The sequence below is a fragment of the Methylobacterium sp. E-005 genome (assembly GCF_022829725.1).
GTDB lineage: Bacteria > Pseudomonadota > Alphaproteobacteria > Rhizobiales > Beijerinckiaceae > Methylobacterium.
Genome location: NZ_JAKSYG010000062.1, coordinates 111,216 through 166,734 on the forward strand (window position 1 = coordinate 111,216; position 55,519 = coordinate 166,734).

59 protein-coding genes (1 of these 59 running past the window's edge) are annotated in these 55,519 nt (G+C 67.8%); 38 read left to right on the plus strand and 21 right to left on the minus strand.

The annotated features are described in order from the left end of the window. The first annotated feature begins 114 nt into the window (after positions 1-114). The 19 genes from sdhC to dprA all read left to right on the plus strand — a co-directional run bounded on the left by sdhC (position 115) and on the right by dprA (position 17,842). Positions 115-516, plus strand: coding sequence for a succinate dehydrogenase, cytochrome b556 subunit (gene sdhC / locus MKK88_RS06550; protein ID WP_243998059.1), 402 nt, complete (start codon positions 115-117; stop codon positions 514-516). 10 nt (positions 517-526) lie between these two features. Then, on the plus strand, positions 527-946 hold the full coding sequence (gene sdhD, locus MKK88_RS06555) for a succinate dehydrogenase, hydrophobic membrane anchor protein (protein ID WP_243998061.1): 420 nt from the start codon (positions 527-529) through the stop codon (positions 944-946). Between the two features lie 32 nt (positions 947-978). Continuing rightward, positions 979-2,796, plus strand: coding sequence for a succinate dehydrogenase flavoprotein subunit (gene sdhA, locus MKK88_RS06560; protein WP_243998063.1), 1,818 nt, complete (start codon positions 979-981; stop codon positions 2,794-2,796). A gap of 83 nt (positions 2,797-2,879) precedes the next feature. Further along, positions 2,880-3,704, plus strand: coding sequence for a succinate dehydrogenase iron-sulfur subunit (locus tag MKK88_RS06565; RefSeq protein ID WP_243998065.1), 825 nt, complete (start codon positions 2,880-2,882; stop codon positions 3,702-3,704). Between the two features lie 256 nt (positions 3,705-3,960). Then, the gene (locus tag MKK88_RS06570) at positions 3,961-4,542 is read left to right on the plus strand and encodes an AprI/Inh family metalloprotease inhibitor (RefSeq protein ID WP_243998067.1); all 582 of its coding nucleotides are present in this window, start codon (positions 3,961-3,963) and stop codon (positions 4,540-4,542) included. Positions 4,543-4,629: 87 nt separating this feature from the next. Then, positions 4,630-6,495: an ABC transporter ATP-binding protein gene (locus MKK88_RS06575; RefSeq protein ID WP_243998069.1), complete on the plus strand. Its 1,866-nt coding sequence runs from the start codon at positions 4,630-4,632 to the stop codon at positions 6,493-6,495. A gap of 230 nt (positions 6,496-6,725) precedes the next feature. Further along, complete coding sequence (petA, locus tag MKK88_RS06580) at positions 6,726-7,283, plus strand: ubiquinol-cytochrome c reductase iron-sulfur subunit (RefSeq protein ID WP_243998212.1); 558 nt, start codon at positions 6,726-6,728, stop codon at positions 7,281-7,283. Between the two features lie 13 nt (positions 7,284-7,296). Beyond that, positions 7,297-8,583: a cytochrome b gene (locus tag MKK88_RS06585; protein WP_243998071.1), complete on the plus strand. Its 1,287-nt coding sequence runs from the start codon at positions 7,297-7,299 to the stop codon at positions 8,581-8,583. Between the two features lie 18 nt (positions 8,584-8,601). Continuing rightward, on the plus strand, positions 8,602-9,504 hold the full coding sequence (locus tag MKK88_RS06590) for a cytochrome c1 (RefSeq protein ID WP_243998073.1): 903 nt from the start codon (positions 8,602-8,604) through the stop codon (positions 9,502-9,504). Positions 9,505-9,801: 297 nt separating this feature from the next. Beyond that, the gene (locus MKK88_RS06595; RefSeq protein WP_243998075.1) at positions 9,802-10,677 is read left to right on the plus strand and encodes an S-methyl-5'-thioadenosine phosphorylase; all 876 of its coding nucleotides are present in this window, start codon (positions 9,802-9,804) and stop codon (positions 10,675-10,677) included. A gap of 84 nt (positions 10,678-10,761) precedes the next feature. Then, a complete protein-coding gene (gene hisB / locus MKK88_RS06600; RefSeq protein ID WP_243998076.1) occupies positions 10,762-11,349 on the plus strand; it encodes an imidazoleglycerol-phosphate dehydratase HisB in 588 nt (195 codons plus the stop codon). A 69-nt stretch (positions 11,350-11,418) separates the two neighbouring features. Further along, positions 11,419-11,904 (plus strand): DUF2628 domain-containing protein, encoded by a 486-nt coding sequence (locus tag MKK88_RS06605; RefSeq protein ID WP_243998078.1) that lies wholly within the window; start codon positions 11,419-11,421, stop codon positions 11,902-11,904. 19 nt (positions 11,905-11,923) lie between these two features. Further along, the gene (hisH, locus tag MKK88_RS06610) at positions 11,924-12,583 is read left to right on the plus strand and encodes an imidazole glycerol phosphate synthase subunit HisH (protein WP_243998080.1); all 660 of its coding nucleotides are present in this window, start codon (positions 11,924-11,926) and stop codon (positions 12,581-12,583) included. 37 nt (positions 12,584-12,620) lie between these two features. Further along, positions 12,621-13,364 (plus strand): 1-(5-phosphoribosyl)-5-[(5-phosphoribosylamino)methylideneamino]imidazole-4-carboxamide isomerase, encoded by a 744-nt coding sequence (hisA, locus tag MKK88_RS06615; protein WP_243998082.1) that lies wholly within the window; start codon positions 12,621-12,623, stop codon positions 13,362-13,364. Positions 13,365-13,404: 40 nt separating this feature from the next. Further along, a complete protein-coding gene (locus MKK88_RS06620) occupies positions 13,405-13,884 on the plus strand; it encodes a DUF29 domain-containing protein (RefSeq protein ID WP_243998083.1) in 480 nt (159 codons plus the stop codon). 10 nt (positions 13,885-13,894) lie between these two features. Then, positions 13,895-14,698 carry an imidazole glycerol phosphate synthase subunit HisF gene (hisF, locus tag MKK88_RS06625; protein ID WP_243998085.1) on the plus strand — a complete coding sequence of 268 codons (804 nt, stop codon included), beginning with the start codon at positions 13,895-13,897 and terminating at the stop codon, positions 14,696-14,698. After that, complete coding sequence (locus MKK88_RS06630; protein ID WP_243998087.1) at positions 14,695-15,999, plus strand: dihydroorotase; 1,305 nt, start codon at positions 14,695-14,697, stop codon at positions 15,997-15,999. The genes hisF and MKK88_RS06630 overlap by 4 nt, the downstream gene beginning before the upstream one ends. Further along, a complete protein-coding gene (gene plsY / locus MKK88_RS06635) occupies positions 15,999-16,601 on the plus strand; it encodes a glycerol-3-phosphate 1-O-acyltransferase PlsY (protein ID WP_243998090.1) in 603 nt (200 codons plus the stop codon). The genes MKK88_RS06630 and plsY overlap by 1 nt, the downstream gene beginning before the upstream one ends. A gap of 38 nt (positions 16,602-16,639) precedes the next feature. Next, positions 16,640-17,842, plus strand: a complete 1,203-nt coding sequence (dprA, locus tag MKK88_RS06640; RefSeq protein ID WP_243998092.1) for a DNA-processing protein DprA — start codon at positions 16,640-16,642, stop codon at positions 17,840-17,842. Here dprA and ruvX read toward each other — a convergent pair. Further along, complete coding sequence (gene ruvX, locus MKK88_RS06645; protein WP_243998094.1) at positions 17,832-18,344, minus strand: Holliday junction resolvase RuvX; 513 nt, start codon at positions 18,342-18,344, stop codon at positions 17,832-17,834. The two genes, dprA and ruvX, sit on opposite strands and share 11 nt — an antisense overlap. After that, positions 18,341-18,910 (minus strand): SMI1/KNR4 family protein, encoded by a 570-nt coding sequence (locus tag MKK88_RS06650; protein ID WP_243998096.1) that lies wholly within the window; start codon positions 18,908-18,910, stop codon positions 18,341-18,343. The genes ruvX and MKK88_RS06650 overlap by 4 nt, the downstream gene beginning before the upstream one ends. 119 nt (positions 18,911-19,029) lie before the next feature. Between MKK88_RS06650 and MKK88_RS06655 the strand changes: the two genes are divergently transcribed. From MKK88_RS06655 to gatB, 5 genes are all read left to right on the plus strand, one after another. Further along, entirely contained in the window at positions 19,030-19,224 is a 195-nt protein-coding gene (locus MKK88_RS06655) for a hypothetical protein (RefSeq protein ID WP_243998098.1), read from the plus strand. 119 nt (positions 19,225-19,343) lie between these two features. After that, the gene (gene gatC / locus MKK88_RS06660; RefSeq protein WP_243998100.1) at positions 19,344-19,631 is read left to right on the plus strand and encodes an Asp-tRNA(Asn)/Glu-tRNA(Gln) amidotransferase subunit GatC; all 288 of its coding nucleotides are present in this window, start codon (positions 19,344-19,346) and stop codon (positions 19,629-19,631) included. A 72-nt stretch (positions 19,632-19,703) separates the two neighbouring features. Further along, complete coding sequence (gene gatA / locus MKK88_RS06665; RefSeq protein WP_243998102.1) at positions 19,704-21,182, plus strand: Asp-tRNA(Asn)/Glu-tRNA(Gln) amidotransferase subunit GatA; 1,479 nt, start codon at positions 19,704-19,706, stop codon at positions 21,180-21,182. Further along, a complete protein-coding gene (locus tag MKK88_RS06670; protein ID WP_243998104.1) occupies positions 21,179-21,478 on the plus strand; it encodes a hypothetical protein in 300 nt (99 codons plus the stop codon). Before gatA ends, MKK88_RS06670 begins: the two co-directional genes overlap by 4 nt. Positions 21,479-21,678: 200 nt before the next feature. Further along, positions 21,679-23,151 (plus strand): Asp-tRNA(Asn)/Glu-tRNA(Gln) amidotransferase subunit GatB, encoded by a 1,473-nt coding sequence (gene gatB, locus MKK88_RS06675; protein ID WP_243998106.1) that lies wholly within the window; start codon positions 21,679-21,681, stop codon positions 23,149-23,151. Positions 23,152-23,893: 742 nt separating this feature from the next. Here the strand turns inward: gatB and MKK88_RS06680 are convergent. The 4 genes from MKK88_RS06680 to MKK88_RS06695 form a co-directional block, all read right to left on the minus strand. After that, the gene (locus tag MKK88_RS06680) at positions 23,894-24,940 is read right to left on the minus strand and encodes an HlyD family secretion protein (protein WP_243998108.1); all 1,047 of its coding nucleotides are present in this window, start codon (positions 24,938-24,940) and stop codon (positions 23,894-23,896) included. Beyond that, positions 24,940-25,134 (minus strand): DUF1656 domain-containing protein, encoded by a 195-nt coding sequence (locus MKK88_RS06685; protein ID WP_243998111.1) that lies wholly within the window; start codon positions 25,132-25,134, stop codon positions 24,940-24,942. The genes MKK88_RS06680 and MKK88_RS06685 overlap by 1 nt, the downstream gene beginning before the upstream one ends. Before the next feature lie 32 nt (positions 25,135-25,166). Further along, positions 25,167-27,197, minus strand: coding sequence for an FUSC family protein (locus MKK88_RS06690; RefSeq protein ID WP_243998214.1), 2,031 nt, complete (start codon positions 27,195-27,197; stop codon positions 25,167-25,169). 130 nt (positions 27,198-27,327) lie between these two features. After that, positions 27,328-27,627, minus strand: coding sequence for a hypothetical protein (locus MKK88_RS06695; RefSeq protein ID WP_243998113.1), 300 nt, complete (start codon positions 27,625-27,627; stop codon positions 27,328-27,330). A 239-nt stretch (positions 27,628-27,866) separates the two neighbouring features. On the opposite strand from MKK88_RS06695, the gene MKK88_RS06700 reads away from it, so the two are divergent. Continuing rightward, entirely contained in the window at positions 27,867-28,502 is a 636-nt protein-coding gene (locus MKK88_RS06700; protein WP_243998115.1) for a glutathione S-transferase N-terminal domain-containing protein, read from the plus strand. A 10-nt stretch (positions 28,503-28,512) separates the two neighbouring features. Here the strand turns inward: MKK88_RS06700 and MKK88_RS06705 are convergent, their stop codons facing one another. Then, positions 28,513-28,977 carry a DUF2147 domain-containing protein gene (locus tag MKK88_RS06705; protein WP_243998117.1) on the minus strand — a complete coding sequence of 155 codons (465 nt, stop codon included), beginning with the start codon at positions 28,975-28,977 and terminating at the stop codon, positions 28,513-28,515. A gap of 266 nt (positions 28,978-29,243) precedes the next feature. Between MKK88_RS06705 and ndk the strand changes: the two genes are divergently transcribed. Together ndk and MKK88_RS06715 are read left to right on the plus strand one after the other, a co-directional pair. Then, the gene (gene ndk / locus MKK88_RS06710) at positions 29,244-29,666 is read left to right on the plus strand and encodes a nucleoside-diphosphate kinase (RefSeq protein ID WP_243998119.1); all 423 of its coding nucleotides are present in this window, start codon (positions 29,244-29,246) and stop codon (positions 29,664-29,666) included. 166 nt (positions 29,667-29,832) lie between these two features. After that, positions 29,833-30,198, plus strand: a complete 366-nt coding sequence (locus MKK88_RS06715; protein WP_243998121.1) for a hypothetical protein — start codon at positions 29,833-29,835, stop codon at positions 30,196-30,198. A gap of 151 nt (positions 30,199-30,349) precedes the next feature. Here MKK88_RS06715 and purN read toward each other — a convergent pair whose 3' ends face one another. Continuing rightward, positions 30,350-31,000: a phosphoribosylglycinamide formyltransferase gene (gene purN, locus MKK88_RS06720; RefSeq protein WP_243998123.1), complete on the minus strand. Its 651-nt coding sequence runs from the start codon at positions 30,998-31,000 to the stop codon at positions 30,350-30,352. Further along, positions 31,000-32,079 carry a phosphoribosylformylglycinamidine cyclo-ligase gene (purM, locus tag MKK88_RS06725; RefSeq protein WP_243998125.1) on the minus strand — a complete coding sequence of 360 codons (1,080 nt, stop codon included), beginning with the start codon at positions 32,077-32,079 and terminating at the stop codon, positions 31,000-31,002. The genes purN and purM overlap by 1 nt, the downstream gene beginning before the upstream one ends. A 130-nt stretch (positions 32,080-32,209) precedes the next feature. Between purM and MKK88_RS06730 the strand changes: the two genes are divergently transcribed. The 3 genes from MKK88_RS06730 (at position 32,210) to ppx (ending at position 37,380) form a co-directional block, all read left to right on the plus strand. After that, complete coding sequence (locus MKK88_RS06730) at positions 32,210-32,920, plus strand: hypothetical protein (protein ID WP_243998127.1); 711 nt, start codon at positions 32,210-32,212, stop codon at positions 32,918-32,920. 93 nt (positions 32,921-33,013) lie between these two features. Next, on the plus strand, positions 33,014-35,551 hold the full coding sequence (locus MKK88_RS06735) for an RNA degradosome polyphosphate kinase (RefSeq protein WP_243998129.1): 2,538 nt from the start codon (positions 33,014-33,016) through the stop codon (positions 35,549-35,551). Between the two features lie 287 nt (positions 35,552-35,838). Beyond that, on the plus strand, positions 35,839-37,380 hold the full coding sequence (ppx, locus tag MKK88_RS06740; protein WP_243998131.1) for an exopolyphosphatase: 1,542 nt from the start codon (positions 35,839-35,841) through the stop codon (positions 37,378-37,380). 9 nt (positions 37,381-37,389) lie between these two features. On the opposite strand, the gene MKK88_RS06745 is transcribed toward ppx, so the two are convergent. Beyond that, entirely contained in the window at positions 37,390-38,835 is a 1,446-nt protein-coding gene (locus tag MKK88_RS06745; RefSeq protein WP_243998133.1) for an acetamidase/formamidase family protein, read from the minus strand. Between the two features lie 81 nt (positions 38,836-38,916). Further along, a complete protein-coding gene (locus tag MKK88_RS06750; RefSeq protein ID WP_279602099.1) occupies positions 38,917-41,244 on the minus strand; it encodes an NADP-dependent malic enzyme in 2,328 nt (775 codons plus the stop codon). A gap of 78 nt (positions 41,245-41,322) precedes the next feature. Between MKK88_RS06750 and MKK88_RS06755 the strand changes: the two genes are divergently transcribed. Together MKK88_RS06755 and MKK88_RS06760 are read left to right on the plus strand one after the other, a co-directional pair. Further along, positions 41,323-41,940 carry a CatB-related O-acetyltransferase gene (locus MKK88_RS06755; protein WP_279602117.1) on the plus strand — a complete coding sequence of 206 codons (618 nt, stop codon included), beginning with the start codon at positions 41,323-41,325 and terminating at the stop codon, positions 41,938-41,940. Positions 41,941-41,985: 45 nt separating this feature from the next. Beyond that, entirely contained in the window at positions 41,986-42,240 is a 255-nt protein-coding gene (locus MKK88_RS06760) for a DUF3297 family protein (protein ID WP_243998135.1), read from the plus strand. 13 nt (positions 42,241-42,253) lie between these two features. Here the strand turns inward: MKK88_RS06760 and MKK88_RS06765 are convergent, their stop codons facing one another. The 7 genes from MKK88_RS06765 to aspS form a co-directional block, all read right to left on the minus strand. Next, positions 42,254-42,517, minus strand: coding sequence for a hypothetical protein (locus tag MKK88_RS06765; protein WP_243998137.1), 264 nt, complete (start codon positions 42,515-42,517; stop codon positions 42,254-42,256). Between the two features lie 329 nt (positions 42,518-42,846). Next, on the minus strand, positions 42,847-43,332 hold the full coding sequence (locus tag MKK88_RS06770) for a hypothetical protein (protein ID WP_243998139.1): 486 nt from the start codon (positions 43,330-43,332) through the stop codon (positions 42,847-42,849). Between the two features lie 6 nt (positions 43,333-43,338). Further along, positions 43,339-43,980, minus strand: a complete 642-nt coding sequence (locus MKK88_RS06775) for a hypothetical protein (protein ID WP_243998141.1) — start codon at positions 43,978-43,980, stop codon at positions 43,339-43,341. Positions 43,981-44,041: 61 nt separating this feature from the next. Next, positions 44,042-44,371 carry a hypothetical protein gene (locus tag MKK88_RS06780; RefSeq protein WP_243998143.1) on the minus strand — a complete coding sequence of 110 codons (330 nt, stop codon included), beginning with the start codon at positions 44,369-44,371 and terminating at the stop codon, positions 44,042-44,044. Further along, complete coding sequence (locus MKK88_RS06785) at positions 44,368-45,444, minus strand: acyltransferase family protein (protein ID WP_243998145.1); 1,077 nt, start codon at positions 45,442-45,444, stop codon at positions 44,368-44,370. Before MKK88_RS06785 ends, MKK88_RS06780 begins: the two co-directional genes overlap by 4 nt. Further along, positions 45,441-46,313, minus strand: a complete 873-nt coding sequence (locus MKK88_RS06790) for a glycosyltransferase family 2 protein (protein ID WP_243998146.1) — start codon at positions 46,311-46,313, stop codon at positions 45,441-45,443. The genes MKK88_RS06785 and MKK88_RS06790 overlap by 4 nt, the downstream gene beginning before the upstream one ends. Positions 46,314-46,326: 13 nt before the next feature. After that, entirely contained in the window at positions 46,327-48,171 is a 1,845-nt protein-coding gene (gene aspS, locus MKK88_RS06795; RefSeq protein ID WP_243998148.1) for an aspartate--tRNA ligase, read from the minus strand. Positions 48,172-48,328: 157 nt separating this feature from the next. Here aspS and MKK88_RS06800 point away from each other — a divergent pair, with 157 nt between their 5' ends. The 6 genes from MKK88_RS06800 to xoxJ all read left to right on the plus strand — a co-directional run bounded on the left by MKK88_RS06800 (position 48,329) and on the right by xoxJ (position 54,510). After that, positions 48,329-48,736, plus strand: a complete 408-nt coding sequence (locus MKK88_RS06800; RefSeq protein ID WP_243998150.1) for a hypothetical protein — start codon at positions 48,329-48,331, stop codon at positions 48,734-48,736. 87 nt (positions 48,737-48,823) lie between these two features. Beyond that, entirely contained in the window at positions 48,824-50,011 is a 1,188-nt protein-coding gene (rnd, locus tag MKK88_RS06805; RefSeq protein ID WP_243998152.1) for a ribonuclease D, read from the plus strand. 109 nt (positions 50,012-50,120) lie between these two features. Continuing rightward, positions 50,121-50,408, plus strand: coding sequence for a hypothetical protein (locus tag MKK88_RS06810; protein ID WP_243998154.1), 288 nt, complete (start codon positions 50,121-50,123; stop codon positions 50,406-50,408). Positions 50,409-51,113: 705 nt separating this feature from the next. Further along, on the plus strand, positions 51,114-52,919 hold the full coding sequence (gene xoxF1 / locus MKK88_RS06815) for a lanthanide-dependent methanol dehydrogenase XoxF1 (RefSeq protein WP_243998156.1): 1,806 nt from the start codon (positions 51,114-51,116) through the stop codon (positions 52,917-52,919). Positions 52,920-53,050: 131 nt separating this feature from the next. Beyond that, positions 53,051-53,665 carry a c-type cytochrome, methanol metabolism-related gene (locus MKK88_RS06820; protein WP_243998158.1) on the plus strand — a complete coding sequence of 205 codons (615 nt, stop codon included), beginning with the start codon at positions 53,051-53,053 and terminating at the stop codon, positions 53,663-53,665. Beyond that, positions 53,665-54,510 (plus strand): rare earth element methanol dehydrogenase accessory protein XoxJ, encoded by an 846-nt coding sequence (xoxJ, locus tag MKK88_RS06825; RefSeq protein ID WP_243998160.1) that lies wholly within the window; start codon positions 53,665-53,667, stop codon positions 54,508-54,510. The genes MKK88_RS06820 and xoxJ overlap by 1 nt, the downstream gene beginning before the upstream one ends. A gap of 6 nt (positions 54,511-54,516) precedes the next feature. Here xoxJ and folK read toward each other — a convergent pair whose 3' ends face one another. The 3 genes in view from folK to folP are tightly spaced (at most 2 nt apart) and all read right to left on the minus strand, a layout consistent with a single transcriptional unit that may run on beyond the window. After that, positions 54,517-54,987: a 2-amino-4-hydroxy-6-hydroxymethyldihydropteridine diphosphokinase gene (gene folK, locus MKK88_RS06830; protein ID WP_243998162.1), complete on the minus strand. Its 471-nt coding sequence runs from the start codon at positions 54,985-54,987 to the stop codon at positions 54,517-54,519. Further along, positions 54,984-55,361, minus strand: a complete 378-nt coding sequence (folB, locus tag MKK88_RS06835; RefSeq protein WP_243998164.1) for a dihydroneopterin aldolase — start codon at positions 55,359-55,361, stop codon at positions 54,984-54,986. The genes folK and folB overlap by 4 nt, the downstream gene beginning before the upstream one ends. A 2-nt stretch (positions 55,362-55,363) precedes the next feature. After that, a protein-coding gene (gene folP / locus MKK88_RS06840) for a dihydropteroate synthase (RefSeq protein WP_243998219.1) crosses the window boundary here: on the minus strand, positions 55,364-55,519 show its 3' portion. 681 nt of this gene lie beyond the right edge of the window; 156 of the gene's 837 nt are visible here — the last part of the coding sequence; its start codon lies off the right edge, out of view; its stop codon occupies positions 55,364-55,366.

The following is a 55,519-nucleotide window of genomic DNA, read 5'->3' on the forward strand; positions in this document are numbered from 1 at the left end:
GTTGCCTCCGTGGGCACATTGCGTCGCACCATGACGGATTGCGGCTTGCCCGCGCAGGCACTAGCGCTACCAGATTAGAGACGGTCCAGTTCGCAGCTGCGAGGCTTCAACCCGATGGCACCCACCGCACGCCCGACAGTGGCACAGCCGCTTTCGCCGCATCTCCAGATCTATCGCTGGACCTGGACGATGGCGATGTCGGTGTTTCACCGCATTACCGGCACGGCGCTCTATGGCGGGACTGCACTCGTCGCGATCTGGCTGTTGGCTCTGGCGTCCGGGCCGGTCGCCTATTCTTACGTAGCCGGGTTTTTCGGCTCCGTGATCGGGCGGCTGATCCTGTTCGTCTACACCTGGATCCTGATGCACCACATGCTGGGCGGCCTGCGCCACTTCGCGTGGGATTTCGGCATCGGCTTCGATCGAGAGAAGCGCCTCGCCATGTCCCGCCTGACCCTGATCGGGTCGGTGGCGCTCACCCTCATCATCTGGGCGGTCGCCCTTCTGGTCCGCTGAGGAGGCCGCGATGGCTCAGGAACAGATCCGCCAGGACACGCGCGTTTCCATCCGCACCCCGCGGGCCCGCGTCAGCGGGCTCGGCGTCGCCCATCACGGCGTCAGCCATTGGTGGCTCCAGCGCATCACCGCAGTCACCAACCTGGTGCTGATGCTGGCCTTCGTGGTCATCATCGCCAACATGGCCGGCCGCAACTACGCGGAAGCGGCGCATATTGTCGCGAATCCTTTCGTCTCGATCATCCTCATCCTGGCGCTTCTGTCGGTGACCCTCCACATGCGGATCGGCATGCAGGTGATCATCGAGGACTACGTGCACGCGCAGGCGACGAAGATCGTCGCGGTGTTCGCCAACAACGTCTACGCCGTCCTCGTGGCGGTGGCCTGCCTCTACGCGGTCCTGCGCATCAGCTTCGGACAGCTGGCCTGAAACCCGCCCACACGCATTTCGAGGAGCCGAACATGGCCGCCAACGGCACCAACGGCAGCGGGCCTGCCTACACCATCCACGATCACGCCTTCGACGTGGTGATCGTCGGCGCGGGCGGGGCGGGCTTGAGGGCGACCGTCGGCTGCTCAGAGGCCGGCCTGCGCACCGCCTGCATCACCAAGGTGTTCCCGACCCGCTCGCACACCGTGGCGGCGCAGGGCGGGATCTCGGCCTCGCTCGGCAATATGGGCCCCGACGACTGGCGCTGGCATATGTACGACACCGTGAAGGGGTCGGACTGGCTCGGCGATCAGGACGCGATCGAATACCTCGTGCGCAACGCGCCGGCCGCGGTCTACGAGCTGGAACACTGGGGCGTGCCCTTCTCGCGGACCGAGGAAGGCAAGATCTACCAGCGCCCGTTCGGCGGCATGACCACCGATTACGGCAAGGGTACCGCCCAGCGCACCTGCGCGGCGGCCGATCGCACCGGTCACGCCATGCTGCACACCCTCTACGGGCAGGCGGTGAAGAACCGGACCGACTTCTTCATCGAGTACTTCGCCCTCGATCTGATCATGGATGACGAGGGCCGCTGCCGCGGCGTCATCGCCCTCGATCAGGCGACCGGCGAGATCCACCGGTTCCGCGCTCAGACGACCATCCTGGCGACCGGCGGCTACGGCCGCGCCTATTTCTCGGCGACCTCCGCCCACACCTGCACCGGCGACGGCAACGCCATGGTGCTGCGCGCCGGCCTGCCGCTGCAGGACATGGAGTTCGTGCAGTTCCACCCGACCGGCATCTACGGCGCGGGTTGCCTGATCACCGAGGGCTCCCGCGGCGAGGGCGGCTACCTGACGAATTCCGAGGGTGAGCGCTTCATGGAGCGCTACGCGCCGTCAGCCAAGGATCTGGCCTCCCGCGACGTCGTCTCGCGCTCCATGACCATGGAGATCCGCGACGGCCGCGGTGTCGGCAAGAACAAGGATCACATCTACCTGCACCTCGACCACCTCGACCCGAAGATCCTGCACGAGCGTCTGCCCGGCATCTCGGAATCGGCGAAGATCTTCGCCGGTGTCGACGTGACCAAGGAGCCGATCCCGGTCATCCCAACCGTGCACTACAACATGGGCGGCATCCCGACGAACTATCACGGCGAGGTGCTGACTCTGCGCGACGGCAACCCCGACACGGTGGTTCCGGGTCTGATGGCGATCGGTGAGGCGGCCTGCGTCTCGGTGCATGGCGCCAACCGCCTGGGCTCGAATTCGCTGATCGACCTCGTGGTGTTCGGCCGCGCCGCCGGCAAGCGCTGCGCCGAGATCGTCGAGCCGAACGGCCGCGCCATGGAGCTTCCGAAGGGCGCCACCGACAAGGCACTCGAGCGACTCGACCGCTTCCGCCACGCCAACGGCTCGACGCCGACCGCGGAACTGCGCGCCGAGATGCAGAAGACGATGCAGAACAACTGCGCCGTGTTCCGCACCGGTGAGGTGCTGGCGGAGGGCAAGGGCCTGATCCACAAGGTCTGGAACGCCGCCGCCGACGTGAAGATCACCGACCGGTCGCTCGTCTGGAACACGGACCTGCTGGAGACCCTCGAGTTCGACAACCTGATCGGTCAGGCTGTCGTGACGATGGAATCGGCCGCCAACCGCACCGAGTCCCGCGGCGCCCATGCCCGCGAAGACTTCCCGGACCGCGACGACAAGGACTGGATGAAGCACACCCTGTCCTGGCTCGACGAGGGCCGGCATCAGGTGAACATCGATTATCGCCCGGTGCATACCTACACGATGTCGAACGAGATCCAGTACATCGAGCCGAAGGCGCGGGTGTACTGATCCTGAATTTTGCATCTTGCGCGGCGGCGCGGCTCGAAGCCGGAGGCCGCCGCGCTCTGCTCTAGCGGAAGCCGTCGAGACCCATGGCTCAGTTCAACCTTCCGAAGAACTCCCAGATCACGCAGGGCAAGTCCTGGCCCGCCCCTCCGGGCGCCAAGAGCCTGCAGACCTTCAAGATCTACCGCTGGAACCCGGATGACGGGGCCAATCCGCGGATCGACACCTATCAGGTCGATCGCGAGGATTGCGGCCCGATGGTCCTCGATGCGCTGTTGTGGATCAAGAACAGGGTCGATTCGACTCTGGTCTTCCGTCGCTCCTGCCGCGAGGGCATCTGCGGCTCCTGCGCGATGAACATCGAGGGCCAGAACGCGCTCGCTTGCACGATGGGCATCGACGAGTGCAAGAGCCCCGACAATGCCCTGCCGGTGATGACTCGGAAGGACAAGGACGGGGCGATCCGGATCTATCCGCTGCCGCACATGCCGGTCCTCAAGGACCTCGTGCCGGATCTGACCAACTTCTACGCCCAGCACGCGGCGATCGAGCCGTGGCTGCAGACCGAGACGCCAGCCCCCGAGAAGGAATGGCGCCAAACCCCAGAGGACCGGTCGCGCCTCGACGGGCTCTATGAGTGCATCCTGTGCGCGTGCTGCAGCACGTCCTGCCCGAGCTACTGGTGGAACGGCGACAAGTTCCTCGGCCCGGCGGCTCTGCTTCAGGCCTATCGTTGGCTGATCGACTCGCGCGACGAGAATACCGGCGACCGACTCGACAACCTCCACGATCCGTTCCGGCTGTACCGCTGCCACACGATCATGAACTGCGCCAACACCTGTCCGAAGAGCCTCAATCCGGCGAAGGCGATCGCCGAGATCAAGAAGATGATGGTCGAGCGCGCACTCTGATTGCACATCGCCCGTTCGGCGAAACTTGATACTGGTTCGGTTCCGCAAACCGGATCGATCCGGACAACGAGACCCGGTCGCGTTCGGGACCGGCTCTGGACTTGCGGCCTCAAGGCCACACCGTCCCGGAAAGACGCCGTTTGCACGGCCAACGCACCGGCGTTCGCGGGGGTCGCCTTGCAGTCAGCGCATTTGCCGCCGAGTTCAGGATGGGAGCGTGAAAGCGCGCCTTCTCATGCCTGACCCAAGTGGATCGATGCTGCGCCCCAGCCTGTCGACGTTCGCCGTCCTCTGTTCCGCCGCCAGCCTCGGGGCCTGCGCATCGAGCCGGCTCGACGCGCCGCGCATGCGGGCGCCGCAAGCCGGCCTCGAGGCGGTCCAGGCCGTCCCATCCGGAACGGTGACGGCGGCGCCCCTCGCTCCCCCGCCGGGCGTGGCGGCCAGCCCGGACGCGCCGCCTCCGCCCCCCGGCCCGCAGGCCGCCCTGTCGCCCGCCGCGCCGACGGTGATCGCCGAACCGGTTGCGCCTCCGGCACCGCCGCCGCCGGTGGTCGCCACCGGGCGCGCTGCCGTTGTGGGAAGCTGGGATGCCCGGGATGCGACCGGCGCGAACTGCAAGGTCACGCTGTCGAGCGCTCCGGCCCTGGATCTCTACAAGGCGACGGCGTCCGCCTGCCCCAACAAGGATCTGGCCAAGGTCTCGGCCTGGGATTTCCGGGACGGCGAGGTCTACCTCTACCAGCCGGGCGGCACCGTGGCGGCGCGCCTGCGGCAGGGCGGCGGTGGCCTGGAAGGGGCTCTGACCAAGTCGGGCGCCGCCCTGGCGCTGAACCGCTGACGCAGACGGCGCGACCTCCGCGCGCGGTTGGCGCCGCGCGCCGCGCGCTTACATGAGGGGCTCCCGTAGCGTCACGCCCCAGGCAGCATGTTCCTCGATTGGCTCGAGCGCCGCGTCGACCCGTTCGCGCCCTTCGACGAGTCGCAGATGCCGCCGCACTCGGTGCTCGGCTTTGCGTGGTTCTATCTGCGCCCGATCCGCTCCGCTCTGGCGGCCCTGTTCGTCATCGCGGTGATCGCCGGCACGATCGAGGCCTCGCTCTACCTCGTGATGCGCTGGTTCATCGACCTGCTCGGCACGGCCGATCGGGCCACGGTGCTGTCGGATCACGCCACCGGCCTCGGCCTCGCGGTGCTTCTGGTGGCCGTGGTCCGGCCGGTCTCGATCTGGGCGCACGAGGTGCTGTCCAACCAGCTGATCGTGCCGCAATCGACCAGCCAGATCCGCTGGCGGGCACATCTCTACACCCTCGGCCACGCGCTCTCTTACTTCCAGGGCGATTTTTCCGGACGCCTCGCCAACCGCGTCGTGCAGGTGGGGCCGGCCGTGCGCGAACTGGCGGTCGTGTTCATCGACACGCTGCTCTATGTGGCGATCTACGCGGTGACGGCGGTCGGGCTGTTCAGTTCGATCTCCCCGTGGCTGGCCCTGCCGGTGCTGCTGTGGATCGGCGCCTATGCGTGGCTGACCACGTGGTTCGTGCCCCGGGCGCGCGCCCGCTCGCACAAGACCGCCGATACGCGCTCGACGCTGATCGGCCGCATCGTCGACAGCTACACCAATATCCTGACGGTGAAGCTCTTCGCCCGGGATCGGGAGGAGCGAGCCGCCGTGCGTGAGGCGGTGGAGGTCCACACCGAGGCGTATCTGCACCAGTTCCGTCTGGTCACCCTGACGACAAGCTGGCTCGGAATCCTCAACAGCGTGCTGCTGATCGGCACGGGCGCAGCCTGCCTCGTCCTCTGGCGCGACGGCGGCATGACCACCGGCGAGGCCTCGGCGGGGCTCGCGCTGGTGCTTCGACTGATCGCCATGTCGGGCTGGGTGATGCAGACCGTTCGCGGCGTCTTCGAGAATGTCGGTGTGGTGCAGGAGAGCATGCAGACCATGGCGCGGCCGCACGCGCTGATCGACGCGCCAAACGCGCGGGCGCTCGTGGTCACCGGCGGGGAGATCCGGTTCGAGACCGTCGGCTTCCATTACGGCCGCGGCGACGCGACGGTGATCGAGGATTTCTCCCTCACCATCCGCCCGGGCGAGAAGGTCGGCCTCGTCGGGGTCAGCGGCGCGGGCAAATCCACGCTCGCGAGCCTGCTCCTGCGCCTCTACGATATCGAGAGCGGGCGCATCCTCGTGGATGGGCAGGACATCGCCACCGTGACGCAGCAATCCCTGCGCGAGGCCATCGCGATGGTCAGCCAGGATACGTCGCTGCTCCATCGCTCCATCCGCGACAACATCGCCTACGGCCGCCCTGGCGCCTCCGACGAGGAGATCGCGCAGGCGGCCCGGCTGGCCCACGCGGACGGCTTCATCGCCGATCTCGTCGACCACAAGGGTCGGCGCGGCTACGACGCCCAAGTCGGCGAGCGCGGCGTTAAACTCTCGGGCGGCCAGCGCCAGCGGATCGCGATCGCGCGGGTGATTCTCAAGGATGCGCCGATCCTCATCCTGGACGAAGCCACCTCCGCGCTCGACAGTCAGGTCGAGGGGGCGATCCAGGAGTCCCTCGATACCTTGATGGCCGGCAAGACCGTGCTGGCCATCGCCCATCGGCTGTCGACCATCGCGGCGCTTGACCAGCTGGTGGTGATCGAACGTGGGCGAATCGTCGAGGAGGGGACGCACGCGGACCTCGTCGCTCGCAACGGCGTCTATGCTGGCCTGTGGTCGCGCCAGTCGGGCGGGTTCCTGGCCGACAAGCCGACGCGGTACGACAGTGCCGTGGCGTAACCGGCAACCGAACCGAGAACCGGCACCATATCGGTACAAACGTGGCCGGACCTTATCGCTGCGCCGCAAACCGTCGCTTGACTCAGGGGCGGCAGACGGTCTCATTGCCCGCATTAGAACGATAATGCTTTGATCCTGGCTGTAGCCGGGAGACCAGGGCAGGGCGCCTGCGGCCCTCACGCCGACGCACGGAGTTCACGATCTTGGCGAACACATCAGCCGCCGCTCCCGTGGTCCACGGGCAGGACACCCACGGCCAAGAGGGCAGCCGTCGCGACTTCCTCTTCCTGGCGACGGGCGCCGCGCTCGCCGTCGGGGCTGGAGCTGCGGCCTGGCCCCTGATCTCCTCGATGGCCCCCGATGCCGACACGATCGCGGCCGGCGCCCCGATCGAGGTCGACCTGACGCCGATCCAAGACGGTCAGATCGTCAACGTGTTCTGGCGCGGCAAGCTGATCTTCGTGCGCAAGCTGACCGCGAAGGAAGTGACCGACATGAAGACGGTCCCCCTCTCGGCGATGATCGATCCGGCCGCCTTCACCACGCGCGTCAAGACCGGTCATGACCAGTGGCTCGTGGTGTACGGCAACTGCACGCATCTCGGCTGCGTGCCGATCGGTCACCAGGGCAATTTCGAGGGTTGGGCCTGCCCCTGCCACGGCTCACAATTCGACGCGGTAGGCCGCGTGCGCCACGGACCGGCGCCGATCAACCTGCCGATCCCGCCCTACGCCTTCCAGACGGACGCCAAGATCCGGATCGGCGAAGGCGGCAAGGAAGCGGCCTGAGGAGGACGGAAGCATGAGCGGAACAGCCAGCACCTACGTCCCGAAGAGCCGGGTCGCCAAATGGTTCGAGGCACGCCTGCCCATCGCCGGGCTGGTGCACTCGTCCTTCATCGCCTACCCGGTTCCTCGGAACCTCAACTACTTCTGGACCTTCGGCGCGATTCTCGCGGCCTTCCTGGGCATCCAGATCGTCACCGGCGTCTGGCTGGCGATGCATTACGAGCCTTCGGCGACGGGCGCCTTCAACTCCGTCGAGAAGATCATGCGCGATGTGAATTACGGCTGGCTGCTGCGCTACGCGCACGCCAACGGCGCGTCGATGTTCTTCGTGGCGGTCTACGTCCACATGTTCCGCGCGCTCTACTACGGGTCGTACAAGGCCCCGCGTGAGGTGCTCTACATCCTGGGCGTCGTCATCTACCTGCTGATGATGGCGACCGCGTTCCTGGGCTACACGCTGCCCTGGGGCCAGATGAGCTTCTGGGGTGCCACCGTCATCACCAACATCCTGGCGGCGATCCCGGTGGTCGGCGACACGATCCAGACCCTCCTCTGGGGCGGGTACTCGGTCGGCAATCCGACGGTGAATCGCTTCTTCTCGCTGCATTACCTGCTGCCCTGGATGATCGCCGGCGTCGTCGTGCTCCACGTCTGGGCGCTGCACGTGACCGGTCAGAACAACCCGGCCGGCATCCCGATCAAATCGGGCAAGGATGCGGTGCCATTCACGCCCTACGCGACCGTCAAGGACGTGTTCGCGACCTGCGTGTTCATGATCCTGTTCGCGTGGTTCCTGTTCTTTCAGCCGAACTTCCTCGGCCACGCCGACAACTACATCCCGGCGAACCCCGCCGTGACGCCCGCACACATCGTGCCGGAATGGTACTTCCTGCCGTTCTACGCGATCCTGCGCGCGGTCCCGAGCAAGCTCGGCGGCGTGATCCTGATGTTCTCGGCGGTGATCATCCTGGCCTTCGCGCCGTGGCTCGACACGTCGCGGATCCGCTCGTGCAACTACCGGCCGATCTACCGCCAGTTCTTCTGGGTGTTCATCGGCGTGACGCTGCTGCTCGGCTGGCTCGGCTCCCAGCCCCCGGAGGGCGGCTACGTGATCGCTTCTCAGGTCTGCACCTTCTACTACTTCGCCCACTTCCTGATCGTCATGCCGCTCTGCGGCCTGTTCGAGACGCCGAAGAAGCTGCCGGGCTCGATCCTCGAGAGCGTGACCGGGCCGGGCAAACAGGTGAGCGGATCCGGCATGCCGGCGGGCGCCGCCGCCGCTCCGACCACCAAGGGCTGACGGGCTGACGACAGGACCATGATGATGACCCGCGTCCTCTCGACCGCCGCCCTCGCGGCCCTCCTGCTCGGCGCCGCGCCGGCCTCTGCCCAGGAAGGGCATGGCGGACCGAACCCGGCCCGCGTGAACTGGAGCTTCGCCGGCACGTTCGGCCGCTTCGACGCCGCGCAGCTGCAGCGGGGCTTCCAGGTCTACAAGGAAGTCTGCTCGGCCTGCCATTCGATGAAGCTGGTGTCCTTCCGCAACCTTGCGCAGGAGGGCGGCCCGGACTTCACCGCCGGTCAGGTGAAGGCGCTCGCCGCCACCTATCAGGTCAAGGACGGGCCGAACGATGCCGGCGACATGTTCGATCGTCCCGGTCGCCCGGCCGACACCTTCCCGCCGCCCTTCCCGAACGATCAGGCCGCCGCCGCAGCGAACGGCGGCAAGGCACCGCCGGACTTTTCGGTGATCGCCAAGGCCCGGACGTTCTCCCGCGGCTCGCTCTACTTCCTGACCGACTGGCTGCCCTTCATCGGCTATTCGGAGCAGGGGCCAGACTACATCCACGCGCTGATCAACGGCTACGAGGATCCGCCGAAGGATTTCACCGTTCCGGATGGCGGCCATTACAACAAGTACTATCCCGGCCACATCATCGCGATGCCGCCGCCGATCTCCGACGGGCAGGTCACCTACCCGAAGGACGATAAGGGCCAGCCGGTGGTGCCGGAGACCGTCGATCAGTACGGCAAGGACGTCGCGGCCTTCCTGATGTGGTCGGCCGAGCCGCACATGATGGATCGTAAGGCGTTGGGCTTCCGGGTGATCCTATTCCTGATCATCCTCTCGGGGCTGCTCTACTACGTGAAGAAGAAAATCTGGGCCGATGTCGGCGGCGAGGTCCACGGCCTCCAGCCGGAGCTGCACAAGGCCTATTAGAGCCACGCGCCGGATCCGACGGTGGTGATGGGCCTCCCTTGCGGGGGCCCATCTTTTTTGAGCTTGGGCTCCATGCTACCGCTCGGTCGCCGCGATGATCGGCCTCCCGACGACGCCTGTCCCGCCCACCTCATCCTGAGGTGCCCGCGACAGCGGGCCCCGAGGGAGGCTTCCAGCGATCGATGCGGCTTCTGGGGGCCTCCTGCGAGGCCTTCGCTTCGCTCCGGCATTTCAGGTTGAGGTGCTGGTTGGGACATGCGGCCCGTCGATGCGCCGCGCCATGACAGGAAATTCGGAATGACGGCAGCGGTGCTCGGCGTGATGGGCGGCTCCGGCGTGTACGACCTGCCAGGGCTTGAGGATGTCCGCGAGGAGCGCGTCGCCTCCCCCTGGGGCGAGCCCTCGGACGCCCTGCGCATCGGGCGGATCGGCGACACGAAGATCGTGTTCCTGGCCCGCCACGGGCGTGGCCACCGCTTCTCGCCCGCCGGCATCAACTACCGCGCCAATATCGACGCCATGAAGCGTGCCGGGGTCACCGATCTCGTCTCGCTCTCCGCCTGTGGCTCGTTCCGCGAGGAGCTGCCCCCGGGCCTGTTCGTGCTGGTGGATCAGTTCGTCGACCGCACCCACGGGCGCGCCAGCTCATTCTTCGGCGACGGCTGCGTCGCCCATGTCTCGCTGGCCCACCCGGTCGGGCCCGGACTCCAGGCGCGGATCGCGACGGCCGCCAAGGCGGAGGACATCACAATCCACCGCGGCGGCACTTACGTCTGCATGGACGGTCCGCAATTCTCTTCGCTGGCCGAGTCCCGGGCCTACAAGGCGCAGGGGTTCGACGTGATCGGCATGACCAACATGCCCGAGGCCAAGCTCGCCCGCGAGGCCGAGATCACCTACGCCACGATCGCCATGGTGACCGACTACGATTGCTGGCACCCCGGCCACGACGCCGTGGATGTGGCGGCGGTCGTGGCGGTGGCGCGGGCCAATGCCGATAAGGCGGCTCGGCTGGTGGCGCGGCTCGCGCGCGACTTTCCAGCCGAGCGGGAGCTCTGCCCGGCCGGCTCGCACCGGGCGCTGGATGGGGCAATCATGACCGCGCCGGCCGTGCGCGATCCCGCGCTGCTCGCCAAGCTCGATGCCGTGGCGGGGCGGGTGCTGAACGGTTAGGCAGCCACCCTTTCCATTTCCGAAAAACTCCCTCTAGAAGGCGCGGGCGGCAGCGGCCGTCCTCGACGCAAAGTCCGAAACAAGATGCGCAGCGCCACCATCACCCGGAAGACCGCGGAGACCGACATCGCGGTCACCGTCGCCCTCGACGGGACCGGCCGATCGACGATCGCCACGGGAATCGGCTTCCTCGACCACATGCTCGATCTGCTGGCGCGGCACGCCCTGTTCGACCTCGACGTGAAGGTCGTGGGCGATCTGCATATCGATCAGCACCATTCCGCCGAGGATTGCGGCATCGCCCTCGGACAGGCCTTCGCCCGGGCGCTCGGGGACAAGCGCGGTGTGACGCGCTACGCCGACATCCACCTGCCGATGGACGAGGCGCTGACCCGGGTCTGCGTCGACATCTCCGGTCGCCCGTTCCTCGTGTTCCGCACGGCGTTCCGCGTGGAGAAGATCGGGCAGTTCGATACCGAGCTTGTGCGCGAGTGGTTTCAGGCCTTCGCGATGAATGCCGGCCTGACCCTCCACGTCGAGACGCTGTACGGCGACAACGCCCACCACATCGCGGAGAGCTGCTTCAAGGGGCTGGCTCGGGCCTTGCGGAAGGCGGTGGCGATCGATCCGCGCGAGGAGGGGCGCGTTCCCTCCACGAAGGGCTCCCTGTAGAGCCTCGTGTCGTCGCGCTCCCCGGCCGCCCGATGGCGGTTCTAAGAGCGCCGTTGTCGGAGTTCCGCGATGCGGATGCGCAGCTACACGCTCCACCTGCCCCCCGATGCCCGCCTGGGCGAGGCCGTCGGGCTCGATCGCGCCGTGCTGGTGCCCGACGGTTTCTCGTGGTCGGCCTTCGCCTTCACGGTGCTGTGGTTCCTCTATCACCGGCTTTGGCTCGCGGCGCTTGTCGTGCTGGTCGGCCTGATCGGGCTTGCGGGCGCGGGGATCCTCCTCGGGCTGCCGACCGGCGCCGGCTTGGCCGCCACCCTGCTGGCCGGATGGCTGATCGGGCTGGAAGCGTCGAGCCTGCGCCGCTGGACCCTCGCCCGAAGGGGCTGGCCGGCGCGCGATGCCGTGGTCGCCGCCAACCCCGAGGAGGCCGAGACCCGCGCGCTCAACCGCTGGCTGGAGGCCAGCGCCACGCCGCCGCGCGCCCCCTTCCCGAGCGGCCCGAGCCGCCGCGGCGAGCCGGTGATCGGCCTGTTTCCCGCCCAGGAGGGCGCCCGGTAATGGACCGGACGACACGCGCATGAGTACCGAGTCGGTCGCGATCATCGATTACGGATCGGGCAACCTCCATTCCGCCGCCAAGGCGTTCGAGCGTGCGGCCCGGGAGAGCGGCTGCGACGCGCGCATCCGCCTGACTGCGGATCCGGACGTGGTCGCCAAAGCCGACCGCGTCGTCCTGCCCGGCGTCGGCGCCTATGCGGATTGCCGTCGCGGTCTCGACGCCGTCCCCGGCATGGTCGAGGCGATGACGCAGGTCGCCCACCGGGACGGGCGGCCGTTCCTCGGCATCTGCGTCGGGATGCAGCTCCTGGCGACCCGGGGACTCGAATACACCACGACGCCCGGCCTCGGCTGGATCCCCGGCGATGTCGACCTGATCAGACCATCGGACCCGACCCTCAAGGTCCCCCATATGGGCTGGAACACCCTGCGTCCGGCCCGCGACCACGCGCTGCTCGCCGGCATCCCCACCGGCGAGGACGGGCTGCACGCCTATTTCGTACACAGCTACGCGCTGTCACCCGAAAGTCCCGGCGACGTCGTGGCCCGCGCGGATTATGGCGGCTCGATCACCGCCCTCGTTGCCCGCGACAACATCGCGGGCACGCAATTCCATCCGGAGAAGAGCCAGCGTCTGGGACTCGCGCTCATCGCGAATTTCCTGACGTGGCGGCCCTGAGGGTGACCCCGCCCCGGCAAGAAGGACTGAAACTCCCGTGATCCTGTACCCGGCGATCGACCTGAAAGAGGGGCGCTGCGTCCGCCTGATCCAGGGCGACATGGCCCAGGCCAAGGTATTCGGCGACGATCCGGCCGCCCAGGCCGCGATCTTCGAGGCGCAGGGCTTTCCCTGGCTGCACGTGGTCGATCTCGACGGCGCCTTTGCGGGGGCCCCGCGTAACGCCGCGGCGGTGGACGCGATCCTGGGCCGCGTGACCATCCCGGTGCAGCTTGGCGGCGGCATCCGCGAGATGAAGACCCTGGAGGGCTGGCTCGCCAAGGGTGTGGCCCGGGTGATCATCGGTACCGCGGCGGTGCGCGATCCCGCCTTCGTCCGCGAGGCGGCCCGCCAGCATCCGGGGAAGATTGCGGTCGGCATCGATGCCAAGGACGGGCGCGTCGCCGTCGAGGGTTGGGCGCAGACCTCCAGCATGACCGCCGAGGAACTCGGCCGCCGGTTTGAAGACGCGGGCGTCGCGGCGATCATCTACACTGACATCGCCCGGGACGGGATCCTGAAGGGCCTCAACGTCGAGATGACCCTGGCTCTGGCCCAGGCCGTGCGCATCCCGGTGATCGCCTCGGGCGGCCTCGCCTCGATCGACGACGTGCACCGCCTGCTCCAGCCGGATTGCGCCCTGATCGCGGGCGCGATCACGGGGCGGGCACTCTATGACGGTCGGATCGATCCCGAGGCGGCGCTGGCGGCGATCGCTGCGGCGCGCGGCCCGGCTTCGTGATAGATCGGTCCCGGTGGCGGCGCTGACTCGGGAGGCCTCGATGACGGCGGTGAAGGCCTGGCCCTCGGCGGCCGGGACGGCCTACGCGGACGATTTCTATACCTGGACCCAGGAGCAGGGCGCGCGGCTGCGGTCCGGCGACCTCTCGGGCCTCGACCGCGCGAATCTGGCCGAGGAGATCGAGAGCTTGGGCAAGAGCCAGTGTGACAGTCTGGTCAGCCTCTGGCGCGTCGTGCTGCTACACATGCTGAAGTTCGACTATCAGCCGGAACGTCGAAGCCGCAGCTGGACGGTTCCGATCCGGACGCATCGAAACAGGGCCGCAGACGTACTTGAGGACAATCCAGGGCTCAAGAGCCGGCTGTCTCTAGCCTTCGAGCGCGCATATCGCGATGCGCGTGAAGAGGCGGCCGTCGAGACAGGCTTGCCTTTGCGGATGTTCCCGAAGGAATGTCCCTACACGCGCGAAGAGCTGCTGACGCGGCCCTTCTCCGCCGATCCAGAAGACACCTCAGACTGAAGAGCCCCTCTTGCTCAAAACCCGCATCATCCCCTGCCTCGACGTGAAGGACGGGCGCGTCGTGAAGGGCGTGCGCTTCGAGGGGCTGCGCGACGCCGGCGACCCCGTCGAGGCCGCGAAGGTTTACGACGCGGCCGGCGCCGACGAACTCTGCTTCCTCGACATCACCGCAAGCCGCGAGGCCCGGGGTACGCTGCTCGACATCGTCAGTCGGACCGCCGAGGCCTGCTTCATGCCGCTAACCGTCGGAGGCGGGGTACGCACCGTCGAGGACGTGCGTGCCCTTCTGCTCGCCGGGGCCGACAAGGTCGCCATCAACACCGCGGCCGTGAAGGACCCGGATCTGGTCGCCCGCGCCGCGGAAAAGTTCGGTGCCCAGTGCATCGTGGTGGCGATCGATGCCAAGCGCGTCTCGCCGCCAGGCGCTCCCGCCGCCTGGGAGATTTTTACGCATGGCGGCCGCGATCCGACGGGGATCGACGCCGTGGCCTTCGCGCGCCGCGTGGCCGGGAAGGGCGCCGGCGAGTTGCTGGTCACCTCCATGGACAAGGACGGGACCCGGTCCGGTTACGATCTCGCCCTGACGCGGGCCATCAGCGACGCGGTCTCCGTTCCGGTGATCGCCTCCGGCGGTGTCGGCGGCCTCGACGACCTTGTGGCCGGCGTGGCCGAAGGCGGGGCGAGCGCCGTGCTGGCGGCGTCCATCTTCCATTTCGGGCAGGCGAGCGTGGCCGAGGCCAAGGCCCATATGGCGGCGGCCGGCCTCGCCATGCGCCTCGACGGCCCGGCCTCTTCCGCGAGGGCGCCCCTGTGAGCAGCTACCTTCTGGCGAACGCCAATCTCCTCGATCCGGCGACGGGGCGTGAGACCCCGGGTGCGGTCCTGGTGCGGGATGGCCGGATCGCCGATATCGCCAGCGGCGCCGCCCCCGGCACGCCGGACGGTGCGAAGCGGATCGACTGCCTCGGCCGCGTCCTGTCGCCCGGCCTCATCGACATGCGCGCCTTCGTGGGCGAGCCCGGGGCCGAGCATCGCGAAACCCTGGCCTCCGCCAGCGCCGCCGCCGCCGCTGGCGGTGTGACCACCCTGGTCTGCATGCCGGACACCAACCCGGTGATCGACGGCCCGGCCATCGTGGATTTCGTCCTCCGCCGGGCCCGCGACACCGCGAGCGTCAACGTTCTCCCCGCCGCCGCCATCACCAAGGGCTTGGCCGGCCGGGAGATGACCGAGTTCGGCCTGCTCCAGGAGGCCGGCGCGGTTGCGTTCACGGACGGGTTGCACGCGGTCGCCAACGCCCAGGTGATGCGCCGCGCCCTGACCTACGCCCGGGACTTCGACGCCCTGGTGATGCAGCATGTCGAGGATGCGGATCTCGTCGCCGAGGGCGTGATGAACGAGGGCGAACTCGCCACCCGCCTCGGCCTGATGGGCATTCCCCGCGAGGCCGAGACCGTGATGCTGGAACGCGACATCCGCCTCGTGCGGCTGACCGGCGCCCGGTACCACGCCGCCATGATCTCCTGTGCCGATTCAGTCGAGATCGTCCGCCGGGCCAAGCAGGATGGCCTGCCGGTGACCTGCGGGGTGTCGGTCAATAACCTGGTGCTGAACGAGAATGACATCGGCCATTACCGCACCTTCTGCCGGCTCTCGCCGCCCCTGCGCGACGAGGCCGACCGGCACGCGGTGGTGCAGGCTTTGGGCGAGGGCGTGATCGATGTGGTCGTCTCCGATCACAATCCGCAGGACGTGGAGACCAAGCGCCTGCCCTTCGCGGAGGCAGCGGACGGTGCCCTCGGGATCGAGACCCTTCTCGGCGCAGCCCTGCGCCTCGTCCACACCGGGGATCTTGAACTGCCGAAGCTCATCGCCGCGCTGACGGTGAACCCGGCCCGGATCCTCGGGCGCGAGGCCGGCCGCCTCGCGGTCGGCGCACCGGCCGATCTCGTGCTGATCGATCCCGATCTGCCCTACGTCCTCGACAAGCGGCGGCTGAAGTCGCGTTCCAAGAACTCGCCGTTCGACGAGGCGCGCCTCCAGGGTGCCGCCGTGCTGACCCTGGTCGGCGGGGAGATCGTCCACGCGATGGACGATCTGGCGGCGGCGGCCTGATGCCCGCGGATCTCGCGACCTGGGCCACCCTCGGCGGCCTCGCCCTCGGCTACGCCCTGGGCTCGATCCCGTTCGGCTTGATCCTGACGCGCTTCGCCGGGCTCGGCGACGTGCGGGCGATCGGCTCCGGCAATATCGGCGCCACCAATGTGCTGCGCACCGGCCGGAAGGGGCTCGCCGCCGCGACCCTGCTGGGTGACGCCTTGAAGGGAACCGCGGCGGTCCTGATTGCCCGGAACCTGGGGGAGGGGCCCGCGCTCGCCGCCGGGTTCGGCGCCTTCCTGGGCCATTGTTTTCCCGTCTGGCTCGGCTTCAGGGGCGGCAAGGGCGTCGCCACCTTCATCGGCGTCCTGCTCGCCTTCTCCCCGCCGGTGCTGGGGATCTTCGCGTTGATCTGGCTCGGCCTCGCCTTCGCGCTCAAGTACTCGTCTCTGGCGGCGCTTGTCGCCTCGGCAGCGACGCCCCTGGCGCTGTGGGCGCTTGGCACCCCGGCGCAAGCTGTGCTGTTCCTGCTGATGGGGGTGCTGCTATGGTGGAAGCACGCGCCCAACATCCGCCGACTCGCCTCCGGCACCGAGGGGCGCATCGGCCAGAAGGGCTGAGCGCAGGCTCGGGATGCGCGGTCCTTTGGGGGGATCGTATGCAACTCACCGATGCCCAACGTCTCGACTGGCTGCGTCTGATCCGCACCGAGGGCGTCGGGCCGCGCAGCTTCCGCACGCTGATCAACCGCTTCGGCGGCGCGGCCGCCGCCCTCGACGCGATGCCGGATCTCGCCCGGCGTCAGGGCAAACGGCTGGAGCCGCCGACCCGGGCGCAGGCCGAGGACGAGGTCGCGGCGCTGGCCCGCCTCGGCGGGAGGCTGATCGCCACCGGGGAGGCGGATTTTCCGCGGCTCCTCCAGCAGACGGATGCGGCGCCGCCGCTCCTGGCCCTGCGCGGCGCCGCGATCCTGAACCGTCCGGCGGTGGCCCTGGTCGGCTCGCGCAACGCCTCGATGGCTGGGCTCGCCTTCACCGAGCGGCTCGCCCGCGGCCTCGGCGAGGCAGGCCTGACGGTGGTATCGGGTCTTGCCCGGGGTATCGACGCGCGGGCCCACAGGGCGAGCCTCCAGACCGGCACGGTCGCGGTGATGGCCGGCGGCCAGGACAAGATCTACCCGGCCAACCATGCGGCCCTGGTCGACGCGATCCTGGGGGAGGGCGGGGCGGTGCTGGCGGAGATGCCGATGGGCTGGGTGCCGCGGGGGCGCGATTTCCCCCGTCGCAATCGCATCATCTCCGGTCTGTCATACGGCACCGTCGTGGTGGAGGCGGCGCGTCGCTCCGGCTCCCTGATCACGGCGCGCTACGCCCTGGAGCAGAACCGCGAGGTCTTCGCCGTTCCTGGCTCGCCGCTGGATCCGCGCGCCGAGGGCACCAACGACCTGATCCGCCAGGGTGCAGCCCTGGTTTCCGAGGTGTCGCATATTCTCGACGTGCTGGGGCCGATCATCGAGCGCGGCCCGGACGCGGACGCTGCTCCCGAGCGGGGACGACCGGACCTGCGCGAGCAGCCGGATTTCTGGGACGAAATCGACCTGGATGCATCGAACCCGGACACGCTCAGCGTTCCGGACATGTTTTGCCAGACCGATTCCGTCGCCTCGGGTCACCCGGCTCAGCCGGCCGACGATTGCGCCCGCATCGTCGCCCTGCTCGGACCAAGCCCTGTCGGCACCGATGAGCTGGCGCGCTGCGCCGGGATCGGCATTCGAGTGGTGCAGACCGTGCTGCTGGAGCTGGAACTCGACGGGCGGATCGAGCGCCACGGCAGCGGCGCCGTCTCGCTGCTCAGCCGCTGAAGGGGTCCGCGTCGGCCGCCGGGTCGGCGTCGACGTCCGCGAGGTGGCGCATCACGTCGAGGCAGCCCTGGAGGATGTAGGCGGCGGCGAGCTTGTCCACGAGTTCGCCGCGCCGGGCCCGGGAGGCATCGGCCTCGATCAGCGCCCGGGTCACCACCGCGGTCGAGAGGCGCTCGTCGAAGAACACGTGGGGCAGGGGCAGGATCGGCGCGAGGTTGCGCATGAAGGCCCGGGTCGACTGCACCCGCGGCCCCTCGCTACCGTCCATATTGAGCGGCAGCCCGACCACGAGGCCGCCGACCGCGTGCTGGCGGCACAGGGCGGCGAGGCGCTGGGCATCCGGCGTGAACTTCACCCGGCGGATCGTCTCCAGCGGCGTCGCGATCTGGCGCCCGAGATCCGACAGGGCGAGGCCGATCGTCTTGGTGCCGAGATCGATGCCGATCAGCCGTGCCCCGCCGCGCGAGGTGGCCGCAAAGGTGCGGATCGCGTCGTGATTCATGGTTCCGCCTGCGTGGTGCGCGCCAGGGTGGCCTCCGCGACACCCTCGAACCGCGCCGGCAAGGGCTCGGCCCCCGGCCCGAGCACCAGGGCTGCGGAGGGGCCGGTGACCCGCGTGAAGAAATCGTCGAGGCTCTCCCCGCCGAACCGGATCGTCGTCAGATCGGTGGCAAGCAGCCAGATCTCGTATTCCGGGCCGCTGCCCGTCACATCCCAGAACAGAAATCCGCCATCCTCGCCCCGGCCGAAGAAGCAGGCGCGCTCGACCACGCCCGGATCGCCGCCCTCGACATCGAATCGGTGCGGCTCCTTCCCGTCCTCCAGCATCGCGATGGCAGACCCGACGCTGTGGGCGATGATCCCGGCTTGCGTGAACAGATCGCTCGCCTCGTAGGGGCCCGGAACCGCGATCCTGACCTGCTCCCCCGCCAGACCGACGCCGCAGGACCGGCAAAAGCTGCGGTAGGAGGCGGGCAAAGCGAAGCCGAGTTCCGCGGCCGCGCGATCGAGATCCAATTCACCCGGCGTGAAGCCCGGAGACAGGCTGGTGAAGATCTGCGCCCACATCGATCCCGCTCCCTCATCCACAGGCTTGCCGTACTCCGTAGATCGCCCCGGATGGACGCGAAGCCGTTCCCGTTTAGGTTGGGTTAAAGCTTCGTTAAACCACCGCTCGGGTTCCTGCCTTGTCGACCACCGGCCCGCTCGTCCGTTCCGCACCCGCCCGCTTCGCACTGCGGATGCCCCGTCGGCATCGCCTGATGTTGCTGCTGGCCTTCGAGATCATGGTTCTTGGCTTTGTCCAGGCCATGGTTCAACCGGTGCGCCGGCCCGGTATCACAATCGAGATGTCGGTGACGCCTCGTCACGTGGTGACCTGACCGGCAAGAAAGGCGACCCAACGGTCGGATCATCCTTCGCGTTGCGGCGCGTTGGAACCCGATGCTATAGCCCGGCCGATCCTGGGGGGCTGCTCCCGGACAGGGGCGAACGGGACGGCATGTCGGTCGACGAGAAAACGGTTCGGCGCATCGCGCATCTGGCGCGCATCGCAGTCACCGACGACGAGGTCGGGCCGCTGCAGGGCGAACTGAACGCGATCCTGGCCTTCGTGGAGCAGCTCGGAGCGGTCGACGTCTCAGGCATCGAGCCCATGACCTCCGTCACCCCGATGGCGATGAAGAAGCGCGAGGACATCGTCACCGAGGGCGGCCGCGCCGCCGACGTCGTGGCGAACGCGCCCGAGACCGAAGACAATTACTTCCTGGTCCCGAAGGTGGTCGAGTAGGCCGGTTTGAGCTCGGCTCGTGCGGACGGGACTTCTGGTGGGCGCGCCGCAGCGCGCAAGGACGTGAACAGCGTGAATCCGAACGAACTCACTCTGGCCGAGGCGCGCGACGCCCTCAAGGCGAAGCGGCTCTCGGCCCGCGAGCTGACGCAGGCGCATCTCGACGCCATGGGCAAGGCCCGCGTGCTGAACGCCTATCTCCTGGAGACGCCCGACCGCGCCCTGGCGATGGCGGACGCCTCGGACCAGAAGCTCGCCACCGGCGAGGCCCGGCCGCTGGAGGGCATCCCGCTCGGCATCAAGGATCTGTTCTGCACCGACGGCGTGACCACGACGGCGGGTTCCAAGATCCTTGAGAACTTCACGCCGCATTACGAATCGGCGGTCTCGGCCAGTCTCTGGCGCGACGGCGCCGTGATGCTCGGCAAGCTGAACCTCGATGAGTTCGCCATGGGCTCGTCCAACGAGACGAGCGCCTACGGCAACGTGGTCTCGCCTTGGCGACGCAAGGGCTCGGATGCGGCGATCGTGCCGGGCGGCTCCTCGGGGGGCTCGGCCGCCGCGGTCGCGGCGCGGCTGTGCCTCGGCGCCACCGCCACCGACACCGGCGGCTCGATCCGCCAGCCCGCCGCCTTCACCGGCACGGTGGGAATCAAGCCGACCTACGGGCGCTGCTCGCGCTGGGGCACGGTTGCGTTCGCCTCCTCGCTGGACCAGGCCGGCCCGATCGCCCGCACGGTGCGCGATTGCGCGATCCTGCTCGGCTCCATGGCCGGCGCGGATGCCCGCGACACGACCTGCGCCGATCTCGCGGTGCCGGACTTCGAGGCGGCGGTCACCCGCGGCGTGAAGGGCCTGACCATCGGCATCCCCAAGGAGTACCGGGTCGACGGCATGCCGGCCGAGATCCAGAAGCTCTGGGACGAGGGCGCGGCGTGGCTCAAGGCCGCCGGCGCGACCCTCAAGGAGATCTCGCTGCCGCACACGTCCTACGCGCTGCCGGCCTACTACATCGTGGCGCCGGCCGAGGCCTCCTCGAACCTCGCCCGCTACGACGGCGTGCGCTACGGCCTGCGGGTGCCCGGCAAGGACATCGCCGGGATGTACGAGAACACCCGCGCCGCCGGCTTCGGCCGCGAGGTCAAGCGCCGGATCATGATCGGCACCTACGTGCTCTCGGCGGGCTATTACGACGCCTATTACGTCCGCGCGCAGAAGATCCGCACGCTGATCAAGCGCGACTTCGAGCAAGCTTACGCTGACGGCGTCGACGCGATTCTGACCCCGGCGACCCCGTCCGCCGCCTTCGGCATCGGCGAGAAGGCCTCGGCCGACCCGGTGGAGATGTACCTCAACGACGTGTTCACCGTGACGGTGAACATGGCAGGCCTTCCGGGCATCGCGGTGCCGGCGGGCCTCGACGGGCAGGGGCTGCCGCTCGGCCTCCAGCTCATCGGCCGGCCCTTCGACGAGGAGACGCTGTTCGCGGTCGCCCAGGTCATCGAGGATTCGGCCGGTCGGACCCAGCTGCCCGAGCCGTGGTGGGCATGACCGTCCCGTATTATCCCTGGACGGTCTGGATCTGGGCCGGGTTCGACCCCGCGCTGATCGTGGTCGCGCTCTATCTCGGTTGGACGGCGAGCCAGTTTGGCAAGGTGTTCATCGCGGCGATCGCGGCGCTGGGCTTCTCGGTGCTGTTCTCCTACGCGGTGAGCGCGGCGGGCATTCCCTGGCCGGCCCCGGTCACCCATGACGGGCCGACCTTCTTCCCGGTCCGGGCCGTCGCGGCTCTGCTGTGGGCGATCGTCGGCTACGGCGCTCAGAGGGCAATCCGACGCCGCGCTTGATCTTTCCGCGTTGCGGCCCGTAAGTGACCGCACGATATTGACCCCCGTCGCGACCTCATCCTGAGGTGCCGGAGCGCAGCGGAGGCCTCCAGCCAGCCGCGCGATCCCTGGAGCCCTCCTTCGAGGCTGCTGCGCAGCACCTCAGGATGAGGTCGCGGGCGGGAGGATCCCGCCAAGCCACTCTCCCGGCCCGGACGACCATGAACGCACCCGTCGACCCCAAGAAGCTGATCAAGGGCGGCCTCCACGATTGGGAGGTGATCGTCGGCATGGAGATTCACGCCCAGGTGTCGAGCCAGGCGAAGCTCTTCTCCGGCGCCTCCACCGAGTTCGGGGCCGAGCCAAATGACCACGTCTCGCTGGTCGATGCCGCGATGCCCGGCATGCTGCCGGTGATCAACGCGGAATGCATCGCCCAGGCGGTGCGCACCGGCCTCGGCCTGAAGGCACAGATCAACCTGCGCTCGGTGTTCGACCGGAAGAACTACTTCTATCCGGATCTGCCGCAGGGCTACCAGATCTCACAGTACAAGGATCCGATCGTCGGCGAGGGCGAGGTGCTGGTCGACATGGCCGACGGCTCCTCGATCACCGTCGGCATCGAGCGCCTGCACCTGGAGCAGGATGCCGGCAAGTCCTTGCACGACCAGGACCCGACCCGCAGCTTCGTCGATCTCAACCGCTCGGGCGTGGCGCTGATGGAGATCGTCTCCCGGCCGGACCTGCGCTCGTCGGAGGAGGCGAAGGCCTACGTCACCAAGCTGCGCACGATCCTGCGCTACCTCGGCACCTGCGACGGCGACATGGAGAAGGGTTCGCTCCGCGCCGACGTGAACGTCTCGGTGCGCCGCCCCGGCGAGCCGCTCGGCACACGCTGCGAGATCAAGAACGTCAACTCGATCCGCTTCATCGGGCAGGCGATCGAGACCGAGGCGCGGCGCCAGATCGCAATCCTGGAGGATGGCGGCACGATCGATCAGGAGACCCGCCTGTTCGACCCGACCAAGGGTGAGACGCGCTCGATGCGCTCCAAGGAGGAGGCGCACGATTACCGCTACTTCCCCGATCCGGACCTGCTGCCGCTGGAATTCGATCAGGCCTTCGTCGATTCGCTGGCCGAGGGATTGCCGGAGCTGCCCGACGCCAAGAAGGCGCGGTTCGTCGCGGATTACGGCCTGTCGCCCTACGATGCCGGCGTGCTGGTCGCCGAGCGCGCCTCCGCCGACTATTACGAGGCGGTGGCCAAGGGCCGGGACGGCAAAGCCGCGGCCAACTGGGTGATCAACGAGCTGTTCGGCCGCCTGAACAAGGAGGGCCTGTCGATCGAAGCGAGCCCGGTCTCGGCGGCGCAGCTCGGGGCGATCATCGATCTGATCGGCGAGGGCGTGATCTCGGGCAAGATCGCCAAGGACCTGTTCGAGATCGTCTGGACCGAGGGCGGTGATCCGCGGACCCTGGTCGAGAGCCGCGGCATGAAGCAGGTGACCGATACCGGCGCCATCGAGAAGGCGGTGGACGCGATCATCGCGGCCAATCCCGACAAGGTCGCCCAGGCCAAGGAGAAGCCCACCCTGCTCGGCTGGTTCGTCGGCCAGACCATGAAGGCCACCGGCGGCAAGGCAAATCCCGCTGCGGTGAACACGCTGCTGAAGGCCAAGCTCGGGATCGAGTGAACGGCTGTCCGCCATCGAGGATCGGCATCGCCCCTTTTGCGAGCGAAGCGCAGTCATCCAACAGCGCTGCGTCCACGGATGTCGTGCTGCCCTGGGTCGCTTCGCTGCGCTCGCGATGACGGAACGGATCGTTTCGGGCCGCGACCGTTGTCTCCCACGACGAAATCCCGCCGCGGCGCTGCCGGGCAGGCGAGGGCCTTCAAATCCGCTGCAGAGAAACCGCGGCGGAACGGCTCGAATTGGGGCCTTTCGCGCATTCGAAGGCGTGCCATGATGGCCGCTTCTGCGCCCCTGGAGCCGCATCCGTCCGGCTGTTCGTCTGGTGCCGCTGGGCTACGGGCCGAACCGGTCCCGAAACCGTCTAGGCGGCGTTTCGCTGCGGTGGAGTCATCCCTGTCTCCTCCAGCTTCAGACCATCGCAACCGTTGCGAAACCTGATCTGCTCAAGGTTTCGGGGCGATCTGTGCCTGCATTCGCGAAGCACACAGGGAGACTGCGCCCGTCATTCGCCTCGGTCAACCGTAAATTTGCCGGCGGAATGCTTTTTCACGGCTGCCGGCTGCCTGATACGATGCAAGGTGAACCCGTTCAGGCACTTGGATCAATCCCGGGCATTGCGGAATGTCCCATGGTGCCCCAATGGATTGTCGGCTTCCGTGTTGTCCCTCACTGGGAAGCGGCTGCCCCTCGGTACTGCGGGGACAACGCGACGGTCACGTCGAACGTCGTAGCCGGCAGACCGTCAGCGCCGGTCGGCTTCGACGGTGGGGGCCTGGGTCAGGGCCGAGACGCGCTGGCGCAGATCCATGAACCACGACGGCGCCGGCGCACGACCGCCGTTGACGACGACGGTCGCGGTCATGCCGGCGATCAGCGGGATCTCCGGCGGGACGTGATCGATCTGGATCCGGACGGGCACGCGCTGCGCCAGCCGCACCCAGGTATAGACCGGGTTGACGTCCGGCAGGCCCTGCGTGCTGGCGGCGGCATTCGCCGTCGCGATGCCGAGGGTGATGCTCGCCACCGTCCCGGTGAGGCGCGGATCGAAGCCCATCAGCTTCACGTCGGCCCGGTCGCCGACATGAATGTTGGGCATTTTCGTCTCCTCGAAATAGCCGTCGATCCAGTACGAATCGGTATCCACGACGCTGATGTTCGAGGTTCCTGTCCGGGCGTAGTCGCCGACGCGCATCAGCAGGTTGGTGACACGGCCGTTGACGGTGGATTTCACCTGCGTGCGTTCGAGGTTGATCTTGGCCTGGCGCAGTTGCGCCTGCGCGCTCTCCAGCGCGGCCGCGGCGATCTTGGCCTGACCGGCATATTGCTGCTTCTCCTCGACGGAAGTCGAGACCGTCGTGAGCGCCTGCCGCCGGGCCGACTGGGCGTTCTTCACCTGCAGGTCGGCCTCCCGATTCTTGACCTCGGCATCCGCGGACGTGACCGAGACCTCGAAATCGACCGGGTCGATCACGTAGAGTACGTCGCCCTTACGCACATTCTGGTTGTCGTGAACGTGCACTTCCACAATCTGGCCGGCGACCTGGGGGGCGATGTTGGCGACCTGGACGCGCACGGTCCCGTCGCGCGTCCATGGGGCCGCGACGTAGAATTCCCAGACGTAGGCCGCCGCAACGAAGGCGACGAGCAGGATCACGCCCGTCGCGGCCAGGCGTACGATCTTGGCGGCCCGACCCCGGCGCGGGGCCATCGGCAGGCGATCGTCATGATCCCTCGAATCTGCCCGGGTCGCGGGCTTGGGGTCGTCCTCATCGGCGGTCGTTTCGGGCATCAGATCAACGCGATGAGGAGGGCGAGGACGCAGACGTAGATACCAGCCTCGGCGAGCGGGGCGTTGGCAACATAGCGGCTGAAGCGGATGCGGGCGAAGACCCAGCGCAGCATCAGGAGGATGACGAACGCCGCCAGGGCATAGGCCACGAACGAGGAGATCAGCACGCCTCCGATGTGAATATCCTCGTACATGGCCGCGCTTGGAGAACCTATCCGTTGAGGGGTCAAACCGCCGGGATATCGAGACGACGGAGGAACTTGCGGTGTCGGGCGATGGTTCGCGCCGCCGTGAGGAGATCGCTTGCGGCCCGCGCCGTCGTGAGCCGCACGCTCCGATCCTGCCGCGACGCCGCGCGGATCAGATCGGCAGCCGAAATCTCGAGCGCGCGGTCGTCGACGTCCGCCAGCCCGGCCCGAGCCCGCAGGATCGGATCGCGCAGGGCCGTCACCGGCCAGAGACGGCGCAGCTCGGCATGGCCGCGGGCCGCGGCCGCCTCCAGCCGGGCCAGCGCGAAGGCATGCGAGAGACTCGCCCGCCGCACCGCGCCGCTGCCCGAGCTGTAGCCGGCGAACTGGAACAGCCGATCCGCATTCAGGCTCGTGCGAGTCGTGGCGTCGCCACCCTCGCCGACCAGGGCATCCGCCAGGGCGCGCCGGGCCGAATCGAGCGCGAAGACCCGCTGCTGCGCCGGCGTCACCGGGATGAACAGGCGGACGACGATCGACAGGACGATGGCAGCGAGCACGACGAGAAACGCGTTCAGCAGGAAGGTCTGCGCGTCGTAGCTCTGCGGGTTCGACGGTCCGAGCAGAACCGGGAAGAACACGATCAGGATGAAGCCGATGCCGAAGGTCTTCGGATTCAGCGAGAGGAAGCAGCCGAAAAAGATTACCGGCGCCATCACCATGGCGAGGAGCGGGAAGCCCTGGACGCCGTCGAGGAAAACAAAGCGCGCGATGCCCGCGAAGGTTGCGGCGAGGATCATCCCGATCACGACGCCGTTGGCGAATTTCTTGGGATCCGGCGTCACCGACGACAGGGCGGCGGTCGATGCGACCTGAACAAGCGCGAACGAGGCCTGCGGCAGGCCCAACGCCACGAAGGCCGCGGCAGTCGCCGCGAAACCGAGGGCCACGCGTAGGGCGCCGCGCAGGGCGACGGGAAAATCCCGATGGGTCGGCAGGCTGGCGTCGCGCAGGGGCTCATGGCCGTCCGCGACCGCGTCGATTCCGTCCTGTGCGAAGGTGGCCGCGCAGACGAAATCGAGGGCGCGCTGAAGCAGCACCACCTCGTCGAGGGGCCGGCGACCGTCGCGGACGGCCGCATCGACGAGGTCGCGCAAGCGCTCGTCGTCGCGATCGAGGCTCTGAGAATCAGGCGCATCGGCAACCCGGCGGCAGATCGCCATCGCCTCGGCGACGGCGGGACTTGGGTTCCTCAGATGCGCAGCGGCGGCCGCCACCGTGCGGATCGAGGCGGCCATGACGTAAAGGGCCGCGATGCAACTGCGCGCCCCCGCGGCGCGGAAAGGTCCGTCGTCGAGCTCCCCCGCAATGGCGCTGGCATCAGCCCGCATCGGCGCGATCGTTCGGATCAGCGCAGCGGTGCGCGGGGCGCCGAGATCGCCCTCGGCCAGGGACTCCCGGGCATAGGCACGGGTCCCGTCCCAGGCTTTGCGAAGTTGCGGCAGCAAGGTTCGCCACGTGCTGGGGGAGGCGAGGGCGTCGTTGATGAAGGTGATCGCCACGATGCCGAGGACGATCACGGCGACCCGCGACACCGCCGCGTCGAAGGCGCCCTGAGGTTGGTCGATCTGCCCGAGGGCGATGATCGCAACCGTGTAGCCCGACAGCATCGCCCCATAGGCGCGGGTATCCTGGAGGTACTGCGCCACGAATACGCACAGGCCGAGCCAGACCGTGAAGCTCACGAAGAGCAGGACCCGATCCTGCCCGAACAGGGCGACAAAGAGGATCGACACGGCGGCGCCGATCAGCGTGCCGAGCAGGCGGTAGACGGCTTTGGAGATGGCTTGCCCGCGCTTCGGCTGAGCCAGGATCGCCACGCAGGTGGCGGCCGACGAGGCACTGTCCAGTTGCAGCCAGAAAGCGGCACCCAGCGCCAGCATCATGGCGATCCAGATACGCGACGCGTAGGCCCAGGCCGCCGGCTTGGGCACCCAGGCGTCGAGGAACGCGATCAGACGATCGGCGATCGACGGCGATGTCGCGCCGGTGGCCGAGGCCTCAGCCATGCCGGGCCCGGCCACGCGGAACCTCCGCCATCCCCCGGGACGGCCAATGATCCGTCATGTCGCCCAACCCCCGGATGTTACGCCGTTCCGGGGTAGGAACGAATGGGACGCCCCCGAGTTCGCAGACTGATCAGGCCTTGTCGCCGCCCTTCAGGCGCTTATTGCACTTGCTCCAATACTGGGGCCACTTTGGTCCCTGAGCTGTCTTTTGGGCGTCAGTGAGCGCCCGCCACTCGGCGCCGCAAGTCTTCTGGCGGGTGCGCGCGGCGGTCTGGCCGGGTGTCGGGTCCTTCGCTGCGGGCGCGTTCGGCGTCGTGGCTGGCGCCTCCGGGGTGGCCAGCGGCTTCGCGGGCGCCTCCTTGGCGAGGAGGGGCGGCGCGGCGAGCAGCGGCACGGCCAGAGCCGCGATCTTCACGTATCGACTGATCATCGTCTCGATCCCCCCGGCGCCATGACGACGCCCCGTCGCCCATCTCGCCGTTCTCGGGCTGCCCAGGCAAGGGTGTGCCGAGGGCTGCCAACAGGGACTGCACCCCATCTCGCATTCGTGAGCCGCGCGGGGCTCCTGCCCTTGAGCGCGGCGCGGAAATCGTCTTCACTGGCGCAATGGTCCGAACCCGGCGAAGGGGCGCTGTGCCGCCGGCGGTTCGGTCGAGGAGCAGGCAGAGCATGGCAGCGGTGTCCGGGCGGCCGATCGACGTCCATACCTGGAGCACGCCGAACGGCTGGAAAATTCCGATCATGCTGGAGGAGTGCGGGCTCCCCTACAGGATCGTCCCGGTCGACATCGCCAAGAACGAGCAATTCGCGCCGGATTTCCTGGCGATCTCGCCCAACAACAAGATCCCGGCGATCGTCGATCCCGACGGACCGGGCGGAAGCCCGATCTCGGTGTTCGAGTCGGGCGCCATCCTTCAGTATCTCGGCCGCAAAACAGGCCAGTTCTACCCGACGGACGAGCGAGCCCGCGTCCTCGTAGACCAGTGGCTGTTCTGGCAGGTGGCCGGCTTCGGGCCGATGCTCGGCCAGACCCACCATTTCAAGATCTATGCGCCGGAGAAGGTGCCCTACGCGATCGAGCGCTTCACCGCCGAGGCGAAGCGCCTCTACGGCGTCCTGGAGCGCCGCCTCGATGGCCGGGACTACCTCGCCGACGACTACTCGATCGCCGACATCGCGACGGTCACTTGGGCCAAGCTGAATTTCAAGCAGGGTGTCGAGATCGAGACCCTGCCGAATGTGAGACGCTGGCTTGAGACCGTGCTGGCCCGGCCGGCGGTTCAGCGAGGCCTCGCGGCGATCTGACGACGACCAATCAGTTCTTGTTGGCGGCCTGCTGGTTGACGTCGGGCACCCGCGTCCAGGTCTGGGAGCCGCACAGGACCTTGAGCATGCAGCCCGAGACGCTGAGCTCGGCCTCGCTCTCTCGCTCGAGGCTGACCGTATAGATCTTGCCTTCCTCGATATTGTAGATCTCGCCCGTGTACTTCTCCTCGTCAGGCTTCAGCCCGTCGATCAGCTGAAGGCCCATCACCGGGCGGGCGCGCTTCTTGGGATCGGGGTTCTTGAGATCCGTTCGGGGTGTGCCGGACTCGGTGGTCGGCACCTCGAGCCACACGACCTTGCCGCAGACCAGCTTCTGGCCCGGGCCGCACCGGTCGATCCGGATCTTGGCGCGGCCGTCACCGGTGAGCCACGTGCCGGACGGGTCCTTGGCGGTATCGGCAGCGGCAGCGGAAAGGCCAGCGAGGAGCAGGGCGGCGCTGAAGGCGATGCGCATGGTTCGTCTCCGGGATGTGGGCGTGGTGGATGCCCGAGGGATGGACGAAGTCGGTGAAGCGGGATTGAGCCGTCGCAATCGGGCGATTTTTCGGCAGTGTTGCGGCAGAGCCACGGCTGCGCCGGCCGCAGGGGATCGCCTGGGCGGCTTGAGACCCCGTAGGCCGGAAGCTATAAGCCCGGCGCCGAAGCGAAATTCTCGCTCCCGAGGCGCGCCCGGCATCTTGGCGCGCCGCACGCCTTTTCCACAGACGGACCGGACGCATCATGGCCACCGAGCGCACCTTCTCGATCCTCAAGCCCGACGCCACGCGCCGGAACCTCACGGGCGCCGTCAACGCGGTGATCGAGGAGGCCGGCCTGCGCATCGTCGGCCAGCGCCGCATCCGCATGAGCCAGGCGCAGGCGGAAAAATTCTATGAGGTGCACAAGGAGCGCCCGTTCTTCGGCGAGCTCGTCAGCTTCATGACCTCCGGCCCGGTGGTGGTGCAGGTCTTGGAGGGCGAGAACGCCGTCGCGAAGTACCGTGAGGTGATGGGCGCCACGAACCCGGCCCAGGCCGCTGACGGCACGATCCGCAAGAAGTTCGCGGAGTCGGTCGGCGAGAACACCGTCCACGGCTCGGACAGCGCCGAGAACGCCAAGCTCGAGATCGCGCAGTTCTTCCAGGATGCCGACATCGTCGGCTAACGCGCGCAGCGGTGGCGGGCCGGGCACACCGGTCCGCCATCGTTCTCGCTTGCACTCCGGGGCGCGGTGAATGCCGCCCTGTGTGTCCGGCCCGCCATTGACGGAGCGGAGCCCGAAGGCGTCCAACGGCCGAGCTTAGCCAACTCAGCCCTGGACCTGCACCACCATGACGATGCGCCGCCTGCCCCTGCTGCTCGCGACTGGTCTCCTCGCCCTCGGCGCGACCGCCGCCCTCGCGGGTGGATCCTCGGCCCCGTTCCAGCAATACGAGCCGGATCCGGCGCTCAAGACCGCCAGCAAGACAAATCTCGAAGGGCGCGTGCGCCACGCCTGCACGATCGTCCAGGCCCGCCTGACCAGCGCCAGCGAGGCGTCCCTGGAGCGCCCCTGCGGCTGCTACGCCCGGCAGACCCTGCGCAGCCTCGACGAGTCCGAAATCGAGGCTTACCGCGCGACCGGCTATTTCAACGATTCCGCCCGCGCCAAGGCGCTCTCGGCACTAGACAGCTGCAAGCTGCAGCGGCCGGTCTGAGGACGGCCGGAACGGCTACTGGGAACACCACCTCGTCTTTGCAAACGAAGTGAAGCAACCCAGGGCAGTGGAACATCGGTGAGGGTGGCGGAGCTGGATGGCTTCGCTCCGCCCGCACAGACGTCGCCCGCCCGAGCTACCGCAGAACCCGCTACAGGCTGAACAGCACGCCCTCCGGGGCCTGCCCGGCGATGACGACGCGCTCGCCCTCCAGGCGGGCGCGCCCGCTCGCAACCAGAGCGAGCACTTCCGGGTAGAGCCGCCGCTCCTGCACGATGACGCGGTCCGCGAGGCTGTCGGGATCGTCGTCCTGGCGGACCGGAATCGCCGCCTGCGCGACGATCGGGCCGGCATCGAGTTCCGGCACCACGAAATGGACGGTGCAGCCATGCAGGCGCACGCCCGCATCGAGGGCCTGCCGGTGCGTGTGCGTGCCCTTGAACAGGGGCAGCAGGGACGGGTGGATGTTGATCATCCGCCCCGCCCAGCCGGCCACGAAGCCCGGCGTCAGGATCCGCATGAAGCCCGCGAGGCACACCAGTTCGACGGATGCGGTCCGGAGTTCGGCGTCGAGGGCGGCGTCGAAGCCGGCGCGGTCCGGAAACGCCGTGTGGTCGATGATCCGCGTCGGAATGCCGGCCTCCGCGGCCCGGGCTAGACCCGCCGCATCGGGCCGGTTCGACAGGACCAGCACGATCTCGGCCGGATAGGCCGGGTCCCGCGCCGCCTCGAGCAGCGCCACCATGTTCGAGCCGCGCCCCGAGATCAGGATCGCGACCCGCCTCTTCCCCGTGCCGGCCATCAGAGCGCGAGGCGCCCGCTGAAGGTCACGGGCTCAGCCCCCCGCGGCGTGATGCGGCCGAGGCGAACCGGCGTCTCGCCGGCCCGGGTCAGGGCCTCGTCGACGTCGTCCACCGCGTCGGCGGCGGCGATCACCACCATGCCGATCCCGCAATTGAAGGTGCGCAGCATCTCGGGCTCGGCGACGCCGCCCTCGCGCGCAAGCCAGCCGAAGACCGGCGGCGGGGTCACGGCATCGAGGTCGATCGCGATGCCGACATCGTCCGGCAGGACCCGGGGCAGGTTGTCGGGGAAGCCGCCGCCGGTGATGTGGGCGAGCGCCCGGATGCCGTCCGTAGCGCCGAGCGCCGCCAGCAGGGGCTTCACGTAGATCCGGGTCGGGACCAGCAACGCCTCGCCGAGGCTCATCTCCGGCGCGAAGGGGGCCGGCGCGTCCCAGCCGAGGCCGGTCTTGGCGACGATCCGGCGGACCAGCGAGAAGCCGTTCGAATGCACGCCGGAGGAGGGCAGGCCGAGTACCACGTCGCCCGGTCGGATGCCCGGTCGCGGCAACAGGCTGCCCCGCTCGGCGGCGCCGACCGAGAACCCGGCTAGATCGTAATCAGACCCATCGTAGAGGCCCGGCATCTCGGCGGTCTCGCCACCGATCAGCGCGCAGCCGGCCTGACGGCACCCCTCCGCGATCCCGCGCACGATGTCGGCCCCGACGCCCGGCACCAGCTTGCCGGTGGCATAATAGTCGAGGAAGAACAGCGGCTCGGCGCCCTGGACGATGATGTCGTTGACGCACATCGCCACGAGGTCGATGCCGATCGTGGCGTGCCGCCCGGTCTCGATCGCGATCTTGACCTTGGTGCCGACGCCGTCATTGGCCGCCACCAGGATCGGATCGCGGAACCCCGCGGCCTTCAGGTCGAACAGGCCGCCGAAGCCGCCGATCTCGGCGTCGGCCCCGGGACGGCGCGTCGAGCGCACCAGCGGCTTGATCGTCTCGACCATGGCGTTGCCGGCGTCGATATCGACACCCGCCGCCGCGTAGGTCAGCCCCGTCGTCGGCTCCTTGCCGTCCCTGGCCGTCATGCCCGCGCCACCTCACTGATTGCTCGGCCCGCTCTAGCGGCTAACCGCGCGTTGCGCGAGTCGGCGCCGGATCGCTCCGGGCGCGGATCGGCCCTTGACCTGCACCGATGCGGGGTGATCCTGACAAACCATGCCCGAGAACGCGCCACCCCGGCAGCTTGCCTTCGACCTGCCGCTCGATCCCCGTTATGGGCGCGAGGACTTCCTCGTCGGTCCGGCCAACGAGGCCGCCTACGCGCTGATCGAGGCGTGGCCGGACTGGCCCGACAGCGTGCTGGTGCTCACCGGCCCGCCCGGCAGCGGCAAGAGCCACCTCGCGGCGATCTGGGCCGAGCGTGCCCACGCCTGGACGGTCCCGGCCGCCGACATCAATGCCGATGCGGTCCAGCACCTCGTCTCGAACGGAGCGCTTGTCATTGAGGATATCGACCGCGCCGGGAGCCGGGACGAGGCGGCTCTGTTTCACCTCCTCAACCGGGCGCGCGAGCTCGCCTGCCCGCTGCTGCTGACCAGCGGCACCGGCATCGACGCCCTCGGCCTCACGACGCCCGACCTGCGCTCGCGCCTGCGCCTCGCGCCCGGAATCGCCATCGAGGCGCCGGACGATGCCCTGCTGCGGGCCGTGCTGGTGAAACTGTTCGTCGATCGCCAATTGGTGGTCGATCTGAGCGTCATCGATTCGTTGTCCCTGCGGATCGACCGGTCCCTCGGGCGCGCCCGGGACGTGGTGGCCGAACTCGATCGTGACGCGTTGGGTCGGCAGCGGCGGATCAGCCGGCCCCTCGCCCTCGCCGTGCTGCGCCGCATGGGCTTGGACGCCGAGTCAGACTCGAGCGACTGACAGCTGAATCGGGGGGTGTCACGAAATCGTCGTGATGGCCCAGGGCGTACATTGTAGAACGCATCACGCAGCGACAAGGAGCAGGGACCCGGAATGGATTCGACGCAGAAGCCCGTGGAACGCGAAGCCGCCGATGAGGCCGCGGAGCCCCGTCGGCGTTCAGCGACCAATCCGACAATCCGGCGTGCGCCGGTCGTCCGGAGACCTGCGGCCGGCACCGCGCCCGGCGCCACCGCCGCGCCAGCGGCGGCCGCACGGCCGGCCGCGCAGCCCCGGCCGGCGGCGACCCGCACCCGGACGGCAACCGCAGCCCAGACCTTGGCCCAGACTTCTGCGCCCCCGGGAGCGACCGCGCCGGCGGACGCTCCGCCGACGGCCAGCGCGCAGGCGGCCACCTCCGTTGCCATTCCGGATACGACCGATGAATGGCCGGCCCTCGCCGAGCCTGAGGCACCTCAGGTGGATGCGGCCCGGGAGACGGTGCTCGAAGCCGGGCGCGGTCTACGGCATTCGCCGGAGCGGTTCGTGAACCGCGAATTGTCCTGGCTGCAGTTCAACCGGCGCGTGCTCGAGGAAGCGTCGAACCCCAACCATCCCCTGCTGGAGCGCCTGCGCTTCCTGTCGATCTCGGCGAACAACCTCGACGAGTTCTTCATGGTCCGTGTCGCCGGCCTGATCGATCAGGTTCGTGCCGGCCTCACGGTGCCGTCTCAGGATGGCCTGTCGCCCTCGGAGCAGCTGGTGCGAATCGGGGCGGAGGTTTCGCGCCTCGCCGCGGATCAGCAGGCGCGCTGGCGCGAGCTGCGCGAGGAGCTGCACGCCTCCGACATCGACATCGTCGAGCCCGCCGCACTGACCGCCGAGCAAGCCTCGTGGCTGGAGGATTACTTCCTCACCCACATCTTCCCGGTTCTGACGCCGCTCGCGATCGATCCGGCCCATCCGTTCCCCTTCATTCCGAATCTCGGCACCACGATCGCGCTGACCTTGGTGCGGCCGAAGGACGGGCGGACTTTGCGCGCCCTGATCCGCCTGCCGGGCGTCATCGACCGTTTCGTGCGCTTACCGGTGAGCGACAGCGAGACAGCAGCCCATCTGATCACGATCGAGCAGGTGATCGGAATGTTCACCGGGCGCCTGTTCCCGGGCTACCTCGTGAAGAGCAGCGGCGCGTTCCGTGTGGTGCGCGATTCCGATCTCGAAATCGAGGAGGAAGCGGAGGATCTCGTCCTCCACTTCGAGACCGCCCTCAAGCAGCGCCGCCGCGGCGTCGTGATCCGCCTCGAAGTCGAGGCGGGGATGGCGGAGGATCTGCGCGGCTTCGTGGTGGACGAGTTGGAGATCGCCCCCGACGCGGTGTTCCTCGTCGAGGGCATGCTGGCCCTCAACGAGCTGTCCCAGGTGGTCGGGATCGACCGGCCAGACCTGAAGTTCAAGCCCTATAACCCGCGCTTCCCGGAGCGGATCCGCGAGAGCGGCGGGGACGTCTTCGCGGCGATCCGGCAGAAGGATTTCATCGTCCACCACCCCTACGAGTCCTTCGACTCGGTGGTGCAGTTCCTGGCCCAGGCGGCCCGCGACCCGAACGTGGTAGCGATCAAGCAGACGCTCTACCGGACCTCGTCCAACTCGCCGATCGTGGCGGCGCTGGCGGAGGCGGCCGAACTTGGGAAGTCGGTCACTGCGCTTGTGGAGCTGAAGGCCCGCTTCGACGAGGAGGCGAATATCCGCTGGGCGCGCAACCTGGAGAAGGCGGGCGCGCAGGTTGTGTTCGGCTTCGTCGAGCTGAAGACCCACGCCAAGCTGTCGCTGGTGGTCCGGCGTGAGGGCGACAAGCTCGTCACCTACTGCCACGTCGGCACCGGCAACTATCACCCGATCACCGCGCGCGTTTACACGGACCTGTCGTTCTTCACCGCCGACCCGGCGATCGCCCGGGACGTGTCGCGAATCTTCAACTTCATCACCGGCTACGCGGAGCCCGCCGAGCTGGAGCGCATGGCGGTCTCGCCGCTGACGGCGAAGAACAAGCTCCTTGAGCACATCGAGGCCGAGGTGGCCCACGCGAAGGCGGGGCGCCCGGCGGCGATCTGGATCAAGTGCAATTCGCTCGTCGATGCGCAGATCATCGACGCGCTCTACGACGCTTCGGAAGCCGGCGTTCAGATCGACTGCGTGGTGCGCGGCATCTGCTGCCTGCGGCCCGGCATCCCCGGCCTGTCGGAAACGATTCGGGTTAAGTCGATCGTCGGGCGCTTCCTGGAGCACGGGCGCATCTACGCCTTCGGCAACGGCGTCGGGCTGCCCCATCCGAAGGCCACGGTCTACATCTCGTCGGCCGATCTGATGAGCCGGAATCTCGACCGGCGCGTCGAAGCGCTGCTGCCGATCACCAACCCAACCGTGCATCAGCAGGTGCTCGACCAGATCATGCTGGCGAACCTCCTCGACAACCGTCAAAGTTGGCGGCTGCTCGCCTCCGGCGGCTGCGAGCGGATCCAGCCGGCCGACGGCGAGGAACCGTTCAACGCGCACAAATATTTCATGACCAACCCGAGTCTCTCGGGCCGCGGCAAGGCGTCGAAGAAGTCGAGTCCCCGTGCGCTGAGCCGCCGGGCGCAGCGTGCCTAGATCTCCGTCCGATGCGCCGGAGACTCGACAGGTTTCGGACGGACGCGCTGCGGTTCTGCGTGAGGAACTTGCGCACGCTCAAAGAACTGCGCAAAGGAAGCACCCGTCCGCCGACGCAACGCCATGTGGTTTCCGCGTCGCCACCATGGCTTCCCGTCCGGCAGCCGGGCAACGACATCCTGGATCTGGAGCCGCTCTCGGTCGCCGCGCGACCGGCCCCGGACCCGGAACGAACGGGCGGTGCGTCGGCGGTCGAGCCGGCCACGCTCAATCAAGGACCTGGACGTTTGGGCAGTTCTCGCGCCAATCTCTTCCTCGCGCACCATGCGGAGCAGCCCGTGCACGCCGCGCAATCGCCGGTCGCCCTCATCGATATCGGCTCGAACTCGGTCCGGCTCGTCGCCTATGACGGCCTGACCCGGGCGCCTACGCCGCTCTATAACGAGAAGGTCCTGTGCGGCCTCGGCCGCAACGTGCTCACCACGGGCAGGCTGAACGAGGAGGCGGTGGCCCGCGCGCTCACCGCGCTCGCCCGGTTCCGGGTGCTGTGCGAGACGATGCGGGCGAGCCGGGTTTTCGTGCTGGCCACCGCGGCCGCCCGCGACGCGGAGAACGGCCCCGACTTCCTGCGCGCCGCGGAAGCGGCCTGCGGCCAGGAGATCCAGCTGCTTTCGGGCCGGCGCGAGGCGGAACTCTCCGCGATGGGCGTCATATCCGGCTTCCACGCCCCTGACGGCGTGGTGGGCGACATGGGCGGCGGTTCGCTCGAACTCGTCGATGTCCGCGGCACCGTGGTCGGCCAGGGCGTGACCATGCCGCTCGGCGGCCTTGCCCTTCAGGACCTCTCCGGCGGCTCGGTGAAGAAGGCCGCAAAGATCGTGCGCGAGCACATGCGCAAGGCCGTGCCGCAGCTCGAAACCCTGCGCGGGCGGACCTTCTACGCGGTCGGCGGCACGTGGCGCGCGCTGGCGCGGCTGCACATGGCCGCGCGCGGCTACCCGGTCCACGTGATGCACGGTTACACCGTTGAGCCGAGCGACGAGCTGACCTTCCTGCAGATCGTCGAGCAGACCGACGTCTCGCTGCTTCAGGACGTCGAGGCGATCTCGGAGGCCCGGCGTCCACTGCTCGCCTACGGCGCGGTGGTTCTGGAAGAGATCATCCGCGTCGGCCGCCCGCGGGAACTCGCGATCTCGGCCTCGGGCGTCCGGGAGGGCCTGCTGTTCGAGCAACTCGACCGCGATTCCCGGCTGATCGACCCGCTTCTCGCCTCGGCGGCCGAGTTCAACACCCTGCGCTCCCGCGCGCCCCGTCACGGAGAGGATCTGATCGCCTGGACCGACCGGTTCGTCGCGACCCTCGATGGCCACGAAACCGCGGACGAGCGGCGGCTACGGCACGCGGGCTGTCTTCTCTCGGATGTCGGCTGGCGGGCCCATCCCGATTACCGCGACGAGCAGAGCATTGCGGTGATCCAGAATGCGGCCTTCGTGGGCGTCGATCACCCGGGCCGGGCCTATCTCGCCTTGGGGGTGTCGCTTCGGCACACCGGGCTTGCCACCGAGAAGGCCAACCCGATCCTGCGCGGCGTCGCGGGCCCACGCCTGTTCGACCGGGCCCGGCTCCTCGGGGCGCTGCTGCGGGTCGCCTTCCCGATCTCGGCCGGAATGGACGGGGCGCTCAGCCGGGCGCCGCTCACCGTCGAGGACGGGCGGGTCATCCTGCGGCTGCCGCGGGACTGGCAAGCCCTCAGCGGCGACCGTCTCCTGAACCGCGTTCGGGGCCTCGGTCGCGTCGTGGGCCTCGAGGGTCGGGTCGAGATCGGCTAGCGCCGCCGTTCAGGCGACCCGATCCGGGAAGATCGCCTTCTTGACCACCGCGTGGACGCCCCAATTGCCGTCCACGACCTGCGTGATCCCGAAATCGACCGCCACCGACATCAGCGAGATCGCCTCGTCCTCGGTGAGCCCCTTCGCGTGCATCAGGAACTGGCGCATCTTGCGGAAGGCGTCGCGCATGGCGAGGTCGATCGAGGATTTCGCGAAGATCGCAGCCTGGGCGTCCGGGCCGAGGTCGCGCAGGTAGTTGGGATAGCTGAAGCCGGACAGGACCCAGTCGTCCTTCGTCTCGATCATCGGGAAGTCGAGGGCCTCGAGCGGCGAGCCGGGCAGGTCGGCCTTCTTGTGCAGGATGAACTGGAAGGTCCCCGTCAACGAGCACTCGATCGCGGTCCCGCACAGCTCGGAATCGCCCTGGCTGGCATGGGGATCGCCCACCGAGAACAGAGCCCCCGCCACCGCGACCGGGAAGTAGAGCGTCGCGCCCTTGCCGATCCGCCAATTGTCGATATTGCCGCCGGTATAGCTCGGCGGGATCGTGTTGACCCGGTCGGCCTCGGCCGGCGCCACGCCCAGCGTGCCGAAATGCGGGCGGATCGGCACCCGGATCCCCTTCAGAACGTCGAAGGTCTTCTGCGTCCTGGCATGGTCCACCGGCAGGCCGGGATAGTCGATGGTCGGGTGCTCGACCCCGAACGGATCGGTCACGCCGGGCCAGCGGAAGCTGTAGACCGCCCGCGCCCAGTCGCGGGCACCGGTGGCGTCGACCTCGTAGATGGTCACCACCTCGCGGGGCTTATCGCCGGTGATCAGGTCCTTGTAGTGGAAGCCCCACCACGCCGCCGCGTTGCTGCCGAAGGCGAGGCCCTTGTATTTCGGGTTGGCGCTGGGGCGCGGCGCCACGTCGAGGATGCGAACCTCCAGCACGTCGCCGGGCTCCGCGCCGCGGATCGCCACAGGTCCGGTGCAGATGTGGACGCCGAGGCCGCCACCGGGGCCGATCTTGGCATCCATCGGCCCGGCGCCGCGGGGCGAGACGCCCATCTTGTCCTTGGTCCAGAGGTAGACGCTCTCGGCGCCCGGATCGCCCTGAATCATCCGCTCGGCATCGTCGCTGGCCTGATGGGTCAGCGTCTCGATGGTCACGAAATCGCCCGAGCCGATCTCGACCTGCGGCTTGAGGCTGCGGCTGAAGAAGCCCCAATGCACCGTCTCGGCATTGGCCGACAGGTGGTAATGCCCGGTGGCGGCGAACTTGGCGCCCGAGGCTTGCGCCAGGGCCGGGCTCACCAGCGAGGGGCCGCCGGCCGCGAACGCCGCCGCAGCGGCGCCCGTCGCCGCGAAACTGCTCTTCAGGAAGGCGCGTCGCTCCGGCTCAAGGTCGCTTTTGAACCGGCGCCGATGTTCCTCGAAGGCGTGGCAGTTCGGGTCGTCGCCCTGGCACATCGTGTCCGCTTCCGGTGATTGCGTTTCCCCGGAGGCGGCCAAGCAATTTGACGGCCACGCTCGCGGCCGCCATGGGACCCCTTACTCGGAGACCATCCCGACACCCGGCTCCTCGGCCTTCGGCGGCGCCTCGTCCGCCTGCGCCTCGACCACCGCGGCGGCCGTCACATTGACGATACCCCTGGCGGTTACCGAGGGGGTGAGGATATGGGCGGGCTTAGCCGGTCCAATCAGCAGGGGTCCGACCGGCAGGGCGTCCGCCATGATCTTTGCGAACTGGAACGCGATGTTGGCCGCATCCAGGTTCGGGAAAATCAGGACGTTCGCCGCACCCTTCAGGCGCGAGCCCGGCAGCACCCGGTCGCGGACCATCTCGGAGAGGGCCGAATCCGCCTGCATCTCACCGTCGACCATCAGCTCCGGATCGCGCGTTTGCAGGAGCGCGAGGGCGTCGCGCATCTTCATGGCGGAGGCCGAGTCCGATTGGCCGAAATCCGAGTGGCTGAGCAGCGCGATCTTCGGCGTCAGCCCGAACCGGCTCACGTGGTTCGCGCAGGCCTGTGCCACGTCGGCGATTTCCTCGGGGGTCGGATTCGGCCGGACATGGGTATCGGCCAGGAAGTAGGCGCCGGTATGGGTCACCACGAGGCTCATCGCGGCGCATTGCTTCACCCCCGGCGCCAGCCCGATCACGTCGCGGATGATGCGCAGCCGCGTCTCGAACCGCCCCTCCAGTCCGCAGATCAGCGCGTCGGCCTCGCCGCGACGGACCGCGATGGCGCCGATCACCGTGTTGTTGGTGCGCACCAGCGTGCGGGCGGCGTCAGGCGTGATACCGCGTCGGCCGGCAACATCCAGGTAGGTCTGCACGTAGGCGCGGTAGCGGGGATCGTCCTCGGGATCGATCAGCTCGAAGTCCCGGCCGTGCTCGATCGACAGGCCGAAGCGCTTCAGCCGGGTCTCGACCACCCGCGGCCGGCCGACCAGGATCGGGTAGGCGACCTTGTCCTCGACGATCGCCTGCACGGCGCGGAGCACGCGCTCGTCCTCGCCCTCGGCGTAGATGACGCGCTTGGGCGCTTCCTTGGCCTTGGAGAAGAGCGGCTTCATGATCAGGCCGGACCGGTGCACGAACCGGTCGAGGCTCTCGACATAGGCGTCGAGATCCGCGAGCGGCCGGCCGGCCACGCCGGAATCCATCGCGGCCTGGGCGACCGCCGGAGCAATGCGCAGGATCAGGCGCGGGTCGAACGGGCTCGGGATCAGCGATTTTGGCCCGAACGGCCGGGCCTCGCCGCCATAGGCGCGGGCGACCACGTCGGAGGTGGTCTCGTGGGCCAAGCCCGCGATCGCCTTGACGGCGGCTTTCTTCATCTCCTCGTTGATCTTGTGGGCACCGACATCCAGCGCGCCGCGGAAGATGTACGGGAAGCACAGGACGTTGTTGACCTGGTTCGGGAAGTCCGACCGGCCGGTGCAGATCATCGCGTCCGGCCGCTCCTTCTCGGCCAGATCCGGCATGATCTCCGGATAGGGGTTGGCGAGCGCCATGATCAGCGGCTTCTCGGCCATCTCCTTCAGATATTCGGGCTTGAGCACGCCGCCGGCCGAGAGGCCGATGAACACGTCCGCCCCCGGGATCACCTCGGCCAGGGTCCGCTTGTCGGTCTCCTGAGCGTAGACGTCCTTCCACCGATCCATCAGCTCCGGGCGGCCCTTGTAGACCACACCCTTGATGTCGGTGACCGTGATGTTCTCGCGGGTTGCGCCGAGCGACACGAGGAGGTTGAGGCAGGCCAGAGCCGCCGCGCCCGCCCCGGAGGTGACGATCCGGACGTCGGACAGATTCTTGCCGGCAAGTTCCAACCCGTTCAGGACGGCCGCCGCCACGATGATCGCGGTGCCGTGCTGGTCGTCGTGGAAGACCGGGATGTTCATCCGGGCCCGGCACTGCTCCTCAACCTCGAAGCACTCGGGCGCCTTGATATCCTCCAGGTTGATGCCGCCGAAGGTCGGCTCCAGGGCGCAGACCACGTCGACGAGCTTCGACACGTCCTTCTGATCGACCTCGATGTCGAACACGTCGATACCGGCGAATTTCTTGAACAGGACCGCCTTGCCCTCCATCACGGGCTTGGAGGCCAGCGGGCCGATATCGCCCAGGCCCAGCACGGCGGTGCCGTTGGTGAGCACCGCCACGAGGTTCTGGCGGATCGTGAGATCGGCGGCCTGCTGCGGATCGTCGTGGATCGCCATGCAGGCGGCGGCGACGCCTGGGGAGTAGGCGAGCGCCAGGTCACGCTGGTTGCCCAGCGGCTTCGTCGCCTGGATCTCGAGCTTCCCGGGCTTGGGCAGGCGGTGGTAGACGAGCGCCCCGGCCTTGAGGTCCTCGGACATGTTATCGGCCATCGCCCACGCTCCCGCTCACCTTTTTCACCGAGGACGACGCAGCCGCGCATCACGCAGGCTCGCGTCTTGACCGGTCTGTTGCACCGGCTGCGCAGGGGGCGCAACCCGCACAACGAGACGCGGATCCACCTCGCCAAGCTGGCGAGGGCCTACGGCTTCTCCATAGGCGCTTATTCGTACGGGCGTCCAAAAGTCCGTTTCCCGGAAAGCGGGCGGCGGCTGACGATCGGCCGCTATTGTTCCATCGCCGACAAGGTCGAGATCCTGCTCGGCGGCGATCACCGGCTGGACTGGGTGTCCACCTATCCCTTCGCGGCGATGCGGGGGCTGTTTCCGGACGCACAGGCACCGGAGGATTTTCACGCCTCCCGGGGCGACGTGGTGATCGGGCACGATGTCTGGCTGGGCTCGGGCTGCATGATCCTCTCGGGCGTCACGATCGGCCACGGGGCGGTGGTGGCGGCCCGCGCCGTGGTGACCCGCGACGTGCCCGCCTACGCGGTGGTGGCCGGCAATCCGGCGCGGGTGGTGCGCGACCGGTTCGACGCGGCGACCGTGGAGGCCCTGCTGGCGGCGGCGTGGTGGGACCTGCCGCATGCGGAGGTGACGCGGCTCGTGCCGCTGCTGCAGGGCGGCGACGTGGCGGCCCTGATCGCGGCCGCGGGCGCCGTTGCGGCGGAGCGGGGGATTGCGTAATTCGCGGCCCATCTTTGCCGCTCAGGCCGAACCCGGAGCCCAACCATGTCCGACCTCACGCTGCCCGACCGCCTCTCGGTCAACCCGGACAGCCCGTACTACGACGCGGCCCTGCTGGAGCGGGGCGTCGGCATCCGCTTCAAGGGCGTCGAGAAGACCAATGTCGAGGAGTACTGCGTGAGCGAGGGCTGGGTGCGCCTCTCGGCCGGCAAGACCCTTGACCGTGCCGGCAACCCGATGACGGTGAAGCTGAAGGGCCCGGTGGAGCCTTACCTGCGCGACGCGGCGGACGCAGAGTGAGAATCTGGCGGGCTCATCGCTCCAGCGGGAATGGAGTGGGTTCCCAGTAGGGTTCCAGCTCCGTCCCGCGGACGTTGGCCGCCTCCCAATCGTGCAGGATCTTGGCCAGCGCCGGGCGGTCGCCGGCCATGAGCGGTTCGGCCACGGCGGCGAGCTGCAGTCGCCAGCGATCCGCGCGCGTCCCTGGCGGGAACGACTTGCCGGCGTGCCACAGCTGTCGTTCGTGCCAGATCGCCCGCGCGGCCTCGAGATCGCCGGCCGCGATGTGGACGATCATGCGGTCTTCAAAGTCTTCTCTATAATAACGATTGCTGTCTGATAAGAGTGTTGAGTAACCATCGATTTCGCTGAGTAATTTTAATCTTGAGATAGTATCCTTGTTGATAGATTTAATTGCATTGTTCAATGATTCAGGTTCTGCCCACAACCATACAACATTTGTTGATGTAGCCGGTTTTAACAATGGCTCATAACATGTTCCTATGCGGATATCATGAAGAAAGACCGCGTAGAATAAAGAGCAGGCAACCAGCCTTGGCCGAAAGCAATTCGAATGCGAAGATCGCCCAATGAATATTCCGCATGCTATATGATGCACTGGACTCTTCAGCAGCTATCGGAATCGTAATGGCGAGAATAGCGGATCACGCGTAGCCACAGCACTGTATATAGAACTAACTTGACGTTGAGTCGTGATTGTCCGGCCAGAAGCTGGATAACGATAATTCTCTGAACGCGGCGAAACCGTTTTTGAACAACATCCGCGAAATCAGCAGCGCGTCGCGCGCGAAGAAATGCCCTTCCTGTTTGATGATCATAAACACATACAGTCGCTGGTCTAGAATGCTCCAGCGTATCGGGTCGCCATGAACCTTTTGTTGCATAGAAAATCTCTTGTCCAGCGGTGGAATAACACGATATTTCTGCCTCAAGATCCGGATCGTTCATAGAATTAATATTTTCAACCATTCTTGCATGAACTTTATTTCCAAAATCCTGTTCATCTAAGTAGTTGCCGGATGCTCTCACGTCGGCAGCAACCCCGTCGGCAATGGACTGAACTTCGCGATTTCGCGGGCAAACTTGGTCCAACTCAGTTTACCCAACTGCGCCGACCCACATACTTTGAGAGTCATAGGCACCGCCTGGCATATACTCACTTGCGGGCGCAGCAAATATAGCCTTACCATCTCTGGTCTTCCGCTGAGATAGAACCGAGAAGAGCAATCCCGCGGCCTCTAACGTTTTCGCGAAACACTGTGCCAGTTCGTCAGACGGGCGCGGCCGGCCCCGGGCCAGTTGGACAAATGCCTGCGGCTCGGCTCCATCTAGAGTGAGGATGCTGCGGGCGAGGATTTCGTCGCTGTCACCATCACGGATCGTTTGCGTGAGACCTGAGGTCTCGAAGACGGTTCGCGTCCCATCCGAACCGATGACCGTGTGCTGCTCGTCCCAGTCCGTATGCGGTTTGGCCCGCATCCGGATCGAGAGAACCCGCGATCCATCTTCGAGGACAGCGTCTTCGGTTTGCGCTTGAGCCTGGGTTTCGCCGCCAGTGCCCTCCGGATGCCAGCGCCCGCCATCGGACTGGCCAGCTGGCGCGCGGGGCTGATCAGGTCGGTACTTGCGGCTCAAAACGCGCTCAAGCCGGATCAGCTTGCCGCCAACCGCGAGGCCAGCGAGCTCGGTGCGATTGGCGGCGACTTCCTGAGCGTGACGATCGTCGATCAGTCGTGACATCCGCGCTACCTCCGCCTGAATAAAAAACCTATCCTGGGCCACGTAGCATGTTATTATTTTCCTATTTGCGAACTGGCAGCTCCATTGCTGCAGCTCTTGATGTGCACGCCGCAAAATCCCGCAGCGTCGCCGCGACCATCACCGCGAGTTGGCCTGGCCGCTTCGGCGTCGCCACCACAAGGCTCGTCACCACCTCGGGATGGCTCCGCCGCTGCCGCGGCCGACGCGCATGATTTGAGAGGCGAAGGGTCGCGTCCTGGCCCGGACGCGCGAGGTAGAGGCTGTCGCCGCGCTCATTGCGCGCGACGATCGTGAAGCCCTGCGCTTCCAGAAGCTTCGCCGCCAGCGCCAAGGCTGCGACGGGCTGGAGCAGCCTGTCCGGAATCGTCACGGTCCCGCCGGCTCGATCGTGCCGAGACGTCGACGCCCCAGCGCCCGCGCCTTGAGCGATAGGGCTGGCCGCTCCACCCCAAACCAGGACAGGGCGGCGACCGGCAGCGTCACGGCGAGCGCCGGGGCCAGCAGCGCGGGACCGGACAGCTCCGGCCACAGGGCATGCAGGGTCTGCTGGATCGGCCAGCCGTAGAGGTAGATCCCGTATGACAGGTCCGCCGATGGATCGAACAATCCGCGCGCCAGAGGCCCGAGGGCGAGCCAGACCACGCCGTAGGCCTCCGCCAGGAACAGCAGGGCCGGATAGGCCGGTGTGCGTGCCAGGACGAAGGCCCCGAAGGCGAGGCAGGCGAGGGCGGCTGCCGAGATGCGGAGGCGGTCGCGCCAGAGATAGAGACTCGCACCGGCCGCGAAGATCAGGGGCAGCCGCAAGGCCGTCTCGGTACCCTTGGGCAGATCGGAACCTCGCAGGCCGATCAGAATCGAGAGCGCCAGCACGAGTCCGGCGACGATCACCAGTGCCGACCAGCGCCGCTTCAGCAGACCGCACAGGGCGGCGGCGAGGACGCCGAGATAGCACAGCACCTCGTATTTCAGGGTCCAGACCGTGCCGAGGGGCGCCCGGTACGGGTTGGCCTCGAACACCCCGGGGAGGGCGGCGTTGCTCTTGAAGGTCGTCAGCGTGCCGCGGATGAACGACCACAGGCCCGGCTCGCGGAGATACTCGGAGACGGGCAGGCGGGTCAGCGCCGCGCCGAGGCCGAGCGACACGACGAGGGTCGCGGCCACCAGGCCGGGCAGGATCCGCAATGTCCGGGCGAGCGCGTAATCGCGGGTCCCACGCCGGTCGCAGCTCATCGTCACGAGGAAACCCGACACGGCGAAGAAGCCGTTCACCGCGTGCTCGCCCAGCGTGTAGCCGGTGAGGCGGGCCAGGGGCTCATCCCCGGCCGCCCCGGTCGCGACACTGAAGGCGTGGGATACGACCACGGCGACGGCCAGGACCAGCCGCAGGCCGGTGAAGCCGTTGCGCCCGGCATCGAGGCAGGCAGCGAGGGTCGGCGCGCTCATCCGGACAGGCCCTCGCGGGCGAGGGCAGACCGGCCGCGCAAAAAGGCGAGGGCGCCGGCCGCCGAACCGCCATACCGCTCAACGCCGGCCCGGCGCAGCACCAGGGCCGAGAGCAGCGCCTTCGGCAGGTTGATCAACAGGGTCGCGAGGCTCGGGTCCGGCAGGCCGTATTTGCGGCTGACATAGGCGCGCGACCACGCCTGATGCCAGCGGGTGCGGAACACGCGGCCCGGCTCCGGCGCCGCGGAACGGCCGCGGCCATGCAGGGCCTCGGCGGCGTGGACATGGACCAGCGCCCGGCCAGTCTCGGCCACGCGCCGGCACAGGTCGTCATCCTCGTAGAACAGGAAAATGCGCTCATCGAAGCCGCCGAGATCGAGGAACAGGCGGCGCGGCATCATCAGGCAGGCCCCGGAGAGGAACGGCGCGCAGGCATCGCCCTGCGGCAGCGCGAGCCGGCCGCCGGGATTGGTCAGATAGGGCGCAAGCAGCGAGCGCGCCTGGAAGAAGAAGCGCCCGTCGGGCTCGACGAGGCGCGGCGCCAGGAGGCCGGCATCCGGCCAAGCCCGAGCCGCGGTCAGCAGGGCGTCCACCGCACCCGGGTGCAGGATCACGTCCGGGTTCACGATGAGCACGTGCTCCGCCGTCACCGCGGCCCGGACGCCCCGGTTGTTGGCGCGGCCGTAGCCCTCGTTGCAGGCATTGCGGATCACCTGCGCGCCGGCCGCCTCGGCGATCGACACGGAGGCATCCCGGCTGGCATTGTCCACCACGATCGCCGGTACGTGCTGGGCGGCGAGCGCAGCCAGGCAGGCGGGCAGCACCGCCGCGCTGTCATGCGCGACGACGATCGCGACGAGGCGCGGCACTGCGCGGCCGGTCTTACGCCTTCTTCTCGGGCAGGTTGAGCCGGATATGCAGCTCGCGCAGCTGCTTGGGCGTCGCCTCGGAGGGCGCGCCCATCATGAGGTCCTCTGCGCGCTGGTTCATCGGGAACAGCACCACCTCGCGGATGTTCGGCTCGTTGCACAGGAGCATGACGATGCGGTCCACCCCCGGCGCGATGCCGCCGTGCGGCGGGGCGCCCATGCGCAGCGCGTTCAGCATGCCGCCGAACTTCTGCTCCAGCACCTCCTGGCCGTAGCCCGCGATGGCGAAGGCCTTCTCCATCACGTCCGGACGGTGGTTGCGGATCGCCCCGGAGGACAGCTCCACGCCGTTGCACACGATGTCGTACTGGAACGCCTTGATATCGAGGATCCGCTTGGTGTTCGGGCCGTTCTCATCCTCGGAAGCGAGGGCATCGAGGTCGAGGGCCAGAAAGTCTTCGCGTTCGAAGTTCGGCATGGAAAACGGGTTGTGCGAGAAGTCGATCCGCTTCTCCTCCTCGCTCCACTCGTACATCGGGAAGTCGGTGATCCAGCAGAAGGCGTATTGGTCCTTGTCGCACAGGCCCAGCTCGTCGCCGATGCGGATACGCGCCTTGCCGGCGAGCCCGGCCGCCTTGCCCTCGACGCCGGCCGAGAAGAACACGGCATCACCGGCCTTCGCCCCGGCGCGCTCTGCGATGAGCGCCTGAACCTCGGCCGGGATGAACTTGGCGATCGGCCCCTTACCGGAGAGCTGACCGTTCTCCTCCTCGAACACGACGTAGCCGAGGCCCGGCGCGCCCTCGGAGCGGGCCCAGTCGTTCAGCCTGTCGAAGAACGAGCGCGACTGCGCCGCCGCCCCGGTCGCCGGGATCGCCCGGACCACGCCGCCGGAGGCGATCACGCCCTTGAACGCCTTGAAGGCCACGTCCTCGCGGGCGAACAGATCGGTCACATCGGCGATGATCAGCGGATTGCGCAGATCCGGCTTGTCGACGCCGTATTTCAGCATCGATTCCGCGAAGGTGATCCGCGGAAACGCCTTGGTGACGCGCTTGCCCTCCGCGAACTCCTCAAACACGCCGCGCAGCACGGGCTCCACCGCCTGGAACACGTCCTCCTGCGTGACAAAGCTCATCTCGATATCGAGCTGATAGAACTCGCCCGGCGAGCGGTCGGCGCGGGCATCCTCGTCGCGGAAGCACGGCGCGATCTGGAAGTAGCGGTCGAAGCCCGCGATCATCGTCAGCTGCTTGAACTGCTGCGGGGCCTGCGGCAGGGCGTAGAACTTCCCGGGATGGACGCGCGACGGCACGAGGTAGTCGCGGGCGCCCTCCGGCGAGGAAGCGGTCAGGATCGGCGTCTGAAACTCGAAGAAGCCGCCCTCGCGCATCCGGCGGCGGAGCGAGTCGATGATCGCGCCGCGCTTCATGATGTTGGCGTGGAGCTTCTCCCGGCGCAGGTCGAGGAAGCGGTAGCGGAGGCGCGTCTCCTCCGGGTATTCCAGATCGCCGAAGACCGGCAGCGGCAGCTCGCCCGCCGGACCCAGCACCTCCAGGTCGTCGATATAGACCTCGACCGCGCCGGTCGGGAGCTCGTGGTTCTCGGTGCCCGCGGGGCGGGTGCGGACGCGGCCGTCGATCCGCACGACCCATTCCGAGCGGACGCCCTCGGCGGCCTTGAAGGCGGGCGAGTCGGAATCGACCACGCACTGGGTCAGCCCGTAATGATCGCGCAGATCGATGAAGAGCACGCCGCCATGGTCGCGGATGCGGTGGCACCAGCCTGAGAGGCGGACGGACTGCCCGACATCGGACGGGCGGAGCGCCCCGCAGGTGTGGGAACGGTAACGGTGCATGACGGGCTTCTTCTATGGGAAGGCCGGCACCATTCACGCGAGGCCCCCCAAGTCAAGCAGGGTTCTCAGGTGCGTTCCCCATCCCGCACCTTGGGAAACGGCCCTCGCGGACGCGTCCAGACTACCGGATCGAGCCTGCAATCCCCATATCATGTCTATGAACGACAACGCTTTTTTCCCACCACCGGCAGAGCCAGCGCCGCCCCGTGATACGGCCGCGAGCGCGTGGCGGACGTTGCCGCTCGATGGCCATTTCGACCTCGTCTACGAAGATGCGGCCGGCGCCTGGAGCAACCGCTCCCTCGAGGCGCGCGAACTCAAGCTCGGACCCGGTCGGACGCTGCTGGGCGGCATCGATGGCCGACGGGGCGGTTATCGTGGCTTCCGCGTCGACCGGATCCGCCGTCTGATCGACGGCGCCACCGGCGAGCGTATCGAGACCGGAATCCTCGACCGACTGCTCGGCCGGGCCGAGGCGCAGGGCCGGGCCGATGCGCTGCGGATCAAGCGGCAGGCCAAGGCCCGCCGGAGGGCCGCCTCGCAGCCGTTCGCGGGAGTCTCCTAACCGCGTCCGTAACGGGAAAGCGGGAAAAACCCGGGCGCGACGCGGGTTTCCCTCCCCACCGCCGCGCCGGTTGCGTATAGCCGGTTCATGGATCTGATTTCTTCGACCGACACGCTGCGGGACATCTGTACGCGTCTGGCCACGCAACCCTTCGTGACCGTCGACACGGAGTTCATGCGCGAGACAACCTATTACCCGAAGCTCTGCCTGATCCAGATGGCGGCGCCGGACGGTACCGCCGCGTTGGTCGACCCCCTGGCTCCCGGGATCGACCTGAAGCCCTTCATCGACCTGATGGCGGATACACGGACCGTGAAGGTCTTCCACTCCGCCCGCCAGGATCTCGAAATCGTCTGGATGCTGGGCGGGATCCTGCCGCACCCGTTCTTCGATACGCAGGTCGCCGCCATGGTGTGCGGCTATGGCGATTCCGTCTCGTACGAACAGCTCGTCAACGACGTCGCCAAGGCCAAGATCGACAAGTCGTCCCGATTCACCGACTGGTCCCGGCGTCCCCTGTCGGATGCGCAGCTCACCTACGCGCTGTCGGACGTGACGCATCTTGTGAAGGTCTATGAGGTTCTGGTCGCCGAGTTGCTGCGCACCGACCGCGGCGCGTGGCTCGACGAGGAGATGGCGGTGCTGACATCGCCCGAGACCTACCGGGCCGATCCGTCCCAGGCGTGGCGGCGCCTCTCCGGCCGCATGCGCAAGCCGCGGGAGATCGCCGTGCTGATGGAGGTCGCGGCGTGGCGGGAAAGCGAGGCGCAGACGCGCAACGTCCCGCGGGGTCGCGTGCTGAAGGACGAGGCGGTGATCGACATCGCCTCGGCCGCGCCCCGGAGCGTCGAAGCCCTGGGCCGCCTGCGCACGATCCCGGCCGGCTTCGAACGCTCCCGCACGGGTGCCGACATCCTCGCGGCCGTCGAGCGCGGCCTGTCGCGTGACACGACCGACATCCGGATGCCGGAACGGCTGCGCCGCAGCGGCGGGAACGGGGCGATCGTCGAATTGCTGAAGGTTCTGCTGAAGGCGGTCTGCGAGGCTGAGGGCGTCGCACCGAAGATCATTGCCACCGTCGACGACCTGGAAGCCATCGCCGACGACGACGGCGCCGAAGTTCCGGCACTCGAGGGCTGGCGGCGGATGCTGTTCGGCGACAAGGCCCTGGCGCTCAAGCAGGGCCGGCTGGCTCTGTCCGTCGAGGCCGGCCGCATCGTGGTACGGGCGTTCGATGCACCCGCGCCGACCGAGGCAGGCCCGGCAGCGAATTGACCGTTTGCCGACGGTGCGGGGACAAACCGGCCGCTACAGCGTGACTTGATCCGGGCACGGGATTAAGTGGCAATCTCATTGCCGCTCTGTCCCGCCCCGCGTCCCGCGTATGTTCGAGCCGAACGAAGTTCTCAAGACGCTGACCGGCCGCGGACATGTTACGGCGGACGGATGCGGTTCGGTCCGCGTGCGCTATCGCGTCGTCGTTGAGCGGCGTGAGGGCGGGGTCGTCGCCTGCGGCACGCTCCACGGCAGTCACACCAACCTGTGGCCGATCTGGCTTGAGCCGGACGCACAGTTGCGTCTTGCGAACGGGAACCGGCTCGCAATCTCGATCACCGACCTCATCGGCGACACCGCCGAATTCGAGAGCACCGGCGTCGTGGGCGTCCTCTGACATCCATCGATGCGTCGAGTCGCACTGGCGCGTTCGAGTCCCACCATCGTTCGGAGGCAGCCGCCGGGGCACCGGAATCGACCGGGAGGATTCGGCAATTTGTCGCGGACGATTACGGAGAGGCCGAAAAGATCCCCCTGCCTCTGAGCTGCGGCGACTGGGCGCATAAGTATCGCGGCCTCTCAACGGCCGTCTCACCTTCCTACCGCCGATGCCGCATCGCAATCGCCGCGTGCCGCAACGCCATGCCAGGACAGGCTATATCGTCCCTATCTACGCGAGCGCTGCATGAGCGCGCGCAGCAACGCTTCGCAGGTTGCAAGTTCTGCATGAGTTTCGGTCACGTCGCCGTGAGACCGCCATCCGAACTCAGTCGCCCTATTGTGCATCGCACCATTTCTTTCGGCGGCTCGATGACGATCGCAGGGCATTTGTAACTTTAAAAGAAGCCTTCACCGCGTGCCCAGAACCGCGAAACCGCGAGTTGACGGCGCTCAAAAATCTCTTAAGGTCCGGGCAAGCCTCGGTTTCGAGGGAGCCACCCAAGGGATGGTGGTTCCTGGCCGGGGGATCTCAAGATCCCTCACGTCGACGAAGCCCGCTACCGAGGCGTCCATCCCTGTCGCAAACAGTCAGGTCGGAGTCCGCGCGACACCGTTCTCTCACCGTGCCGCGTGCATTCTCAAAGACTTGTCGGAGGAACCCATGAGAGCAGTGCATCTCCTTGCGCTTGGCGCGGGTGTCGCGGCGGTAGCCGCGCCGGCGCTGGCCAATGAAAGCGTCATGAAGGGCATCGCCAACCCGGCGGAGCAGGTGCTCCAGACGGTTGACTACGCCAACACCCGCTATTCGAAGCTCGACCAGATCAACGCGTCGAACGTGAAGAACCTCCAGGTCGCCTGGACCTTCTCGACCGGCGTTCTGCGTGGCCACGAGGGCTCGCCGCTCGTCGTCGGCAACGTCATGTACGTGCACACGCCGTTCCCCAACATCGTGTACGCCCTCGACCTCGACCACGAGGCGAAGATCATCTGGAAGTACGAGCCGAAGCAGGATCCGTCCGTGATCCCGGTCATGTGCTGTGACACGGTCAACCGTGGTCTGGCCTATGCCGACGGCGCCATCCTCCTGCACCAGGCCGACACCACCCTCGTGTCGCTCGACGCCAAGACCGGCAAGGTCAACTGGTCGGTCGTGAACGGCGACCCGAAGAAGGGCGAGACCAACACCGCGACGGTCATTCCGATCAAGGACAAGGTCATCGTCGGCATCTCGGGCGGCGAGTTCGGCGTGCAGTGCCACGTCACCGCCTACGACCTGAAGACCGGCAAGAAGGTGTGGCGCGGTTACTCCGAGGGCCCGGACGATCAGATGCTGATCGACCCGGAGAAGACCACCTCGCTCGGCAAGCCGGTCGGCAAGGACTCCTCGCTGAAGACCTGGGAAGGCGATCAGTGGAAGACCGGCGGCGGCTGCACCTGGGGCTGGTTCTCCTACGATCCCAAGCTCGACCTGATGTACTACGGCTCGGGCAACCCCTCGACCTGGAACCCCAAGCAGCGTCCGGGCGACAACAAGTGGTCCATGACCATCTGGGCGCGTAACCCCGACACGGGCGTCGCCAAGTGGGTCTACCAGATGACCCCCCACGACGAGTGGGATTACGACGGCATCAACGAGATGATCCTCACGGATCAGAAGGTTGACGGCAAGGAGCAGCCGCTCCTGACCCACTTCGACCGTAACGGCTTCGGCTACACGCTGAACCGCGCGGATGGCAGCCTGCTCGTCGCCGAGAAGTACGACCCGGCCGTGAACTGGGCCACCAAGGTCGACATGGACAAGGGCTCGAAGAACTACGGCCGGCCGCTGGTCGTGTCGAAGTACTCGACCGAGCAGAACGGTGAGGACACCAACTCCAAGGGCATCTGCCCGGCGGCCCTCGGGTCGAAGGATCAGCAGCCTGCGGCCTTCTCGCCAAAGACCAACCTGTTCTACGTGCCCACCAACCACGTCTGCATGGACTACGAGCCGTTCCGGGTGACCTACACCCCGGGCCAGCCCTACGTCGGTGCGACCCTCTCGATGTACCCGGCTCCGAACTCGCACGGCGGCATGGGCAACTTCATCGCGTGGGATGGCGTCAACGGCAAGATCAAGTGGTCCGACGCCGAGCAGTTCTCGGTGTGGTCCGGTGCTCTGGCCACCGCCGGCGACGTGGTGTTCTACGGAACGCTTGAGGGCTACCTGAAGGCGGTCGACGACAAGACCGGCAAGGAGCTGTTCAAGTTCAAGACCCCGTCGGGCATCATCGGCAACGTGATGACCTACCAGCACAAGGGCAAGCAGTACGTGGGCGTCCTGTCGGGCGTCGGCGGCTGGGCTGGCATCGGCCTCGCGGCCGGCCTGACCGACCCGAATGCCGGCCTCGGCGCGGTGGGTGGCTACGCGGCTCTGTCGCAGTACACCAACCTCGGTGGTCAGCTGACCGTCTTCGCCCTGCCGAACTAATCGGCCGCAGGTTTAGACGTGAAATGGTGCCGGCGCGGGCTTCCGCGCCGGCACTCTTGTAGTTAGACTTTCTCGTAAGAGGCTCTCGCTCACAGGAAGACGAAAGGCCTCGGAACAGGGAGACAGATGCGTTGCTCAACCTCAGCAAGATCGTAACGCGGCCGGTTATCGCCGCCCTCGCCCTAGCGACCGTTTCCGCGGTTGCCGTACATGCTGAGGATGCCAAGCCCGCTGCCGACCCCAAGCTCGCCGATTCTTTGAACGCGAACGACAAGACGGCTGAACAAGATCCCGCGTTGCTCAAGCGGGATGCGGCGGTGAAGGTCGAAGACGGCAAGTACATGGATGCCGACGGTCACCCGACGTTTCACGTGACCCAGGACGGCAAGATGCTCGATTGGTACACCTACTCGGGTTACCGTCGCTATCATGCCGAGTGCCACGTCTGCCACGGCCCCGACGGCATGGGCTCGACCTACGCCCCGGCCCTGAAGGACTCGCTGAAGCACCTCTCCTATGAGGAGTTCATTGGCATCCTGGTTGGCGGCAAGCAGGACGTGAATGCCGCCGAGCAGAAGGTCATGCCGGCCTTCGGCGACAATAAGAACGTCATGTGCTACTCGGACGACCTCTATGTCTACCTGAAGGCGCGTGCCGCCGGCGCGATCGGCCGTATCCGTCCCTCCGAGCATGAGGACAAGCCCGACGCGGCCAAGAAGGCCGAGAAGGAGTGCATGGGCTTCTGATGGCGCCCTTTGCCCGGATCCTCGCTTTCTGCGCCCTGTCCTTGACGACGGCGCAGGGTGCGCTCGCCCAGCATCTGCCGGATACGGTGACCACGGACGTGCTGCGCGTCTGCGGGGACCCGGGCAACATGCCGTTCTCCGAACGCAAGGAGGACGGCTTCGAGAACAAGATCGCGGCGATCATCGCCGACGAACTGAAGGTCAAGGTCCGCTATTACTGGCTGACGCAGGGGCCGGGCTTCGTGCGCAACACGCTCGGGACTGGCCTCTGTGACCTGATCATGGGCCAGGCCTTCGGCAGTGATCTCGTCCAGACCACCAACCCCTACTATCGTTCGGCCTACACGCTGGTCACCCGGGCCGGCGAGTTCGACGGCATCACCGCCCTCGACGACCCGCGCCTCAAGGGCAAGAGCATTGGCGTGATCGCCGGTACGCCGCCGGTCAACCGAATGGGCGAACTCGGCCTCGTGTCGAGCATGAAGGCCTATGCGCCTTACCAGCTCGATCCCGCGCGCAAATACCAGACGGTGGCGGCCGAGATCGTCGCAGCGCTCGCCGGCAAGGAAATCGACGCCGCTGTTCTGTGGGGTCCGGCGGCGGGTTGGCTCGCCAAGCAGTCGGGCACGCCGATGACCGTCGTGCCGCTGCTCAAGGAGCCGGAGCGGCCACCGATGGCCTATCGGATCGCCATGGGCGTCCGGATCGGCGAGAACGACTGGAAGCGCACGCTCAATACGATCTTGCGTAAGCGTAAGACCGATATCGACACAGTTCTGCGCGAGTACGACGTGCCGCTCCTCGACGAGGAAGAGAACAAGCTGGCCCAGCCCGGCGAGCGTTGAGCGGGCTCAGGCCCGCTCGATCCCGGTGCGATCGAGTTTGTCCAGCGCATCCACCACCCGCTCGCCACCGATGACGAGATCCGTTGCGATCTCGGCGAGTGGCACGAGCACGAAGGCCCGTTCCCGCACGTAGCGGTGTGGCAGGACGAGGCGGGCATCGTCCACGGCGGCGCCCTCATAGGCCAGAACGTCGATATCGATGACCCGCGGCCCCCAGCGCTCCTCGCGTACGCGGCCCAGATCCTGCTCGACCTTGAGGCAGGCATCCAGCAGGCCGTGCGGGTCGAGATCCGTATCCACCGCCACCGCGCCGTTGAGGAACCAGGGCTGATCGGTCTTGCCCCAGGGGGGCGTGCGATAATCGGCCGAGCGCGCCAGGACCCGGATGCCGGGCGTCGCGGCGAGACCCGCCACGGCCCGGTCGAGGAGCGCGGCCATGTCGCCGATATTGCTGCCGATCCCGAGATAGGCCCTCATGCCTGCGCTCCGCGGCGGCGGACGATCTCGACGCTGACGCCCTCCAGGATCGCCGGGACCGGGGCGCTCGGCTTGTCGATCCGCACCGCGATGGCGTCCACGCGCCCGTGCTGTTCAAGGATCGTCGCCGCGATGGTCTCGGCTAGGGCTTCGATCAGGTTGAAGCGCCGCGCGGTGGCGATCTCGACGGCGATCTGCGTGAGATCCGCGTAGCTCACCGTGCCGGTGACGTCGTCGGAGCGCCCCGCCTCGCCGAGAGCCAGCTGGGCTTCGAGGGAAATGTAGAAGCGCTGGCCGAGCACCGCCTCCTCTGGCAACAGGCCGTGCCGGCCGAACACGGCGATCCGCGTCACCCGGATAAGATCGGTGGCCATCGTCAGTGCGCCTCCGGCCGCATCACGGCGTCGACGACGCGCATGGCCTCGACGTGAGCCGCCACGTCGTGGACGCGCACAATGTCGGCGCCAAGGGTGGCCGCCACGGCATGGGCCGCGAGTGATCCGGTGAGCCGGTCGGCCGGACGGGTCTCCCG

Bases quoted from the DNA above. Each gene is read 5' to 3' on its own strand.
- sdhC (WP_243998059.1), top strand. From the start codon at position 115: ATGGCACCCACCGCACGCCCGACAGTGGCACAGCCGCTTTCGCCGCAT.
- sdhD (WP_243998061.1), top strand. From the start codon at position 527: ATGGCTCAGGAACAGATCCGCCAGGACACGCGCGTTTCCATCCGCACC.
- sdhA (WP_243998063.1), top strand. From the start codon at position 979: ATGGCCGCCAACGGCACCAACGGCAGCGGGCCTGCCTACACCATCCAC.
- MKK88_RS06565 (WP_243998065.1), top strand. From the start codon at position 2,880: ATGGCTCAGTTCAACCTTCCGAAGAACTCCCAGATCACGCAGGGCAAG.
- MKK88_RS06570 (WP_243998067.1), top strand. From the start codon at position 3,961: ATGCTGCGCCCCAGCCTGTCGACGTTCGCCGTCCTCTGTTCCGCCGCC.
- MKK88_RS06575 (WP_243998069.1), top strand. From the start codon at position 4,630: ATGTTCCTCGATTGGCTCGAGCGCCGCGTCGACCCGTTCGCGCCCTTC.
- MKK88_RS06585 (WP_243998071.1), top strand. From the start codon at position 7,297: ATGAGCGGAACAGCCAGCACCTACGTCCCGAAGAGCCGGGTCGCCAAA.
- MKK88_RS06590 (WP_243998073.1), top strand. From the start codon at position 8,602: ATGATGATGACCCGCGTCCTCTCGACCGCCGCCCTCGCGGCCCTCCTG.
- MKK88_RS06595 (WP_243998075.1), top strand. From the start codon at position 9,802: ATGACGGCAGCGGTGCTCGGCGTGATGGGCGGCTCCGGCGTGTACGAC.
- hisB (WP_243998076.1), top strand. From the start codon at position 10,762: ATGCGCAGCGCCACCATCACCCGGAAGACCGCGGAGACCGACATCGCG.
- MKK88_RS06605 (WP_243998078.1), top strand. From the start codon at position 11,419: ATGCGGATGCGCAGCTACACGCTCCACCTGCCCCCCGATGCCCGCCTG.
- hisH (WP_243998080.1), top strand. From the start codon at position 11,924: ATGAGTACCGAGTCGGTCGCGATCATCGATTACGGATCGGGCAACCTC.
- MKK88_RS06620 (WP_243998083.1), top strand. From the start codon at position 13,405: ATGACGGCGGTGAAGGCCTGGCCCTCGGCGGCCGGGACGGCCTACGCG.
- plsY (WP_243998090.1), top strand. From the start codon at position 15,999: ATGCCCGCGGATCTCGCGACCTGGGCCACCCTCGGCGGCCTCGCCCTC.
- dprA (WP_243998092.1), top strand. From the start codon at position 16,640: ATGCAACTCACCGATGCCCAACGTCTCGACTGGCTGCGTCTGATCCGC.
- ruvX (WP_243998094.1), bottom strand. From the start codon at position 18,344: ATGAATCACGACGCGATCCGCACCTTTGCGGCCACCTCGCGCGGCGGG.
- MKK88_RS06650 (WP_243998096.1), bottom strand. From the start codon at position 18,910: ATGTGGGCGCAGATCTTCACCAGCCTGTCTCCGGGCTTCACGCCGGGT.
- gatC (WP_243998100.1), top strand. From the start codon at position 19,344: ATGTCGGTCGACGAGAAAACGGTTCGGCGCATCGCGCATCTGGCGCGC.
- MKK88_RS06670 (WP_243998104.1), top strand. From the start codon at position 21,179: ATGACCGTCCCGTATTATCCCTGGACGGTCTGGATCTGGGCCGGGTTC.
- gatB (WP_243998106.1), top strand. From the start codon at position 21,679: ATGAACGCACCCGTCGACCCCAAGAAGCTGATCAAGGGCGGCCTCCAC.
- MKK88_RS06680 (WP_243998108.1), bottom strand. From the start codon at position 24,940: ATGCCCGAAACGACCGCCGATGAGGACGACCCCAAGCCCGCGACCCGG.
- MKK88_RS06685 (WP_243998111.1), bottom strand. From the start codon at position 25,134: ATGTACGAGGATATTCACATCGGAGGCGTGCTGATCTCCTCGTTCGTG.
- MKK88_RS06690 (WP_243998214.1), bottom strand. From the start codon at position 27,197: ATGGCTGAGGCCTCGGCCACCGGCGCGACATCGCCGTCGATCGCCGAT.
- MKK88_RS06695 (WP_243998113.1), bottom strand. From the start codon at position 27,627: ATGATCAGTCGATACGTGAAGATCGCGGCTCTGGCCGTGCCGCTGCTC.
- MKK88_RS06700 (WP_243998115.1), top strand. From the start codon at position 27,867: ATGGCAGCGGTGTCCGGGCGGCCGATCGACGTCCATACCTGGAGCACG.
- MKK88_RS06705 (WP_243998117.1), bottom strand. From the start codon at position 28,977: ATGCGCATCGCCTTCAGCGCCGCCCTGCTCCTCGCTGGCCTTTCCGCT.
- ndk (WP_243998119.1), top strand. From the start codon at position 29,244: ATGGCCACCGAGCGCACCTTCTCGATCCTCAAGCCCGACGCCACGCGC.
- MKK88_RS06715 (WP_243998121.1), top strand. From the start codon at position 29,833: ATGACGATGCGCCGCCTGCCCCTGCTGCTCGCGACTGGTCTCCTCGCC.
- purN (WP_243998123.1), bottom strand. From the start codon at position 31,000: ATGGCCGGCACGGGGAAGAGGCGGGTCGCGATCCTGATCTCGGGGCGC.
- purM (WP_243998125.1), bottom strand. From the start codon at position 32,079: ATGACGGCCAGGGACGGCAAGGAGCCGACGACGGGGCTGACCTACGCG.
- MKK88_RS06730 (WP_243998127.1), top strand. From the start codon at position 32,210: ATGCCCGAGAACGCGCCACCCCGGCAGCTTGCCTTCGACCTGCCGCTC.
- MKK88_RS06735 (WP_243998129.1), top strand. From the start codon at position 33,014: ATGGATTCGACGCAGAAGCCCGTGGAACGCGAAGCCGCCGATGAGGCC.
- MKK88_RS06745 (WP_243998133.1), bottom strand. From the start codon at position 38,835: ATGTGCCAGGGCGACGACCCGAACTGCCACGCCTTCGAGGAACATCGG.
- MKK88_RS06750 (WP_279602099.1), bottom strand. From the start codon at position 41,244: ATGGCCGATAACATGTCCGAGGACCTCAAGGCCGGGGCGCTCGTCTAC.
- MKK88_RS06760 (WP_243998135.1), top strand. From the start codon at position 41,986: ATGTCCGACCTCACGCTGCCCGACCGCCTCTCGGTCAACCCGGACAGC.
- MKK88_RS06765 (WP_243998137.1), bottom strand. From the start codon at position 42,517: ATGATCGTCCACATCGCGGCCGGCGATCTCGAGGCCGCGCGGGCGATC.
- MKK88_RS06775 (WP_243998141.1), bottom strand. From the start codon at position 43,980: ATGTCACGACTGATCGACGATCGTCACGCTCAGGAAGTCGCCGCCAAT.
- MKK88_RS06785 (WP_243998145.1), bottom strand. From the start codon at position 45,444: ATGAGCGCGCCGACCCTCGCTGCCTGCCTCGATGCCGGGCGCAACGGC.
- aspS (WP_243998148.1), bottom strand. From the start codon at position 48,171: ATGCACCGTTACCGTTCCCACACCTGCGGGGCGCTCCGCCCGTCCGAT.
- MKK88_RS06800 (WP_243998150.1), top strand. From the start codon at position 48,329: ATGAACGACAACGCTTTTTTCCCACCACCGGCAGAGCCAGCGCCGCCC.
- rnd (WP_243998152.1), top strand. From the start codon at position 48,824: ATGGATCTGATTTCTTCGACCGACACGCTGCGGGACATCTGTACGCGT.
- MKK88_RS06810 (WP_243998154.1), top strand. From the start codon at position 50,121: ATGTTCGAGCCGAACGAAGTTCTCAAGACGCTGACCGGCCGCGGACAT.
- xoxF1 (WP_243998156.1), top strand. From the start codon at position 51,114: ATGAGAGCAGTGCATCTCCTTGCGCTTGGCGCGGGTGTCGCGGCGGTA.
- xoxJ (WP_243998160.1), top strand. From the start codon at position 53,665: ATGGCGCCCTTTGCCCGGATCCTCGCTTTCTGCGCCCTGTCCTTGACG.
- folK (WP_243998162.1), bottom strand. From the start codon at position 54,987: ATGAGGGCCTATCTCGGGATCGGCAGCAATATCGGCGACATGGCCGCG.
- folB (WP_243998164.1), bottom strand. From the start codon at position 55,361: ATGGCCACCGATCTTATCCGGGTGACGCGGATCGCCGTGTTCGGCCGG.